General features: G+C 35.0%; 51 protein-coding genes and 2 pseudogenes (1 of these 53 running past the window's edge). 19 read left to right on the forward strand and 34 right to left on the reverse strand.

Going from position 1 to position 57671, the window contains the following annotated elements; all coding sequences use genetic code 11:
* The first annotated feature begins 277 nt into the window (after positions 1-277).
* Complete coding sequence (locus ACIQX2_RS18300) at positions 278-451, forward strand: hypothetical protein (protein ID WP_402853794.1); 174 nt, start codon at positions 278-280, stop codon at positions 449-451.
* 107 nt (positions 452-558) lie between these two features.
* Entirely contained in the window at positions 559-996 is a 438-nt protein-coding gene (locus tag ACIQX2_RS18305; protein WP_402853797.1) for a GNAT family N-acetyltransferase, read from the forward strand.
* A 235-nt stretch (positions 997-1231) separates the two neighbouring features.
* Here ACIQX2_RS18305 and ACIQX2_RS18310 read toward each other — a convergent pair whose 3' ends face one another.
* A complete protein-coding gene (locus tag ACIQX2_RS18310; RefSeq protein ID WP_402853800.1) occupies positions 1232-1384 on the reverse strand; it encodes a hypothetical protein in 153 nt (50 codons plus the stop codon).
* A gap of 659 nt (positions 1385-2043) precedes the next feature.
* On the opposite strand from ACIQX2_RS18310, the pseudogene ACIQX2_RS18315 reads away from it, so the two are divergent.
* The 5 genes and pseudogenes from ACIQX2_RS18315 to ACIQX2_RS18335 all read left to right on the forward strand — a co-directional run.
* Positions 2044-2244 (forward strand): annotated as a pseudogene (locus ACIQX2_RS18315) (Atu4866 domain-containing protein); the annotation flags it as partial.
* A 320-nt stretch (positions 2245-2564) separates the two neighbouring features.
* Complete coding sequence (locus ACIQX2_RS18320; RefSeq protein WP_402853977.1) at positions 2565-3245, forward strand: response regulator transcription factor; 681 nt, start codon at positions 2565-2567, stop codon at positions 3243-3245.
* The gene (locus ACIQX2_RS18325; RefSeq protein ID WP_402853803.1) at positions 3242-4999 is read left to right on the forward strand and encodes a sensor histidine kinase; all 1758 of its coding nucleotides are present in this window, start codon (positions 3242-3244) and stop codon (positions 4997-4999) included. Before ACIQX2_RS18320 ends, ACIQX2_RS18325 begins: the two co-directional genes overlap by 4 nt.
* On the forward strand, positions 4992-5645 hold the full coding sequence (locus ACIQX2_RS18330; protein ID WP_402853806.1) for a hypothetical protein: 654 nt from the start codon (positions 4992-4994) through the stop codon (positions 5643-5645). Before ACIQX2_RS18325 ends, ACIQX2_RS18330 begins: the two co-directional genes overlap by 8 nt.
* A 53-nt stretch (positions 5646-5698) precedes the next feature.
* Positions 5699-6091, forward strand: a complete 393-nt coding sequence (locus ACIQX2_RS18335; protein ID WP_402853808.1) for a hypothetical protein — start codon at positions 5699-5701, stop codon at positions 6089-6091.
* Positions 6092-6266: 175 nt separating this feature from the next.
* Here the strand turns inward: ACIQX2_RS18335 and ACIQX2_RS18340 are convergent, their stop codons facing one another.
* The 3 genes from ACIQX2_RS18340 to ACIQX2_RS18350 all read right to left on the reverse strand — a co-directional run bounded on the left by ACIQX2_RS18340 (position 6267) and on the right by ACIQX2_RS18350 (position 14477).
* Positions 6267-8786: an EAL domain-containing protein gene (locus tag ACIQX2_RS18340; protein WP_402853810.1), complete on the reverse strand. Its 2520-nt coding sequence runs from the start codon at positions 8784-8786 to the stop codon at positions 6267-6269.
* Between the two features lie 903 nt (positions 8787-9689).
* Positions 9690-12899: an EAL domain-containing protein gene (locus tag ACIQX2_RS18345; protein ID WP_402853813.1), complete on the reverse strand. Its 3210-nt coding sequence runs from the start codon at positions 12897-12899 to the stop codon at positions 9690-9692.
* Between the two features lie 1029 nt (positions 12900-13928).
* Positions 13929-14477 (reverse strand): TetR/AcrR family transcriptional regulator, encoded by a 549-nt coding sequence (locus ACIQX2_RS18350; protein WP_402853816.1) that lies wholly within the window; start codon positions 14475-14477, stop codon positions 13929-13931.
* A 150-nt stretch (positions 14478-14627) separates the two neighbouring features.
* Here ACIQX2_RS18350 and ACIQX2_RS18355 point away from each other — a divergent pair, with 150 nt between their 5' ends.
* The 4 genes from ACIQX2_RS18355 (at position 14628) to ACIQX2_RS18370 (ending at position 17464) form a co-directional block, all read left to right on the forward strand.
* Positions 14628-15272, forward strand: coding sequence for an NAD(P)-dependent oxidoreductase (locus ACIQX2_RS18355; protein ID WP_402853819.1), 645 nt, complete (start codon positions 14628-14630; stop codon positions 15270-15272).
* Between the two features lie 13 nt (positions 15273-15285).
* Positions 15286-15630 carry a DoxX family protein gene (locus ACIQX2_RS18360; protein ID WP_402853822.1) on the forward strand — a complete coding sequence of 115 codons (345 nt, stop codon included), beginning with the start codon at positions 15286-15288 and terminating at the stop codon, positions 15628-15630.
* Positions 15631-15647: 17 nt separating this feature from the next.
* Positions 15648-16691, forward strand: a complete 1044-nt coding sequence (locus ACIQX2_RS18365; RefSeq protein ID WP_402853825.1) for an LLM class flavin-dependent oxidoreductase — start codon at positions 15648-15650, stop codon at positions 16689-16691.
* A 149-nt stretch (positions 16692-16840) separates the two neighbouring features.
* Positions 16841-17464: an NAD(P)H-dependent oxidoreductase gene (locus ACIQX2_RS18370; RefSeq protein WP_402853828.1), complete on the forward strand. Its 624-nt coding sequence runs from the start codon at positions 16841-16843 to the stop codon at positions 17462-17464.
* 580 nt (positions 17465-18044) lie between these two features.
* On the opposite strand, the gene ACIQX2_RS18375 is transcribed toward ACIQX2_RS18370, so the two are convergent.
* Entirely contained in the window at positions 18045-18413 is a 369-nt protein-coding gene (locus ACIQX2_RS18375; RefSeq protein ID WP_402853831.1) for a winged helix-turn-helix transcriptional regulator, read from the reverse strand.
* A 204-nt stretch (positions 18414-18617) separates the two neighbouring features.
* Here ACIQX2_RS18375 and ACIQX2_RS18380 point away from each other — a divergent pair, with 204 nt between their 5' ends.
* The 4 genes from ACIQX2_RS18380 to ACIQX2_RS18395 all read left to right on the forward strand — a co-directional run bounded on the left by ACIQX2_RS18380 (position 18618) and on the right by ACIQX2_RS18395 (position 21175).
* Positions 18618-19529 (forward strand): VOC family protein, encoded by a 912-nt coding sequence (locus tag ACIQX2_RS18380; RefSeq protein WP_402853833.1) that lies wholly within the window; start codon positions 18618-18620, stop codon positions 19527-19529.
* A 100-nt stretch (positions 19530-19629) separates the two neighbouring features.
* Entirely contained in the window at positions 19630-20001 is a 372-nt protein-coding gene (locus ACIQX2_RS18385; protein ID WP_402853835.1) for a DoxX family protein, read from the forward strand.
* 16 nt (positions 20002-20017) lie between these two features.
* Positions 20018-20371: a DoxX family protein gene (locus ACIQX2_RS18390; protein WP_402853838.1), complete on the forward strand. Its 354-nt coding sequence runs from the start codon at positions 20018-20020 to the stop codon at positions 20369-20371.
* 357 nt (positions 20372-20728) lie between these two features.
* Positions 20729-21175: a GIY-YIG nuclease family protein gene (locus tag ACIQX2_RS18395; protein ID WP_402853841.1), complete on the forward strand. Its 447-nt coding sequence runs from the start codon at positions 20729-20731 to the stop codon at positions 21173-21175.
* Between the two features lie 148 nt (positions 21176-21323).
* Here the strand turns inward: ACIQX2_RS18395 and ACIQX2_RS18400 are convergent, their stop codons facing one another.
* From ACIQX2_RS18400 to gabR, 10 genes are all read right to left on the reverse strand, one after another.
* Positions 21324-21791 (reverse strand): hypothetical protein, encoded by a 468-nt coding sequence (locus ACIQX2_RS18400; protein ID WP_402853844.1) that lies wholly within the window; start codon positions 21789-21791, stop codon positions 21324-21326.
* A gap of 240 nt (positions 21792-22031) precedes the next feature.
* Positions 22032-22904 carry a DMT family transporter gene (locus ACIQX2_RS18405; RefSeq protein WP_402853847.1) on the reverse strand — a complete coding sequence of 291 codons (873 nt, stop codon included), beginning with the start codon at positions 22902-22904 and terminating at the stop codon, positions 22032-22034.
* Positions 22905-23289: 385 nt separating this feature from the next.
* A complete protein-coding gene (gene cuyA / locus ACIQX2_RS18410) occupies positions 23290-24285 on the reverse strand; it encodes a D-cysteate sulfo-lyase (protein WP_402853850.1) in 996 nt (331 codons plus the stop codon).
* A gap of 431 nt (positions 24286-24716) precedes the next feature.
* Complete coding sequence (locus ACIQX2_RS18415; protein ID WP_402853853.1) at positions 24717-25460, reverse strand: amino acid ABC transporter ATP-binding protein; 744 nt, start codon at positions 25458-25460, stop codon at positions 24717-24719.
* 17 nt (positions 25461-25477) lie between these two features.
* Positions 25478-26158 (reverse strand): ABC transporter permease subunit, encoded by a 681-nt coding sequence (locus tag ACIQX2_RS18420; protein ID WP_402853856.1) that lies wholly within the window; start codon positions 26156-26158, stop codon positions 25478-25480.
* A gap of 12 nt (positions 26159-26170) precedes the next feature.
* Entirely contained in the window at positions 26171-26992 is an 822-nt protein-coding gene (locus tag ACIQX2_RS18425; RefSeq protein WP_402853860.1) for an amino acid ABC transporter substrate-binding protein, read from the reverse strand.
* Between the two features lie 478 nt (positions 26993-27470).
* Positions 27471-29072, reverse strand: coding sequence for a rhodanese-like domain-containing protein (locus ACIQX2_RS18430; RefSeq protein WP_402853863.1), 1602 nt, complete (start codon positions 29070-29072; stop codon positions 27471-27473).
* A 37-nt stretch (positions 29073-29109) separates the two neighbouring features.
* Complete coding sequence (locus ACIQX2_RS18435; protein WP_402853866.1) at positions 29110-29709, reverse strand: cysteine dioxygenase family protein; 600 nt, start codon at positions 29707-29709, stop codon at positions 29110-29112.
* A 320-nt stretch (positions 29710-30029) separates the two neighbouring features.
* A complete protein-coding gene (locus ACIQX2_RS18440; protein ID WP_402853869.1) occupies positions 30030-31232 on the reverse strand; it encodes a MalY/PatB family protein in 1203 nt (400 codons plus the stop codon).
* Positions 31233-31523: 291 nt separating this feature from the next.
* Positions 31524-32927, reverse strand: coding sequence for a MocR-like transcriptional regulator GabR (gene gabR, locus ACIQX2_RS18445; protein ID WP_402853871.1), 1404 nt, complete (start codon positions 32925-32927; stop codon positions 31524-31526).
* 270 nt (positions 32928-33197) lie between these two features.
* Between gabR and gabT the strand changes: the two genes are divergently transcribed.
* From gabT to ACIQX2_RS18465, 4 genes and pseudogenes are all read left to right on the forward strand, one after another.
* Entirely contained in the window at positions 33198-34499 is a 1302-nt protein-coding gene (gene gabT, locus ACIQX2_RS18450; RefSeq protein ID WP_402853874.1) for a 4-aminobutyrate--2-oxoglutarate transaminase, read from the forward strand.
* Between the two features lie 32 nt (positions 34500-34531).
* Positions 34532-35923, forward strand: coding sequence for an NAD-dependent succinate-semialdehyde dehydrogenase (locus ACIQX2_RS18455; RefSeq protein WP_402853877.1), 1392 nt, complete (start codon positions 34532-34534; stop codon positions 35921-35923).
* A 127-nt stretch (positions 35924-36050) separates the two neighbouring features.
* Positions 36051-36263: pseudogene (locus ACIQX2_RS18460) on the forward strand (D-galactarate dehydratase); the annotation flags it as partial.
* A gap of 283 nt (positions 36264-36546) precedes the next feature.
* Positions 36547-37620, forward strand: coding sequence for a YeiH family protein (locus tag ACIQX2_RS18465; protein WP_402853880.1), 1074 nt, complete (start codon positions 36547-36549; stop codon positions 37618-37620).
* Positions 37621-37885: 265 nt separating this feature from the next.
* On the opposite strand, the gene ACIQX2_RS18470 is transcribed toward ACIQX2_RS18465, so the two are convergent.
* From ACIQX2_RS18470 to ACIQX2_RS18560, 19 genes are all read right to left on the reverse strand, one after another.
* Positions 37886-38854 (reverse strand): tyrosine-type recombinase/integrase, encoded by a 969-nt coding sequence (locus ACIQX2_RS18470; RefSeq protein ID WP_402853883.1) that lies wholly within the window; start codon positions 38852-38854, stop codon positions 37886-37888.
* Positions 38855-39383: 529 nt separating this feature from the next.
* Positions 39384-40469 (reverse strand): Abi family protein, encoded by a 1086-nt coding sequence (locus ACIQX2_RS18475; protein ID WP_402853886.1) that lies wholly within the window; start codon positions 40467-40469, stop codon positions 39384-39386.
* A 584-nt stretch (positions 40470-41053) separates the two neighbouring features.
* The gene (locus ACIQX2_RS18480) at positions 41054-41935 is read right to left on the reverse strand and encodes a hypothetical protein (protein ID WP_402853889.1); all 882 of its coding nucleotides are present in this window, start codon (positions 41933-41935) and stop codon (positions 41054-41056) included.
* A 107-nt stretch (positions 41936-42042) separates the two neighbouring features.
* Positions 42043-42732 (reverse strand): hypothetical protein, encoded by a 690-nt coding sequence (locus ACIQX2_RS18485; protein ID WP_402853891.1) that lies wholly within the window; start codon positions 42730-42732, stop codon positions 42043-42045.
* A gap of 58 nt (positions 42733-42790) precedes the next feature.
* Positions 42791-42955: a hypothetical protein gene (locus ACIQX2_RS18490; RefSeq protein WP_402853894.1), complete on the reverse strand. Its 165-nt coding sequence runs from the start codon at positions 42953-42955 to the stop codon at positions 42791-42793.
* Between the two features lie 226 nt (positions 42956-43181).
* Positions 43182-43742, reverse strand: a complete 561-nt coding sequence (locus ACIQX2_RS18495) for a hypothetical protein (RefSeq protein ID WP_402853897.1) — start codon at positions 43740-43742, stop codon at positions 43182-43184.
* Between the two features lie 97 nt (positions 43743-43839).
* Positions 43840-44709 carry a hypothetical protein gene (locus tag ACIQX2_RS18500; protein WP_402853900.1) on the reverse strand — a complete coding sequence of 290 codons (870 nt, stop codon included), beginning with the start codon at positions 44707-44709 and terminating at the stop codon, positions 43840-43842.
* Between the two features lie 398 nt (positions 44710-45107).
* Positions 45108-46862, reverse strand: coding sequence for a hypothetical protein (locus ACIQX2_RS18505; protein WP_402853902.1), 1755 nt, complete (start codon positions 46860-46862; stop codon positions 45108-45110).
* Positions 46863-46964: 102 nt separating this feature from the next.
* Positions 46965-47657 carry a hypothetical protein gene (locus tag ACIQX2_RS18510; protein WP_402853905.1) on the reverse strand — a complete coding sequence of 231 codons (693 nt, stop codon included), beginning with the start codon at positions 47655-47657 and terminating at the stop codon, positions 46965-46967.
* A 369-nt stretch (positions 47658-48026) separates the two neighbouring features.
* On the reverse strand, positions 48027-49001 hold the full coding sequence (locus ACIQX2_RS18515; RefSeq protein WP_402853908.1) for a hypothetical protein: 975 nt from the start codon (positions 48999-49001) through the stop codon (positions 48027-48029).
* A 263-nt stretch (positions 49002-49264) separates the two neighbouring features.
* A complete protein-coding gene (locus ACIQX2_RS18520; protein ID WP_402853911.1) occupies positions 49265-49522 on the reverse strand; it encodes an AbrB/MazE/SpoVT family DNA-binding domain-containing protein in 258 nt (85 codons plus the stop codon).
* A 12-nt stretch (positions 49523-49534) separates the two neighbouring features.
* A complete protein-coding gene (locus ACIQX2_RS18525) occupies positions 49535-51070 on the reverse strand; it encodes a hypothetical protein (RefSeq protein ID WP_402853913.1) in 1536 nt (511 codons plus the stop codon).
* Positions 51071-51102: 32 nt separating this feature from the next.
* Positions 51103-51840 (reverse strand): hypothetical protein, encoded by a 738-nt coding sequence (locus tag ACIQX2_RS18530; protein WP_402853916.1) that lies wholly within the window; start codon positions 51838-51840, stop codon positions 51103-51105.
* A gap of 13 nt (positions 51841-51853) precedes the next feature.
* Entirely contained in the window at positions 51854-52879 is a 1026-nt protein-coding gene (locus ACIQX2_RS18535; RefSeq protein WP_402853919.1) for a conjugal transfer protein TrbL family protein, read from the reverse strand.
* Positions 52876-53124, reverse strand: a complete 249-nt coding sequence (locus tag ACIQX2_RS18540) for a hypothetical protein (protein ID WP_402853922.1) — start codon at positions 53122-53124, stop codon at positions 52876-52878. The genes ACIQX2_RS18535 and ACIQX2_RS18540 overlap by 4 nt, the downstream gene beginning before the upstream one ends.
* A gap of 25 nt (positions 53125-53149) precedes the next feature.
* Entirely contained in the window at positions 53150-53698 is a 549-nt protein-coding gene (locus ACIQX2_RS18545) for a hypothetical protein (protein WP_402853924.1), read from the reverse strand.
* 8 nt (positions 53699-53706) lie between these two features.
* A complete protein-coding gene (locus tag ACIQX2_RS18550) occupies positions 53707-54783 on the reverse strand; it encodes a peptidoglycan DD-metalloendopeptidase family protein (RefSeq protein ID WP_402853926.1) in 1077 nt (358 codons plus the stop codon).
* Between the two features lie 12 nt (positions 54784-54795).
* Positions 54796-56667: a VirB4 family type IV secretion system protein gene (locus ACIQX2_RS18555; RefSeq protein WP_402853928.1), complete on the reverse strand. Its 1872-nt coding sequence runs from the start codon at positions 56665-56667 to the stop codon at positions 54796-54798.
* Positions 56668-56678: 11 nt separating this feature from the next.
* Positions 56679-57671: the 3' portion of a TrsD gene (locus ACIQX2_RS18560; protein WP_402853931.1), read on the reverse strand. The gene runs 42 nt beyond the window's last position; only the last 993 of its 1035 coding nucleotides appear in the window; the start codon falls outside the window, past its right edge — the gene reads right to left on this strand; its stop codon occupies positions 56679-56681.

Raw genomic sequence — 57671 nt, forward strand, 5'->3', positions numbered from 1 at the left:
AATGGGGGCGAAGTATGGAATGGGAAATTTTTTATTAAGTGCATTAATCATTTTTGTTGCAATAATACTCAGCTTTAATGCTGGGAGTTTTATTGCAATTGTATCTTATTGGATTTTATCAGGGTTGCTAATATATCTGCTTTTTAAGGAAAAAGAAGAATAACTACAATAAATAATTTATTGTAGTAACGGGTGCTTTACTTCAAGAAGGAGTAAAGCTTTTTTCTTATTAAACTAACGGTGCAGTTTAGTTCAATAAGTGTAAGGAGGATTATGAATGCAAAATGGAAGGGATGACTATCAGATTCATGATAGTTATTTTATTGTTGTTGGTGAGGGATTTATCTTTATATTAATTGGTGTATTAATCATAACGGGAATTATTACTTTTTCTGTTGTTAAGAAAATCTCAAGCAAAAGAAAAGAAGGAATGAAATGGCTCTTCAACTAACGCGGCAGTTTAGTTGAACAAGTAATTAGATTTGTTTTAATCGCTTGAAGGAGAATATCGGAATACTATGCTAAGCTTTTATAAAAGGATAAAGGACTGATTTTTTAATGGATATTAGAAAACCTAATGATTCTGAACTTGAAAAAGTTATTTTACTTTCTCCACAAGCTTTATTTGATGGCACATTGGGTGAAGTAAAACCTACCAATGAAAAAATTAAACGTCTTATCGAACCATTACTGGAAAAGGGTAGCTATTATTTAATAGCAACAGAGAACGAAAAATTAATGGGCTGGATTCTTGTAGGTGCAGGTAAAGACCAGTTTATTGACAAGATGAATGGATTTATTTATGAACTGTTTGTTATAGAAGAATATAGAGGAAATGGAGTTTCTAAACAGTTAATGAGAACTGCATTTGACCAGCTAAGACAAGATGGGTACTCTGAAGTTCGTCTTAGTGCGTTTGCAGGGAATCCAGCTATTAAAATTTACGAAAAAATGGGCTTTCACATCAGAACAGTTTCAATGAGTTTGTCTTTATAAATAATTATCTTCTTTCACTAACGGGTGCTTTAGTAAAAAATCATGGGGTTGCCATAGGTAATTCTTTTTCTTATTGAACTAACGGGGCAGTTTAGTTGAATAAGAAATATGAAATTCCATTCTTTTTATGTCGCATTTGACTCAAAAGATGCGGCATGTTTTCACGAAGAATATAACTTTGGTTAAAAATAATGATAATTAACAAGGGCGAAGGAATTAATTCTAACTGGCATACTTACAGAAGTCTTTTTATTTCTAAAACCTTAGTGATAAGGAGAAGATCTTGTTTGATAATATTTTTGACTGATGCATCCGTACTACGCTCGTAATCCATGGACAAACGTTTAAACTCTTTTTCAAAAATAGGGATTTCGCATTTTTTTAACAATCATGACATCTCCTTGGAGCAAGGAGCCAGCCAGAGATAATTCCTTCTGCCTAACCTTAAGCGATAAAACTATAATCTCCTAATTTTAATTTAGCAAAAATATTTCAAAGCTTTAGCACAGAATTTATAATTATATCACCAACAGGAGAACCTTTTATCATTGCTTCAACAGAATACTGAACAGTTCAATCAAAATGTGCAATAGAAGATCAAGTACTTATTCCACTAACGGGTGCTTTAGTTAAAGATCATGGGTTGCTTAGGCAACTCTTTTTACTTATTCAACTAACGCGGCAGTTTAGTTGAAGAAGGAAATAGGTATGTAGTTGTGGAATTCTTTTAGAATTGAGATAGGGGGATTTTAATGTCAGACATAATCAAAATTGTATACTTCGAACTGTTGAATTAGATGATGCGGAAGCACTTTTAGAAATATCAAATTTCCTTATTTCCGAAGGAGATTATTTCATCATAGAATCTGAAGAGTTAGAAAAAAATCTTCGAATCAACAAAGAAGGAATAAAAAAAGCTAAAGAAATAAACTTAGAGTGTATTCAATTATATATTACTAAAGATTTATCTAACGAATGCATAAAGTTTGTAAAAGAATACTTGGTACGTAATGATGCAGAAATATCATCATTGGCTATTAGCTACAGAAACTCCTGCCTAACGTACATTACGATGAGGCTCGCGGCAAAAGAATTAGTACTTATCAAGGCAGTTACAAAATTAAAGGGAGTCATATCGATTATGTCGATGATACGGGCTTTACAGCACATGGTGACTTTCGAAATGGAATTCTATATCATGCAGAAATGGTTCTTTATCGCGAGGAACAAAGCAACCCGCAAATCTAAATGCGATTGTTCTCTTTCCCTTAAACAAACTGAGCCCATACATTGACTCATGTATACTAAGAGTGCGGAGCAATTAAACTTTATTCCTCACAAAAAGAGAAGAGCATGTTTTGAACGTTTTTTTCAAAACATGCTCATTTTGTTTTCCCTTTTAACTTAGGGGACCATCTAGTCAAAGGAAGTTATCCTTATTTGATAAGTAGTTTTGTACTCTTTTAAATATTGATATAAAATACACACGATGTACACAGGAGTCCCCTATAGTGAGCTTTGAAGGTATCTCAGATCATTTTTTTGGGGGGGAAATGGAGTGTAATGCAATGAAACGAAAGATATTGTTTATTGAAGATGATGTGCTGATGCGCGAAATTATAACGGATTATTTCGAAAAGGAACAATGGGAAGTATTTGAAGCTGAAAATGGAAAACTAGGGCTCGAGATTTTTGAACAGACCTCCGTTGACTTGGTTGTTCTGGACATCATGATGCCAGAATTGGATGGATGGTCTGTATGCAGGCGTATTCGCGAGAAATCCGTTGTTCCGATTATTATGATTACCGCCAGATCCGAGGACGATGATCAAATCAGGGGATTCGAGCTTGGGGCAGATGAGTATGTGACGAAGCCTCTAAGTCCCAGGGTACTGATAGCCCGTGCAGCTGCATTAATGAAAAGAGCGGAAGGCACTGTCGGACGTGAGGGAGATACGCTAATATATGGCGATCTACTCGTGAACAGAATGGCACATACGGTTTCCGTGGAGGGATATAATATTAATCTTTCGCCAAAGGAGTACGATCTACTCAACTTTCTTATCAAACATTACGGCAAGGTATTGCACCGGGAGTATATATTGGACGCTGTTTGGGGGTACGATTATCTTGGCGATTTGCGGACAGTGGATACGCATATCAAAAAATTAAGAGCCAAGCTAGGAGACGAAGGACGACATATTATTACCGTCATTCGTTCAGGCTATAAATTCCAAGTGGAATCATGAAAAAACATAGTGTTGTTTTTAAACTTTTCATTGTAACAACAGCCCTGATTTTGATTGTTTTTTCGTTAGTGCTTTTTGCAGAAGGGTTCTTTTTCGAGCGATTTTACCGATCAACCAAGATACATGAAATAGAACATGCTATGGCCCAATTCACTGAACAATTTAATAAAGATGGATTAAATGAACAGCAAGTCTCGCGGCGGCTTGCTTCATTTATGAACCAGAACGATGCTAGCATTTCCGTATTGAATGACCGGTTTGAACGAACAGCTAGCAATCCATATTTTCTGGATCTTCAAGCAGACAACAAGACGATTTCCATTTCTATTCCCAAGGAAGGAATGGAAATGGATGCAATTCCTCAAAAAATCAAAATTGGCGATGTGCTGGTCATAGATGGAATTTTCATGGATGAGAAGGATACGATCATGCAGCCAGTGGCTATTAAGCACGACAATTTAAGCCGACTTCAAGAGGGTTTGGTAAGGGTGAAAGGGAAAGTTGCGGATTTTGTTTTGCCTGAGCAGAGGTCATATAATCCTCTTTATCAGGATGCTCTGATCGAGGATGCACTCCGGGAATGGAAACCGAAAGCGGAAGATGAATCACGCTTGCAGAAAGGTTCAGTGGTTCAGCTGGAATGGCAGGATAAATGGAGTGGGGTCGATTACGCCGTCCTGATTTCCTCGCTTGCAAAAGGCGAAGATGGAAATCGTTATATATTTGTCATGACCTCTTTGCAGCCTGTAGGGGAAGCAGTAGGGGTACTCGAGCAGTATTTTGTGTATATGGCGCCAATCATTGTTGTGCTTGTGATTATGCTGTCCATGATTTATTCCAGAATTGTCTCCCGTCCTTTAGTGATGTTAAGCCGTTCGGCAGAGCGTCTTGCCAAGCTGGATTTTACTGAGCAGACTGAACTCCATTCAAAGGATGAATTCGGTGAACTGTCCCGAAACATGAATGCGTTGTCACGAAATTTAGATGCAGCCTTAAATGAGCTGACACATGCAAATAAGAAACTGCAGGAGGAAATGGAAGAAAAACAGCGGGCTGAGCAGCTTCGTAAAGAGCTGATTGCGAATATCTCCCATGAATTGAAAACTCCTCTAGGGATTGTAAAAGGTTTCGCTGAAGGATTGCAGGACGGGGTGGCTAGCGAAAAAAGAGAACGTTATCTGGGTCTCATTGTGAATGAAACGAATCGGATGAATGCTTTAATCATGGATATGCTGGAGCTCTCAAAATTCAAAGCCAAGGCTATCCGATTACAGACCAGAAGCATTTCACTGACAGCCCTTATTCAAAAAGTAGCCGAATCGTTTTCCCATCAGTTGGATAGTAAGTACCTACAAATCAGGTTAGACACTGCTGCAGATGAACAATTGCTCGTTGAAGCGGACTCCAGACGGATTGAACAGGTTGTTCTTAATTTGTTAAGCAATGCGATTCGGCATGCAGTAGAGAACAGTGTCATAACAATTAGCATCAAGCGAACGACGGCCGGTAAAGTAACTACAACCATTGAAAATGTCGGGCCAGCCATTGCCGAACCGGATTTAAGCCGGATATGGGAACAATTTTACAGGGCTGAGCACTCGAGGGACCGAAAATCCGGTGGTACGGGTTTAGGCCTTGCGATTGTCAAACATATATTAGAGCTTCATCAAAGCAGGTATGATGTGGTGAATACGGATCACGGCGTAGCATTTTCTTTCACTTTAAATGAAAGCAGGGGAGAATTAATTGAATAAACAAAAATCCATATATCTCATAGTAGCATTAATCTTGCTGTTGTTGACCAGCGCATGTGGAACGCAAGTAAATTCTGAAACATCGGGTACAAAACAATCTGTCCCATTCGAAACCATTCAAGAGGAAAGTGAAGTCGAAGATCATTCTTCGGCAAACTCAGAACCTTCAACTATTGAAGAGCAGTCTTCTGCGAACGATCAAGAGAAAACGACCGATCAGGATGAATCTGCAAAAGCTGGATCATCTGATGAAAAAACCACAAACCAAACCGAAACCAATCAAGTGAACACCGCTGCTGGTTATGTTCCCGTGAAAATCGAAAGTGAAATATTGATTATAATTGACCAGACTTCCAAACCGATTGAGGGCAATAGCTTTGATTTTGTCGTAAACAAGGTTCCTGAAGGATTCTCTCTAACCGAAATTCAGTGGATTTCGGAGAAAACCCAGGTAATCAATACCGTCCAGGAAGCTATACAACATGGAGCAAACGGTGAGGAAGGATTTTATATCAGCGGAAATGGACAATACTCCGGTTTCATCTATCCCGACTCTATGAAGGGCGAGGAAGGCCAAGTAGTGTTTATTTTCAAGGATGCGAAAGGGAAAGAATTAACCTGGAAAAAGACTATAACTTTGTATTGATCTCTCCGTTCTGTCCTGACCAATATCAAAATAAACACAGAAAGGAAGAGTTGATGTCTACTTTCAGAAAAACCACAGTAATCGCCGTTGTAATTTTGACCATAATACTGCTTTCTGCATGCGGAAAAACATCTGATGAAGCAGTGGAACAGCAAGAACTCACACAAAAAAAACCAGTAGAACAATTGTTTGAAGAACAAACACAAGACCAAATGGAGCCTGAGGAAGGGATGCCCCCGACTGCATTGGAAGCTGCAGCTACGGTTATATCGATTCTTAAGGAGGGCAATATGAGCATGCTATCTGCCTGGGCACATCCTGAGAAAGGAGTAAGGTTTTCACCATACGGTTACGTCGACAAAGAGACGGATCTCGTGTTTTCAAAAGATGAGCTGCAGCAGTTAATGGAGGATTCTACCGTATATGTTTGGCGTACGTTCGCCTAAGATATACACTTAAAATTCCTTCCCTATAAGAAAATCCAGTTGAATGTGCTCAAATCTGGATTTTCTTATGATTAGAAGCTAGATATGTCCCGGCCTCAATTGATATTAAAAAGCATTTTTATGCTTATTATACAAACGAGGCCAGGTTAGTTTATTTAGAATCTAAAAATGAAAACTAACTCTTTGTTAAAAAATAATCTGTTTTATTTTTTGTAATGAATGGGGTACTCTCTATCTCTGAATTGTTTTTCATCTTTATTTGTAATTGGTTTAACAATTTTATTATTGGTCCTATCTGTTCCTCATTAATAATAAATTCTATTCCATATCGGCTAAAAACATCATTTTCTTCAGACCATACAATTTTACCTTTAAAGATGATTTCTTGTCCTAATATTTGTGTGGTAAATTGGAGAATCAAATCAACGTTATTAGGGAGGGTAATATCCGATAAAAATTGTAACCCTCCTGGACCGATAACTTCAACTAATACATTGGATTTCCCAACCTGTATTTTCTTTTTATTCAGTTCGACAATTGTCATTGCAGATTCTATAGGGTATTTTAATAGTACCTTAAAGTAATCACTATGTTGTTTGCCACGTTCTGTTGTTTTATCTTTCTTAATTTTGTTATTACCCAACAAGTTTTCAAAGTCATTAACAGGAAGTGGTTTACTAAATAAATATCCTTGTATTTCATCACACTCTAACTGACTCAAAATGTTCAATTGCTGTTCAAATTCAACACCTTCAGCTACAACATTCATTTTTAATTCTTTAGCCAAATTGATAATAAATTTAATAATAGCCTGACTTTCTTGATTCGTGTGAATATCTGTTATAAATGACCTATCGAGTTTGATAGTACGAAATTTATACTTCCTTAAATAACCTAATGAGGAATATCCTGTTCCAAAATCATCCAGGGCTATGTCCACACCTAATTTTGTTAACGCATTAATCTTACGTTCCATTTCTACTTCTTTTTCAAGCAAAATACTTTCCGTAACTTCAAATTCAAGCCATTTTCCTTCAATTTCACTTTCATTTATTATATTTGATATCTTTTCAATGAAATTTTTTTGTAGAAATTGGTAAACCGACATATTAAGTGATACTTTAATTGGTTCAAGTCCTGCTTCTTTCCACAACTTAATTTGACTACAAACGGTTCGTAGTACCCAGTCCCCAATTGGATTTATAAGTCCTGATTCTTCAGCCAAATAAATAAATTCACCAGGAGAAATGACTCCCCATTCGGGATGGTTCCAACGAATAAGAGCTTCTGCCCCTACAATTTTCTTTGTTTTGATATTGACTTTTGGTTGATAATATAATTCAAATTGATTCTCTATAAGGGCTGTACGAATGTCATTCTGAAGTGTAAAAGTCTTATATGTCCTTATATTCATCGTAGGAGTAAAGACTTGATAATCATTTTTTCCATTTTGTTTTGTTAAGTACATTGCAAAATCTGCATTTTTTATTAATGTTTGACTATCTTCTCCTGAGTCTGGATAAATGCTGATACCCATACTTGCAGTAACAAATATTTCATAATCATCTATTTCAAAAGGTGTTTCAAAACTTTTTTTGATGGTTTCAGCAATGTCTTTAACACTGTCTTCATACTGTTTATTTGAAACCAAAATTATAAATTCATCTCCTGCCCACCTCGCAACAAAATCATTTGCAGAAACATACTGGTTTAATTTTCTTGCTACTTCTTGTATAACTTTATCCCCAATATCATGACCAAGAGTGTCATTTATGAATTTAAAATTATCTAAGTCAATAAACATGACTGCTAATTTTGTTTTATTTGCTTTGGCAAATTTTAATTCCATATGAAGCCTGTCATCTAAAAATCTGCGGTTTGGGAGGTCTGTTAGAAAATCGTGAAATGCCATGTAATGAACTTCCTGTTGTGCCTTCTTGAGTTCTGTAATATCTCGGTAATTTAGAACAATTCCTTCCACATCTGGGTCATGAAGTAGGTTAGTGGCTATAACCGAAAAATTTCGCCATTCCCCGTTTTTGTGTTTAAATCTAACTTCATGTTTTTCAAGACGATTCGTATTTCTATAAAACTCAACAGTTTTACGTTGGGCTTCCTCCAAATCGTCAGGGTGTATAATGTGACTGATATGGGCTGGCATGGCTTCTGGGGCATATCCTAATACATTTTTAAATGAAGGACTTCGATATACTACTTCTTTATTTTTATCAAGTATAGTGATAATATCACTGGAATTTTTGACCAAGGAATGAAATCTGGCTTCTTGTTGCTTTACTTGTAACTGTAGCTCTTTTTCTTGTGTTATATCCTTCCCGATTCCGAAAACTCCGATAATTTCTCCATCTTCGCCATGAAGGGGCGCTATATCAATTGATTTGTTTCTTATATTACCATTTTTATGGATTAGTCTATATTCAGCACTTTGATTTATTCCTGCTAAGCAATTGCCGAACTTTTCTTTAATTTCTTCTAAATCTTCTTTGAAAATTAATGGGTAAAATGACTTGCCAATGACCTCTTCTTGAGTATATCCAGTCATTTCAGCAAATCCACTATTTACCTCAATGAAATTGCCCTTGTAATCAATTAAGTAAATGGCATCAGGGTGAACGTCAAACATTTTTCTATAAGGTCGCTGTTCTTTTTCTAAGAAGTCATTTAATTTTGTTTTCATTTTAAATATTCTAAATATGTTCTCCACCCTCTAACTAAAACTTTTTGCAGTTTATATCGACTGAATCTGGTAATTGTTTAGTTCTTTGACCTATGTTTCGTTAAATAGGATTCTTGGTAGGAGTTATGAGCTTCCTTTTACGACCTGTTAATTGTCCTGACGTAATCCCCACATAACATGATTAATTTCACCGAAAAGGGTGCTGAACGTTTTATCCCTCTTCAAAACAAAGAGAAATACGGTCAACATGACTTTACTAATTTTTTTCAAATGTGTTTTGAAATATAGTGCTTTCGGTCATTTTTCAACTCATATTATGTGAATTATTACTTTCATTTGAAACAACATATATATTGGCGGCGTTGTACCAATTCTCTCGATTAGTTCTACCTGAATCTTCACGCAATGAAAGGTGTGTTTTGTTTCGATTTCTTGACTTGTGTGATTAAACAGAAAACTCAACTTTCTAGATTCTAGGAAACCAGACCCGTTGAAAGTATAAGCTTGATAATAAGGACACATTCTTTGGGGAAATTTTGAATATTATGAACCTAAAAACAAATAATTGGTAATATTAGAAATTAAAGACTATATAGTATTGAGATATGAGCAAACTAAAATGTGAAAAGCCCTTACCCTTTTATGGTACAAGGGAAGGGTTTTGATCAATCTTTTTTTACAAAATATTATCTGTTTGAAATATAAGTAACTCGCATTGTGATTAATAATTGAGTCAATATCTATATATTTACTGTCTATTCGCTCTGTTTACCTAGCATTTTTAAAGAGTGGGCACCAATAATTTTTTATTTTTCTCAACAAAGTCGTGTTGTATGAGTTGTTTTGTAGAGATATTAAAAACAAGTAAAAATGAGGAATTTAATTTTTCACTATAATCAATAGCTATTTATTTAAAGAAAGGGGCAACCGAATTTCAACAGTTGTTCCTTGATTTTTTTCACTTATGAATGTGATAGTTCCCTTATGCAAACTTATAATCCTTAAACATAACATTAAACCTAAGCCCGTCCCTTTTTCTTTGTTACTAAAAAAAGGTTCCCCCAATTTTTTGAGTCGTTCCTCATTAATTCCTACACCATTATCGATTATCTTTATCAATACATTTGACTTCTCTTTAATTGCTTGGATGTTCACGTAACCTCCATTAGGAATTGCTTCAATGCTATTTTTAATTAGGTTAATAAGTACTTGTTTGATTTGGTTATTATCGCACCAAATCCAGGGAATATTTGGTTCGACCTGACTGAATATTTGCACGTTTTTTAAGTTTGCCTCTGATTCCATCAGTATCTCAACATCTTTTAGTACTTTTTCAGGATCAATCTTCTTTATTTGAATAACTTTTGGCTGTGCGAGATTAAGAAACTCTATAATAATATCTTCAAGACGATTAAACTCATCATAAATTACTTCAAAGAATTCTTGTTTAATTATTCCTTGTTGTAATAGCTGAATAAGACCTCTTATTGATGTAAGAGGATTTCTTATTTCATGTGCGACACCAGCAGCAAGTTCCCCTATCACAGTTAATTTTTCTGTCTTTGAAAGTTGTTCTTCTGCCTTTCTTTTTTCTGTGATATCTCTACCAACCACTATAATATGCTCCGTTTCACCATTTCCTCCAATTACAGGTGTACCCACACACTCCATTAAGATCCAATATCCATTAGCATGTAACAAACGAAATTCCACTTGTAAGGGAGATTTCGTTTTGCCAATCTGGTCAAATTTGATTAATAATAATGGAACGTCTTCGGGATGTATTCTATCTATTATGTTATTGTTAACAACATCTTTTGGGGAAAAACCAATTACTTTTGCGTTAGATGGGGATGCATACAATACATGTCCGTAAATGTCAAATAACATAATTGAGTCAGTCATGTTTTCTGCAATTAAGCGATATTTGCATTCACTTTCTCTCAAAGCTTCCTCGACTTTTTTACGTTCTGTTATATCTACACATGATCCAATGACTTCTATCACTTCTCCACTTCGTTTTATCGGGCGTAAAGAAGCAAGATAAAATATTCCATTAATCATGCTCTCGTACGTAACAAGTTCTTCTCCTTCCCAAGCCCTCTGATAATATTTTGTTTTTTCCATTGCACTTTCAGTTGGAAGAAACTCATGTACAGCTTTTCCAACCACTTGATCTGGAATTAAACCTAGTCGGTACATTAAATCACCATCACAAAGTGTGTGAATAAATTGACCAGAGATTTTTTTATACTTAAATATCATTCCTTGTTGCAGTCGAACCGTATCTTGAATTTCCCTTTTTGCTATCTGTGCTAATTCTTCTGCCCACATTCGATCGTTAATGTCTTGAGAAACTCCATATTCTTTTACAATTTGTTGAATTCCTTGCAATGCTTCTTCTAATTCATTTGCAAGTAAGGGTTTACTAAAGAAATAACCTTGTCCTTCGTTACATAGATGTTGTTGCAGAAACACAAGTTGTTCCTTCGTTTCGATACCTTCCGCGACTACGTTCAAGTTTAAATTATGTGCCATTGAAATGATGGTTTTAACAATCGTTTCATCGTTAGGGTTGTTATAAAGTTCTCTGACAAACGATTGGTCTATTTTTAATGTATCAATAGGGAATTGTTTTAAATAGTTTAACGAACTAAATCCTGTCCCAAAATCATCAATGCTTATGCGAATGCCTAATTGCTTAAGCTGCTGTAATGTTGAAATGGTACGTTCAATATCGGCTGTCATGCTTTCGGTAATCTCGAGTTCCAGATATTGAGGTTTGAGACCTGTTTCTTTTAGAATAGTGGCGACCAAGTTAACGAAATTGGACTGCGTGAACTGCCTGGCGGATAAATTCACAGCCATGACTGTTTTCAAACCTTTTTGTTGCCATGCTTTATTTTGTTTGCATGCAGTATACAATACCCATTCACCGATAGGTATAATTAATTCGGTTTCTTCAGAAATAGGGATAAATGTTGCAGGTGATATCATTCCACGTTCTGGATGATTCCAGCGAATTAAAGCCTCTACGCCAAGTATATCACCAGTTTTCAAATTGATTTTTGGTTGATAGTGTAATAGGAACTCATCATGTTCAATTGCTTTATAAAGATCCACTACCATTTGCAATGGCTCGAATTCGTTTTCATTTGACAAGTAAAACTTATAATTGTTTTTACCTGCTTTTTTTGCTTGATACATAGCATAATTAGCATGTTTAATCAACGTCTCGACCGTATCCCCGTTTTCGGGGAAAAGGCTAATACCTATACTTGAAGTATTTAATATTTCGTAATTTTCTATCAGATAAGTACCTGCAAGAACATTAAGAACTCGTTCAGCCACCTTTGAAGCAATTATTTTATCGGCATCAGTTAAAACTATGATAAATTCATCTCCACTATGACGGAAAATGACATCGTTTCGTTGTATGGATGACTTTAAACGCTTCGTCACTTCTTTCAACAGAAGATCGCCCGCATTATGTCCTAAAGTATCGTTGATTACTTTAAAACGATTAAGATCAATCTTTAACACAGCCATGGACTGCTTCTTCTCAGCGGCACCCGTTAATTCATTTGGAAGATATGAATATAACATATTTCGGTTAGGTAGACCTGTTAGATAATCATGAAAGACCATGTATTCATTGTCTTTTTCTACTTGTTTTGAAATATCATGTGAAATCACTAATTTTTCTGTTGCAGTTTTTTGGTCGGTAATATCTAATAAGATACCAAGAGTTAAATCAACTTTTCCTTGCTTGTTTTTTACAGTATTGACGCTATCTTGAACCCATCTAATAATCCCATCTGATCGAATAATTCTGTACTCAGTATCAGACGATATACCTGATAATAACTTTTCTATGTGACTTTCAACTAAGTTCATATCTTCGGAATAAACGAGATTCCTCCATAATTGAGGATTGTTTTCAAAATCCTTTTGTGTGTGTCCATATATTTTTGCAACTTCATTTGAAACCCACAGAGTATTTTTTTTGAAATCCATATACCAAATAGGTGAGCTAACGCTATCAATTACTTTTTTAATGAATTCGATATCTTTATTATTTCTAAATAGATCAGTTATTTTATTAATATTCATTTTCATTCCTCATTCACTTATTATAAGTACAAAGACGGAATCTTCTAAGAGAAGTATCCTTATTAAAAATAGCTTCTGTAGCCGAGTTATCATTAGATCTGTTTCTTAGAATTATAAACGCTTTAAGTTAGAGGAACAACAAAAATTTATTGAATTTTCCGTCAGGTTAGTATAATAAAAGAATTGGAGATTTTATGTCGCACTTTAACCAAACTGTGTTCAGAGCTGGTATTGAATTTTTCTTGTTTTCCACTTCGACAACTGAACTAGCTTTTTGACTCAAGCCTCATAACTCTGCTCGAGATTTTGCTTTATGGGGAAATCTTCATTTGAATAATGGACTAGTAAGGTCAGTCAAAGTATATAAAACTACCAATAAAGGACTCAGAAACTTTATATAAAATTATTACTGGAAAAGAACTTTGAAGTAAGAATAGTTCTTAAACTAACGGGTGCTTTACTTCAAGAAGGGGTAAAGCATTTTTTCTTATTGAACTAACGGTGCAGTTTAGTTGAGATGTTATTTTGTTAAAATGAAATGGGAAGGTGATTAAATATGAAAAATCATACTAAGTTTGGGAAAGTAGTTTTTTGGTTTGGTTTTCTATTTTTTTATGTCAGGAATAGCCTTTAATCAGAGGTTAGGTGTAATAACAGACAGTCCAGAAGTATTCTCTACTTATTCAATACCTTCAATCATAATAGGGATAATTCTAATCGTTATTTCTAATTTCTTTAAAAACAAGAACAATTAGAGGTTTCTTTTGTAATGTATCTTCAACGGGTCCGATTGTTCAATTGAGCAGAGTCACCTTTTCACTAACGGGTGCTTTAGTAAAGATTAATGGATTGCTTAGACAACTCTTTTTTCTTATTGAACAAACGCGGTAGTTTAGTTGAACAAGAGACAGCATTCAACAGACTTAGAACGATTACTTGGTCGCAAACCAACATCTGTAAAAGAAGCATTACAACTATTATTGACATAATGAAAACGACCTCTGCTTTTTTGCGTAGAGGTCGTTTTATTTAATCCATTAACTTTTCAAATAGTAGATGAATCATTTCTTCCGTTGGTGTTTCGCCTGATTTCACATATTTAGTGGACATTCCGTATAAAGACCAACTCAGTATAATGCTTTGTAAATCCACTTTTTCAAATGGCCAGTCCGGATGCTTATCCTTTAAGAAATCTCTAAATATACGTGCAAGCTCATCTTTAACGATTGTTTCAATTTTCGGTGTAAAAGCCTCATAGCTGCGTGCACATTGATGGGCAAGTCCTGTTTGAAATTGCAAAATACTATTAAAAATATTTTTCATCGATTGGGGTGTTAATGCTTCATGTGAATTAACATTTATGAGCACCCCTTTTAAAACATCCTCTGCTAGTACCTTCTCTAACAAGTCATATTTATCAAAGAAATGGTAATAAAATGTTGCACGGTTGACGGTTGCACGCGATGTAATATCTTTAATCGTAATATCTTTGAATTCCTTCTCTACAGCAAGCTGCATGAATGCATCCATAATTAACTGACGCGTACGTAAATAACGTGGATCCATTGATTTTTCCATTGTCATTCTCCTGACTTTTACGACATTTCTACTCAAACGTCGTATATACAATAGTTTCTAGCTATTTGTTGGTTGTCGTTTTTTTTACTTAGTTCTATGATAATTATACAACAAATGTTGGATATACAAAATGTGTTGGAGGAGATTAATATGAATATTACAGTTTTCGGTGCGAATGGTCAAATCGGTCAACAGTTCCTTAATATAGCTTTGCAAAATGGAGATAAAGTAAAAGCGGTGGTTCGTCGCGCAGGAGCACTTGAAATGATACATCCTAATTTGGAGGTCATCGTTGCAAACTATAACGATGATGCCCAAGTGACGGAAGCAATAACAGGTCAAGATGCAGTCGTGAGTACGCTTGGACCAAACTTAAATGGTGGGTGTAAAATTACAAGGTTACCAATTCGAGATGCGCATGAAGTCATTTTACGTATGATGGAAAAAACAGGTGTGAATCGTTTTATTACGCTTGCTACACCATCTGTAAAATCCGAGCAAGATAAAAAACAAGTCGCAACCGTTTTTCCAGCGATTATGCCGAAGCTATTTTTCCCTCCTGGTTATGCCGAGATGAAGGGTATAGAAGATTTAGTAAAAGAAAGCAAGGTTGATTGGACAGTCGTACGTATTATTAACCCAAACGTAAAGACAGATGGCAATGGCTATACAACTTCTCTAGGTGACTCAAAAGCGAAGTTTAACGTATCACGTAAAAATGCAGCGACCTGTATGTATGATGCGATTCGTAAGTCGGAATGGATTGGCAAAATGCCAATCGTATTTAATAAATAAGGGGGAAATTTAGATGACAATTTTAGCTTGGTTTTTACAAGGTTTACTTGGCTTAATGTTTATCATGGCTGGTTTAGGAAAAATAATGGGTTCAAAAATGCATATCGAAGGATTTACAAAATGGGGACTTCCTCAATGGTTCCGTGTTGTAACGGGCGGTATTGAATTGGGTGCGGCGATACTATTAATCGTCGGTTTTTGGAATGCAACGTCAGCTCTAATAGGTGCAGCAATTTTAGTAGCAGTAGGTATCGGTGGCGTGATTACACATATTCGTATTAAAGATTCTATGAAAGATACAGCAATGATTTTAGTACTTGGCGTTTTAGCACTTGTACTACTAATCATTCTATTATAAAAAAGTAGGTGGACATTATGAATTTTGAATTTGGAGTTTATTCATTAGGTGAACGTATACCCGATGCAAATGGTAATGTGTTATCCGCACAGGAGCGCATTGAAAATATTATTCAAATGGCGAAGTGGGCGGACGAAGCAGGACTGGATGTATTTGGTGTCGGTGAACATCACCGATTAGACTTTGTGACATCGAGCTATGCCATGCTACTAGCTGCAATTGCACGTGAAACGAAAAACGTAAAGTTAACAAGTACTCTTTCAGTTATTAGTACGGCAGATCCAGTACGTGTCTATGAGGATTTCTCTACACTAGATTTACTAAGTGGTGGGCGTACAGAGATTATTTTAGGTCGGGGTGCCTTTTTAGAAAGTTTTTCATTATTTGGCGCAAGTTTAGATGACTACGATAAGCTATTTGAGGAAAAGCTAGGACTTTTTATGGAGCTACAAGAAAGAGACGTAGTAAATTGGCAAGGAGAATTCCGTTCCTCACTTGGAAATGCGCAAATTGCCCCACGTCCCGTGCAAAAGAAATTGCCGATGTGGATAGGTGTTGGTGGTACCCCAGCAAGTGCTGTTCGTGCTGGTAAGCTTGCCGCAAACATGGCTTTAGGTTTGCTAGGTGGAGAGCCAGAGCGTGTTCAACATTTAACCAATCTTTATTGGCAAGCAGCCCGAGATGCAGGACACGATTTATCTCAATTAAAAGTTTCTGTTACTGGACACGGCTATATTGCAGAAGACGGTGCGCAAGCGATGCGCGAATTTACACCGCATTATAACCAGTACATGACACATTTCATGAAGGACCGTAGGATACCCTATTCGCCAATGGTACCTGAGCAAATGATGCCACAACGTGTAGCGAATCAAATTTTAGCGGTTGGAAGTGCTGGAGAACTTGCAGAGAAAATTTTGTATCAGCATGAGCTATTTGGTCACTTACGCTTTATGGGACAATTTGATATGGGTAATCAACCGATGGCCCGTGTCGAAAAAGCCATTGATTTACTTTCGAATAAAGTAGCTCCGATTGTTCGTCGTGCTTTAAATAAATAATGCGGTACTTTTTCAACAAATGGAGGCATTTGTCGTATATCCGATAAACGCTTCTGTTTGTTGAATGTAGGTATCTTATTAATAGCTTAAATAACTTATGTAGTAATTTTTTATCAACATATCTTCTAACAAAAAGAGGGGTCTTCATATTGACTAACGTATTAGTAGTAAAAGCAAACAACCGTCCCGATGGAATTTCAACTATGATGTATAACACTTTCGTAGAGGAAGCTTCAAAAAATGATTCATTAAACATCACAACATTCGATGTTTTCACAGAAAACTTACCACACTATGGTCAAGACCTATTTGACGCACTTGGTAAATTACAAAACGGCGAAGAATTAAATGAAGCAGAAACTGCTTCAATCGCTGCGCAACAAAAATCACAAGCAGCTATTAAAAACGCAGACGTATTGGTCTTCGCATTTCCTTTGTGGAATCTAACAATCCCTTCAGCCTTGCAAGCGTTTATCGATTATAGCGTTCAAGCGGGCTTCACGTTTAAATATACGGCAGAGGGCAAAAAGGAATTTTTACTAGGCGATAAAAAAGTGTACTTACTTAATGCACGTGGTGGCTACTATAACACACCAGAAGTGAACGCACTGGAAATGTCCGTGAACTATATGCACGCAGTACTTAATAATTACTTTGGTTTAGCCATCACAGATGAAGTGATTATCGAAGGTCACGCACAAGATCAAGCAAACGCTGGGGCAATTATTGCAGACGGTTTAGAGAAAGTAAAAGCGCTAGCTGCAACAGTATAAATACTGTTTACCTTATACACTTCATAAAAAAATAACGTTACCAAACGGGAGTACATTAAAAAGCCACAGGATATTGTTAAATCAATACTTTGTGGCTTTTCCTATGAACATTATTTATACACGTTTTTATGAAAGTTCTTTGAAAGCTAGTTACAACAACGGTTTGGAAGCATTTCGAATAGTCTGGTACAATCTCAGTTTTTGCATTAGACTTATCGTTGTAAATCCACAAAAATTTGGCGAGTACCAAATAAAATGGCGTAATTTTGCTTTTAAAACGCAGTAAATGATTGTGAAGTATTGTATTTAAACTAACGGGTGCTTTATCAGAACAAGAGGCTCCATTAAGTGGAGCTTTTTCTTATTGAACAAACGCAGCAGGTTAGTTAGTTTAGAGATAAAAGCCTTATTACAGTAACTATGGCCACATTTCGACCATAATGTTAATAAATGAGAAGGTGCTTATTCAACTAACGGGTGCTTTACTTCAAGAAGGAGTAAAGCCTTTTTCTTATTGAACTAAAGGTGCAGTTTAGTTTAATAACAATAACTAAAAAAGAGCTGATTTTTTCAGCTCTTTTTACTTTCCTATTGTTTCTTCACTTTCCCCGTAAAGTTCATCTAAGTGCTCTAAATGTGTTAATCCCCATTCATGCATAGACAACAATAGTGGCATTAATCCTTTACCATATTCGGTTATTGAATATTCAACTTTTGGAGGAATTTGTGCATATATTTTGCGATTGACTATATCGTGATATTCCAATTCCCTTAATTGAGTTGTTAGCATCTTCTTAGTTACCTCAGGGACCAATCTTTGCAATTCACTAAAACGTAAAGTTCCTTTATCCAAAAGATGAAAAAGAATTACAGGCTTCCATTTTCCAACAAGAATATCAAGAGCTGTTTCAATCGTTCCAGTTCCATTTCCTTCACATTCTCCAGCCATTTTGCTTCCTCCTAATATGGTATCTTTTTGTATACTATGCCACATTAAAGTACCTACTTCCGATTATTCTTCTTAGGGATTATTATAACCCTAGAAGTTAAATTAAAACAAGGCGCAACACTAATTCCCTCAATTCTCGAATTTCTGGCTAACACTGATTTTTTGCAACGAAATAAATATCAAAAAAGTATAGGAGGTAAAAAAATGCCTTGGTTTTCACAACAAAATAAATCTCACGAAAATATAGGAGGTAAAAGAATAAATTCTTATCACAGCAAACCTAATACATTTGCAAGCCACGTTCATTTAAAAGTTGAAAATTTGAGTCGGACTCTCGAGTTTTACCAAGACCTAATGGGATTTCAGGTGTTAAATCAATCAGGAAAAAAAGCAGTATTGACAGCAAACGGAATAACGCCTTTGCTTACAATCGAACAGCCTGAAGACGTCATTCCCAAGCAAATGCGCACAACAGGTTTGTATCACTATGCTTTACTTCTTCCTACCCGTAAAGATTTAGGGAAACTAATCACTCATCTTTTGAATGAACAGTATCCCTTGCAAGGTGCTTCTGATCACGGGACCCATGATGCTCTATATTTTGCAGATCCTGATGGAAATGGTATCGAAGTAGCCGTAGATACTGATCCATCGACATGGTATGACAAAACAGGGAAGTTAGATATTTCGAAAAATGGTCCAATGGATGTGGAAAGCGTCATTGCTGAAGCGAATGGGGAAAGATGGAATGGTATCCCTGAAGGAACCATTATCGGTCATATTCATTTGCATGTATCTGATTTAGAGAAAACAAAGGAATTTTATCATGATGGCCTAGGGTTAGATATTGTCATAGAGATACCGAATCAAGCAATATTTTTTTCAAGCGGTGGTTATCACCATCATATAGGAACAAACATTTGGAATGGCAAAAATGCGCCAAAACCTACATCTAATAGTGTAGGAATGCTCTTTTATACTCTTGTTATAGCAAACGAGGAAACAAGAAAATCATTGGTAGTAAAATTAGAAGCTATGGGTTATCGAGTAATAGAAGATAATGGGGAACTCTTTACGGAAGATCCATCTGGGAATCGAATTCATTTGTGCTCTTAATACCTTGCATTACTTAGACTACGGTACAACAACGTACCTAATTTCTAAAATTATTCCTAGGAATTATTGAAACAGATTTAATACAAGGAGGATTTTTACGATGAAGTGGACAGTTCGAATTATACAAGGATTATTGGCTATTGGATTTCTATTATTTGGGTTTATGAAAGTGAGTGCAAACCCAATGCAGGTGGAGGCATTTAACAACGTCTATGGCTATGGAACAGGTTTCATGTATGTAGTGGGAGCTATTGAAATCATATCAGCGATCGGTTTGCTTATTGGGTTTAAGAAGAAAAATTTAGTTTCTATTTTCAGCGGTTTATTAATAGTGGTGATGGCGGGTGCAGTGTTCACACACCTTATGGCTAGCCAAGGTTTCAGTGTTGCCATGATGCCTTTCATTCTTCTTATATTAGCCGTTGTGGTGTTTTTTGGTCAGAAAAAAATAATTAAAACATTAACAGTTTAAAAGGAGAGGTTGAAAAATGAATATCGCTTTATGGATTGTACAAATTATTTTAGCATTAATGTTTGTGATGGCTGGTTTCACAAAGGCATTCCAATACGAAAAAGCTAAATCTAGCTTACCGTGGGTAAAAGATTCTTCAAAAGGATTGGTTACGTTTATCGGGGTAGCAGAATTGCTTGGAGGCATTGGCTTGATTGTACCTTATGCCATAGGAATAGCACCTATACTAACACCAATTGCGGCTCTTGGACTAGGGCTAGTCATGATTTTAGCAGCTGTGTTTCATGCTAAAAGAAAAGAAAATCAGGCAATCGGCATGAACATCATTTTATTGGCATTAGCATTATTTGTGGCAATCGGGCGGTGGTAGTAGGAACAAGACGCTCCACATGCAAGTTTAGCAGTACCAAGACCTGAACATAAAAAGAACCGACATAAAGTTAGTTCTTTTGCTGTATTTTTGAGCAATTTATTATGCGACTTCTCTTACTAGAGAAGTTTTTTTGACTAAGGGTATTATTAATATGAAAGTTTGTGAAGAAATGTATTTAACCTAACGGGTGCTTTAGTTCAACAAGACCATCATTACGATGGTCTATTTTTATGTCCAAAACATTAAGTTGATCTCAGATATGCATTGTGAAATGTTACACTTAAACTAAAGCGGCAGTTTAGTACAAGAAAAGCTATGATTTTATTAAAGGATTAGACAAAGGAGTGAGAAAAAATGGGGATGAAAACAACAAGGAAAAATTTTACTGAATGGGAAATAAAGCATTTAAATCAACCTTTATCGTTTGATGATGTATGGGAGTTAGGAAAAGAAAAATATAGGTTCGATACGCAAGATTTAATAGGTATATATGTATTTCAAAACATTAAAACTAATCGGTTTTATATAGGTAGTTCACATCATATCTTTGGCAGGTTAAAATCCCACGCATCCTCTATGAAATCAAGAAAGCATAGTTATCAAGAGATAAATGAGGATTTTAAGAAATATGGAAAGGATAGCTTTGTATTTAAAATATTTACTTATTGTGATAATTCACAATTACGTAGGTTTGAAAAAAGTTGGCTCCAAACTTATAGTGAAAAAGAAAAGCTATACAATCAAGGTGAGATTGATAATTGGGATACGGCAAAAGGTAGATGGGTTAGAAATAGATGGTGAAAAAAATTATGTAATGGGAGTTTTACTTAGCTCTTCTTTAACTAACGGGTGCTTTACTTCAAGAAGGGGTAAAGCCTTTTTTCTTATTGTACTAAAGACGCAGGTTAGATGAAGAAATACAAAAAAAAAAGACCAATAAGTGGTCTTTTTAAAGGGGAAAAGCTAAAGTTTTTAGTAACGTATCAGTTTCTGCTTTAATGGTAAAAAAATGTGGATTCTTCTCATCATCAAATATGAGTAAATAAGGCTTTTCATCTTCGGGAATAATAATGATAACTTCATCAATCGTAGTATTCACCCATTTATTTTCTAATCGAAGAGATGGCGTTAAGGGAATCTTAACTATATAACCTTTGTCTGGAATAGGGTTGAATTTTTTAACAATATTATCAATTTCTTGAATAACTTTTTTAGTCTCTAATTGTATTTTAGGATTTGTTGGGATTGTTATTATCTTATTTTTTTCAACATCAAGAAATTCAATATTTGCTGTGCTTTGTGCACTTACTATAAGTAGATTAAATAGAAAAAGTAAAGGAATTGACGTAAATAATATTTTAGGAATCACATTTATCACCTCAGATTTAGCCTTACCTAAAATTATTTTGTTATACATGCTTATTCAACTAACGGGTGCTTTAGTTAAACAAGACCATCACTTCGATGGTCTATCTTTTTATCTGAAACAACAAGTAGTTCTCAGAAATCCATTGTGAAATGTTACACTTAAACTAACGGGGCAGGTTAGTTGAAGAAGAGAAGGGAAGTTTTTGTGTCGCATTTGAAACATTAAGCTCAGTAAGTAGGAAAAAAAGAAAGTGCGTTTCTGTATTAATAGAAACGCACTTTCGGAATATTATTCGTCTTTTATAACTATAAAAACACCGCTAAAAATTAAAATTGTACCTATCCAAAATGAAATTCCAATTGTTTCACCCAATAATAGCCAACCTAAAAAGGTCCCGACGATTGGTTGGAAGAAAAAGAATAATCCACCACTGGAAGCATTCATTAATTGGAGACCTTTGTTCCATAATAAAAAACCACCAGCTGTTGAAATAACGCCTAAATACAGTAAACCTCCTGAAATCGTCGGTTGTAAAATAGATGATAAGTCTAAATCGTTTAACTTTGGTAGAACAAATGGCGTCAACAAAATTACGGCTATCAAAGAAGAATAAGTTGTAAAAACAAGTTGTGAATAATGAGTAGGGACTTTTTTGATTATTACGGACATTAATGCCCATGTTAATGCAGCTATTAATAAGTAGAAGCCGCCTAGCTGTTGTGTTCCATCTATTTTGCCATTACCAACAATAATGAACACGCCTACTGTTGCTAGAACAATGGAGAAACATTTTTTTAGCGTTATTTTTTCTTTTAAAATAAAACGTGCAAATATCACCATAAAAGCAGGTGTTGTTGATGTAATAATGGCGCCCATTTGAGCAGTTGATAACATCGTACCTATTTCTTGTGTGACTATCGAAATTGTATTACCAATAAGACCGACAAGAAAGATAATAACCCAGTCTCTTTTGGCTATTTTCCATGATTGCTTCATGCAAACGCCGATTATAACAAGCACAACTACCGCAATCACATAACGAATCCATACGAGTTCGAATGGTGGAACAATATCAACCACCACTTTTACTACAACATACATTGCACCCCAAATACTTGCAGCAATTGATAAAAATAAGGCACCTATTATTTTATTATTCATGTTTTTTCCTCCGTTTTTCATAGATATCTATGTCCCTAACGGAGAAAATCTCTTCTACCGTTAAGGAAGAAGAATGGTTGGTACATCTTGTTCAAATAATGGAGAAAACATCATATAAATCAACACCTTTTTATTATCATTTTTAATATTATATATTAGATTTAATACTTTTAATAGTATTGAGTTATTAGGATTAACTACTAGACATCCCGACCATAATTTGTAACAGAAGAGAAGGTGCTTATTCAACTAACGGGTGCTTTACTTTAAGAGGGCGTAAAGCCTTTTTTCTTATTGAACTAAAGAGACAGGTGTAAAAACAGGGTACCAATGAGTCCTAAAAAAAACCAAATTAACCTTTATTCGACGATCGAGCACAAATAGTTTACTGAAAGAGTGAAGTGTTGGCATATAACGCTACGGATCCGCCAGAGTGCACAAATAGAATGTTATCTTCCCGCTTAAAGAAGCCTTTCTGAATTAAATCAATGAGTCCAACTGCCCCTTTACCAGTATAAATCGGATCTAGCAAAATTCCTTCTGATCTTGCAATGAGCCTGACAGCCTCGACCATTTCCGGAGTAGGTATAGCATAGCCTGGTCCGATATACTCTTCATAACATATAACCGCTTCACGCGGGATTGAAATTGGGATACCAATATGTGCTGAAGTTTCTTTTACAAGCTGAAAGACTTTTTCTTCTTGTTCCACTTTACCCCTACTTACATTGATCCCAATTACTGGTATATTACTTTGACTGCCATTAAAGCCCGTCACCAAACCAGCATGCATTCCGCCGCTGCCGCTTACACAAACAACGGCATTGACTGGATATCCTTTATCAAAGGATTGTGCTAAAATCTCCTGAGCACAAGCAACATATCCTGTTGCCCCAATAGGATTCGATCCTCCAACCGGAATGATATAAGGTGTATGTCCTTCTACCGATACCTTTTTCGCTACTTCTTGCATTTCTTTCATCAAGTCTGTCCCATTCGGCACAATCTTGATTTTTTCTGCACCCAGTAAATGATACAAGAAATAATTCCCGTTAAAAGTCGGCTCAGAATCTATTAAAAACCCCTTCTCCAATACAAGAATACACTTCATATTCTCTTTCACAGCAGCCGCGAGAGTTAAACGGCAATGGTTGGATTGAATGCCTCCACAGGTAATTAACGTATCCGCACCTTTTTCTACTGCGTCTGCAACAAGGAACTCTAGCTTTCTTGTTTTATTTCCACCAGCCGTCAACCCAAGCAAATCATCCCGTTTCATATAGATGGAGGGACCCCCAAGAACCTCAGATAAATTTTGTAATTTTTCAATGGGTGTATAGGCAGTTGTATATCTTTTTCTAGGAAATTGCGCTAAATTCATATAAAATCTCCTCCTATATCCTCTGTTTGAGGCAAGTTTTTATAAAGTACTGAACTGATGCAGTGAAGACATTTAGCAGAATGAGGCGGGGACAGATCAAAAAAAACCATTTTTCTTGATAAGAAAAATGGTCATTTTTTGACACGAAGAAAATTGATTTACATTCCGGGGGCGCTTTCTGGACCCGGCTCGAGCCTCCTCATTACAACGTCCTACAGGGTCTCGAGTCACGGAGTGTTCCCGCTGGAGGCACCCCTTTACTAAAATCAATTCTCAAAAGTATCCGATTCTTTATCAGTGGTATAAGCGAATTCTTACAAAAAATCCACTTACGTTGCAGCCTCATCTAGTAGTAGCCTAGGTTTTAACTGTTCATATAAATAAAGGCACAGTTTACACATTGATTAGTGCGCCTTTTTGAAGTATCGATTTTACGCACCTAGTTTATTTAAAAATTGTAATGTACGATCATGGTTGGTATGTGTAAAAATTTGTTCTGGTGTTCCCTCTTCGACAATTAGACCGTTATCAATGAAAACTACCTTATCCGCTACCTCACGAGCAAAGTTCATTTCATGAGTCACAACAACCATGGTCATTCCTTCTTTAGCCAGTTCTTTCATTACCTTCAGAACTTCTCCTACTAATTCGGGATCTAATGCAGAAGTAGGTTCGTCAAACAGGAGAACTTCAGGTTCCATGGCCATCGCCCGGGCGATTCCCACACGCTGTTGTTGTCCGCCGGATAACTGGGATGGGTAGTGGTTTGCACGGTCCTTTAAGCCTACCTTTTCTAGCAATTGAAGAGCCTTTGCTCGTGAAAGCTCCTTGTCCTGCTTACGAACAATGACCAAGCCTTCCATCACATTTTCAAGAGCAGTCATATGAGGGAACAAATTATAACTTTGGAAAACCATCCCTGTTTGCTGGCGGAACCTAATAACCTCATCTTTTGGTATTCGTTTTTTATCATGAAAGTCCAAAGAATATTTTCCGAGCATAATGCTCCCTTTTGTAGGCATTTCTAGTAAATTTAAACAACGGAGCAAAGTTGTTTTTCCCGATCCTGAAGGCCCAATAATACATACCGTATTGCCTTCCTCTATTTTTAGATCAATTCCTTTTAAAACTTCTGTTTGTCCAAACTGCTTATGCAGGTCTTTTATTTCAATCACGTGTATGCCCTCCTATATCAGCCCGCAACATAACGATCAAGTCGTTTTTCCATACGCCCTTGAGCGTTAGATAGAACGGTACTGAACATCAAATAAATAAATCCTGCCAAACAATATAAAATTAATGGTTCATAGGTTATTGCGGTAATTTGCTGAGCCACCCTAAACAATTCAGTCACCGTAAGGGTCGCGGCAAGTGATGTATCCTTTACCAAGCCAATAAAACTGTTTGATAAAGGCGGAACCGATACCCTCGTTGCCTGAGGTAAGATAACCCTTCTTAATGCCTGTCGATAGCTCATCCCGATGGAATAAGCAGCCTCCCATTGGCCTTTAGTAATGGAAAGAATAGCAGCACGGATAATCTCTGAATTATATGCGCCAACGTTCAAAGAAAAACCAATTACTGCTGCAGGCAGCGGGTCAATCGTAATTCCGACACTTGGAAGACCATAGAATATAACAAATAACTGAACGAGAAGTGGTGTTCCTCTAAACACCCATACATAAAATCTTGCAACTGCGCTGAGAGGTTTAATTCCCGAGATTCGAGCCAGTGCAGTAAGCAAGGCAAGAATGAGTCCCAGTAAAAAAGAGATAAGGGTTAAGGGTACAGTAAAGGCGATTCCTGCTTTCAACATTGGGAGAAAGGAATTTACAATGATGTCAATTATTTGAATCGCTCTTTCATCAAACATTCGAACACTTCCTTATTTTGAAACGTCGGTTTCAAAGTATTTTTGAGAGATACTTAGATATGTGCCATCACTCTTCATGTCGGAGAGCGCTTTATTTACCGCATCTATTAATTCTTTATTATTTCCTTTATTAAACATAAATCCCATTTTCGCCACTTTATCATATTCTGCTACAGCTTTAATAGCTACATCAGGTTTTTGCTTTTTGACATCCTGAAAAGCCAATTTATCATTTATAATCACATCAGCACGTTTCGAGACTACAAGATCAATCCCTTGATTAAAACTTTCGTCTGTCACGATCTCGGCACCGTAGGATATAGCTATATCCTTATAGTTAGATATTAGTTGCTGAGCAGCTTTTTTTCCTTTCAAATCTTCAAATGATTTAATAGTGTCATTGTCACTTCTAACAATCAAAACAGGTTTTGACACAACATAGGGATCAGAAAAATCGTATTTTTCCTGACGGTCAGGACGAATTTCAATTTGATTCGCAATCATATCGAAACGATTCGAATCAAGCCCAGCAAAGATACCGTCCCATTGGGTTTCAACAAATTCCGGCTTTACACCAAGTCTGTTTGCTACTTCTTCAACGATTTCAATATCAAAACCAGTCAATTTTCCTGAAGCATCATGGAAGCTAAACGGTGAATATACTCCTTCTGTACCAATTCTAATTTTTCCTTCCGCTTGAATTTGCTCAAACAGATTATTACTGTCGGCTGAGACCGGTTGAGTGGTTGATTGATTTGGTGGTGTTTTTCCACATGCAGTTAATGCAAGTGAAATGAGTAACAAGAAAGCTACAAATTTTAAATTCCTTTTCATAAAGAGTTCCTCCTCAATTTTCATAAAAGTGAATTTTCTGATAATTATAATCTGAAGCTTATATGTGCATTAATACAACTGTTAATTGTCCAGCTTCTATTAAGCGGAGAGTGACTAGTCTGTAATTTATTTAGCATTTCTATATGGTTCTGCAAATAAAAAGTTTGTAAAATATCCTTTTTACTGTGAAAGCATTTAGTCAAAACTAATGTGCTCAATCTGTACATAGAGAAAGTCAAATTTATTAATCTCAAAACAAGTATTTCATTCCTTTACTATAATGCTTGTTTGAAATTTTTTCTATAACTTGTTGGGACATTTTGAACATCCTTTATTAATTTTAGTAAAGATTAATTATTTTAGGATTCAGTAGCCCTTTTCCAGTAATAAGCCCCTTTTTACTGGCTCCCTAGTATAAGATTAATCTTATACTAGGGAGATTTAGTCCAGGTTTTAGCAGTTTTTTATAAAAAACAAGTCATATATTCTGATAGATTTGCTGTATATGACTTAACTGTGTTTCCAAATCTATTTCCCACACCAAATAATCATGCATATGTTTTTTTCCACGTTCTGGGTCGTCAAGATAAATATCATCCGGTTCTTTTATAAAACCTTTAGATCCATATTCAAAGGAATAACCAGCTTTAGACCATGCCTTTTTGCCGCCCTCGAGGACATATATATCTTTAAAACCCAACTCTAGTAAAGTTGCTGCACATAAGGTTGAACCATAACCATTGTGACAAGTAAGGACAATTGTGTCACTTTCTTTTGCAACCTCATGAATGTAAAATTCTAGCCAGCTTCGGGATAACCATAAGGAATTCGGTATATGTCCACTTTGGTAACTTTGGCTTGTATCAACATCAATTATGGTTAATTTAGGCATAGATACTAACTTTCCTTTTAAATTTGGTGCATTTATTAGGTTAATATTCTTATTAGCTGTATTATATCCAAGTGGCGAAGCTTGTGTTTCCCCTTCTTCAATCGAAAAACCAGAATTTTTCCATTGTTCTACACCACCATCTAAGACAAAAACATTTTCAAAGCCCATCTTTTTGTACCAATAGGCGGTTATTACAGATCGATGTCTATCATTACTGATAAAAACAATATTACCCTTTCTAACACCAATATGGTCATCCGCTTCTTGTATGGCTTGCCCACCTGGCAGGTTATATGTTCCTGGAATATGTCCTTCAACATATTCAAGCGTTGTTCTTACATCAAACTCATAAAGCGTATGATAATCGGAATCATTACGTAAATCTAGATAGTCTTTTAAGGAAATTAACTGAATACTATTTTCTTGAATCAACTGGCTAATAAAGGTATTAAGTCTTGATGAGTTCGATTTAGATATGTTTGGCTGAGGTGTGTTAAAGTTCAATTCAAGATTTGCCAAAACCCAACCCATAGTACCATTTTTTAAATTATATACATTCTTAAAACCCATTTCTCTTAATGTTTGAGATGCTATTATACTACGTGTGCGACCAGCACATGTTAGGATTATATCTTTTTTGTCACTTTCGATATAATTATAAATTTCATGATATAACTCTACGCCAGGAATGTTTATCGCTCCAGGGATACTTCCTGTATTTTTTACTTCTTCAACAGGGCGTACATCGATGATAATGAAATTACTTTCATCACTTGTCAATCGGTTATTCACTGTCTGAGGCTCTAAATATGGTACATTTCTTGAAACCCTTTCTCCAAAGGCTTTACTCGGGACGTTCACCCCGTTAATAAGATAATTGTCTTGTTTTTCCCATTGATTTAATCCTCCTTCCAGAACATATACACTTGTGTATCCTAATTTTTCAAGAGTGTCCGCAGATAAAGCCGATCTACTTTCATCATTACAATAGAGAACAATTTTTGTGTTTTTCACTGGGACTAATTTGGAAACTCTAAACTCTAATAATCTCTTTGGTATATTTGTAGCAAATAGTATTTGTTTACTTTCATACTCAGTTCTTTCTCTAACATCAATTAATGCAAACGAAAAATCATGTGATTTAAGTAATTCTAATACTGTATTTCGACTAACTTTTTTAATCGACATAAATTTACACTCCTACTGATTATTTGGTTATAAACTATCATAAAGAATCGATTACCAATTCATCCCACTCTTTTTGCTTCCCAGTTATTGGGTCATACACATGCCTTTTTATTTCATTTATATTACCCCCGTAAACGTGAAATCCTACGCATGGCTCTCCGACATGACCACTACGTACATCATGAATATCATCATCTTTTGTGCAACAGACTAATACATCGCCCTTTTGCAAGAAATGTACTTCTTTAGGTTTAAGTACTTCTTCCTTGCCTTTAATCGGTTTATAATAGTGGGTTTCAATTTCAACCCCTTGTAGAACACCAACAACTCCCCAAGTACAGTGATCATGGACAGGAGAGCTTTGACCAACAGCCCAAACACAGGATAAAATTGAAAAGCTACCATCAGGAGCTATATATACCATATAATCTGTACTATCTGCACTTTTTTGAGGATCCGATCTTAGATATTCTTTATTAAGAAAACCCTCAACTTGCAAACGTGGTTTCAACAAACTAGCTACCCCTTCGGTAATGGTATCCTCATCATTGTGATTGTGTACCAGTTCATAAACGTCTTGAATAAACTTTTTTAACTCAGGGTGGAAACTTTCATTGATTTTTAAATCTACCGCCATCTAGTTCACATTCCTTCCTCTTATATTATTTTTTTCTAATAATTCAACGATAATGATAACGCTTACCTAATTATGTTAATCTTAACTTCGTTGGATTTAGATTATTGTGATTATTATGTCAATAACCTGGTATAATGAAAAGTACCAGAAATGATTAATTCAAGGGACCAATAAAGGTGATTTAGAATCCGTCCTTCAGTCCAATCATTCTTTAGGACACACTAAACGTAAATTAAATCCCACCTATAATTAATAGGTGGGATTCTAAAAAAATCCTTTAAAATTACTTGCAAAACTCTATTTCTGTATAGACAACTACACTACAATACTACAATCTTACTATTAGGTTTTTTCATATTTTCGTAAGCCCTTTTCATACAAGCAAGACCTTTTTCAAGAACCTGTGTCTGCGTAGCAACATTCAAGCGCATGAAACCTATACCGGGAGCACCATAATTAGAACCACAGTTCAATTTGATACCTTCGGATTTATACATCTCAATTAACTTTGACTGTTCAATATTCCAAGCTCGGAAATCAATCCATAGTAGGTATGTTCCTTCTGGTTCAATCACTTTTACTTCCGGCATTGTTTCTGCGATAAACCTTTTAACGATTTTGATGTTCTTTACAAAGTACTCATTCTGCTGATCCACATAATATTCGCAATCGTTATAAGCAGAGATTAGTGCTTCGATACCAAAATAATTGTAGTCGAAATGATAATTGTCATAAACCACATTGTACTGATCACTAAGCGTTTTGTTCTTGATTATGACATATGCGGAATAAAAACAAGCAAGATTAAAGGTCTTGCTTGGAGATCCCATTACGATAACGTTATCCGCAATATCCTTTGAGATAGAGAAATACGGAGTATGTTTATGTTCACCATAGATAATGTCACCGTGGATCTCATCACTGACTATTAAGACGTCGTTCTTTCTGCAAATTTCGGCCATTCTTGTAAGTTCATCTTTTGTCCATACCCGACCAACTGGATTGTGGGGATTACAAACCAATAGAATTCGGACACGTGGATCAGAAGCTTTCTTGTCGAGATCATCAAAATCTATTTCATAATGTCCATCTTTAAGAACTAGATCGTTACTCTCGACATAACGTCCAGTACCCTTAATTACAACATTAAATGTATTATATACAGGGGCTTGCAATAGAATTGTATCACCTGGCCTAGTGTATGCGTTAATTATCATCCAAAGCGCACCAGTCATCAGTCCCTGTGAATGGCGGACTGTTTCCTGTTCTAGAGAAATACCATAACGCTTTTGATACCATCCAGAGATGGCGCTCGCAAAACGCTTTTGGGGGAATTTACCGTAAGCGTAGACTCCATACTCCGCTCGTTTGCGTACAGCTTTAATAACGGGTTCTGGAGCTTTGAAATCAGTATCTGCAACGCCAAACGGTATATACTTTCCATCTTCTCCCTCATAATCCCATTTAAAGGAATCAGTCCCGATTCGATTTATTGGTTCGTCAAAATTATGATATAGTTCCATATGTATACCTTCCTTAGCCTGACGTTTTATTAATGGTATTTACCAAGTTCAAACTTACTCTTTTTTATGAAGTATGAATACACAGATTGCATTACTAACCATCAGAACGAAAATTGATCTATTCAAATAGTCCGGAAACTCTCGCATACGATGCTACTCCTGAAATAAAGGTTCTTAAGTTCGCTGAAATCTTTTTGTTATTATTTCAACAACTTGGTATTGTGAATAGTACCAGAACTAATTATTTTAAAGTATCAGTATACATTTAGTTCTATATATTCTGCCTTTAAATCATCCCAAAACCCGCTTTAACCTTGCCACCGCTTCTGGTATTTTCTCTTCTCCAATATTAGCAAACCCTATTACCAAATCGATTGAACCCGCAGTATCATTCCTATTTTCCAACATAAACTGGCGCATCGTAAAGATTTCCAGCTTTTCCTCCTTTGCTTTTTCTTCAACCTCCTCATAGGTTTTATTGGTTGCAAATCGAGCTAAAAAATGCAAACCAGCACGCGTATCCTCGATGGATACTTTCTTCCCAAAGCAATCTTCAATACAGCGCATTAATTCTTTTCGCTTTATTTCATAATGATGATTCATCCGTTTGACATGTCTAGCATATGCACCTGTTTCAATAAAATAATGTAATGAGTATAACGCCAATACATTCCCGGTTTGCTTCAAATCGGCATGTTGTCCCCTATATTGCCGTAACATATCAGGTGGAAGAACCATATAGCTTATTCGTAAACCAGGAAAAATTGTTTTAGAAAAAGTACCTATATAAATGACTCGCTGATTCCGATCTATACTTTGTAGTGATGGGATATTATCGGTTTCATATTTAAATTCACTATCATAATCGTCTTCAATAATATAGCGGTCTGGACCTTCTATAGCCCAATTTAATAATTCATTTCTTCGAGTGATAGGCATGATTTTCCCAGTCGGAAATTGATGTGATGGAGTGACGAACAAATAATTAATGTTAGAATCCATTTTCTTTATAGCTATCCCATTTTCATCAAGTGGACACGCACGTACATCAACCCCCATATTTTTTAAATGGGCGTAAAAACGGACATATCCTGGATCCTCTACCCCAGTAACAATATTCTGGTTACTCAATTCTATTAAATTACCAATTAGCAATTGAAATCCTGCCCCGATAATGATTTGCTCCGGCTCACAAACTACTCCGCGTGTTATGGCGATCATTCGGGCTATAGTCTGTCTTAATATATAAGGTCCCTGAAAATGACCATACTCAGATAATTCTCTTTTATGATTTGTAATTACTTTTTGCTGGCATTTCATCCATTCACGGAAGGGGAACATGGATATGGAAGATGTCCTATGGGATAAGGAAAGCCATCCTTCTTTTGTTTGAATCTGTTCTTTCAAATCACTCGGTAACGGCTGATTATACACCCTCCCCTCCCGCAAGGGAGTAATATTTTCTACGTAATATCCTTTTCTTTCTTCTGTATAAATATATCCCTCTGCAAGGAGCTGTTCATAAGCATTTGTTACCGTATTCACACTAACCTTTAATTGCTCCGCAAGCATTCGTTTTGATGGAAGCTTTTCATTTGCTTGTAATCTACCATTCATGATAGATCCTTTTAAGCTATCATAAATTTGATGATATAAATTTTTCTTCTCTTCAATTTTATTAATCATAAAGAACATTATAATCCTCCGTATCTGGTACCTAAAAAAATTTATATTCGTCATTTGTATTATATCAGTTATTAATTTAATCATCAAAATAAACAAAGTAATATAAAGATTCTAAATTATTTGTAGTATTTTACTTTTATTTAATTTTATGACCTTTCACTTTTATCCTTGGTACCTTCAATATCTTCTTTTTGGTACTTTTTATTGAATCAAAACATGTGATAATACTATTTAATTCTAATAAATAAGAAAATTCCATAATTTTAAGGAGGATAAAAGATGACCACTACTTATTTAAATACAAGAGAGTTACAAGGAAAAAGGAGAAAATATGTCCCAAAAGGCGTGAGCAACGGGAACTTAAACATTGCACAAAAGGCAACAAGTGCTACGATTATCGATATTGATCAAAGAGAATGGATTGATTTCGCTGGTGCTATTGGGACATTAAATGTAGGGCATAGCCATCCAAAGGTAACCGCTTCTATAAAAGAACAAATTGATAGGTTCTTGCATCCAGGATTCAATATCATGATGTATGAAGGATACATTGCTCTTGCCGAAAAATTATGCCATATAACTCCTGGGAATTTTGAAAAACAAGCCATATTCTTTAATTCAGGCGCTGAAGCGGTTGAAAATGCAATAAAAATTTCCCGCCGTTATACTGGTCGCCATGCTGTTGTTTCATTTGTCCGCGGTTACCATGGTAGAACAAATTTAACAATGGGAATGACAAGCAAAGTAAAACCATATAAGTTTGGATTCGGACCATTTGCTCCAGAAATTTACCAAGCACCTTTCCCATATATGTATCACAAACCAAATGAAATAACGGATGAAGCATATATTGAACAAAAAATTGAAGAATTTAAAGACTTTTTCATTGCCACAGTAGCTCCAGAGACTGTTGCTTGCATCGTCATGGAGCCAGTCCAAGGGGAGGGTGGATTTATTATCCCTCCGAAAGAATTTGTTCAAGCAGTAAGTGAATTCTGCAAGGAACATGGAATAGTGTTCGTAGCAGACGAGATTCAGACAGGCTTTGGACGCACAGGAAAACTATTTGCTATCGAGCATTTTAATGTAACACCAGATTTAATCACTGTTTCAAAATCATTAGCTGCAGGATTGCCATTAAGCGGTGTAGTAGGTAAAGCGGAAATATTAAATGTAGCAGACCCGGGCGAACTAGGCGGTACATATGCAGGAAGCCCGGTTGCTTGTGCAGCTGCATTAGCTGTAATCGATGTGATTGAAGAAGAAAAGTTGGTGGAAAAGGCTGAAATTCTTGGTCAAAAACTTGAGGCAAAACTAGTCGAATTGGCTGCAAAACACGACTATATCGGGGACATTCGTCGATTAGGAGCAATGGTCGCTTGCGAAATCGTTGAAGACCATATTACTAAACATCCAAATAAAAACAAAACAGCTGAAATTGCCAAGTATGCTAATGAGAATGGACTTTTACTACTCACTGCAGGTCTAAAAAGCAATGTAATTCGATTTTTAGCCCCATTAGTGATTACAGATGAGGAATTATTGAAGGGGTTGGCTATACTCGAAAAAGCTTTTCAATAATTCCTAAAATGTACAAAGGAGAGTCAGAAAAAATGGGGAATATATTAATAGTAAAAAACCCTGCTACAGGCAAGGTTATAAAAGAGGTCAAAATCAATTCGGAGGAAGAAATCCGTCAAGCTATAAAAATAGGACATGATAGTTTTGAAAAGTGGAAAAAAGTAAGTGCTCATGAGCGTTCTCGGTTATTAACAAATTGGTCAAGGATTATTCAAGAACATAAAGATGAAATTGCCGAAATTATGACATTAGAAAACGGCAAACCTTTATCCGAATCCCGTGGTGAAGTTGATTATGCAACAAGTTACATCGATTGGTATGCAGAAGAAGCAAAAAGAATTTATGGGAGAACTGTCCCTGCATCGAGCGAAACGAAGCGAATTGTAGTCAGTAAGCAACCAATTGGGCTTGTTGCAGCTATTACGCCTTGGAATTTCCCTGCAGCAATGATGACAAGGAAAGCTGCCCCTGCTTTAGCGGCTGGCTGCCCATTTATCGTAAAGCCTGCTGCTGAGACGCCTTTAACTACGATGAAATTAATAGAACTTGCCCATGAGGCTGGTATTCCAACGGATGTTATTCAATATGTTAATGGATCTGGATCTGTAGTTGGTAAAATGTTTACAAGCAGTGAATATATCAGAAAAATTACCTTTACTGGTTCTACTCCTATCGGAAAGCAATTAATTAAAGAAAGTGCGGAAACTATAAAACATGTAACAATGGAACTTGGAGGACATGCTCCCCTTATTATCGCTGAAGATGCTGATCTTGATTTTGCTGTAGCACAAACGATGATTACGAAGTTTAGAAATGCAGGACAAACATGTGTGTGTGCAAATCGAATTATTGTACATGAAAATATTGCTGAAGCCTTTTCGGAAAAATTGGCAAAAGAAGCTAGAAATTTAAAAGTCGGAAATGGACTTGATAAAGATACACAAGTAGGGCCTATTATTAATGAAAAAGGATTTGAAAAAATTGTAGCCCAAATTAATGATGCTGTAAAAAAAGGAGCAGAAGTATTAGCAGGAAATCGATACAATGCGGATAAAGATCAGGGCTATTTCTTTGTATACCCGACGGTATTGACAAATGTCAAACCTGATATGGTTATTATGCAGGAAGAAACATTTGGACCAGTCGCCCCAATCATTACCTTTAGGACTCTGGAGGAAGCTGTAGAAATTGCTAATAGTACTCCTTATGGTCTTGCAGCTTATTTCTTTACAAATAACTATAAAACAGGGACCTATCTGCACGATCATTTAGATTTTGGAATAATTGGCTGGAATGACGGTGCTCCATCCGGTGCTCATATCCCATTTGGAGGTATGAAAGAAAGTGGATTAGGCCGAGAAGGCGGCATCGAAGGTATCGAGCCATACCTGGAAACAAAATACTTATCAATTGGTAATTTATAAAAAGGACAAAAAGCTGATTCCACCTTATAGTAATTTATTTGTCTGAGTTAAATTACAAATAATTAGACCCACTCGAGTGAGCGGGTCTGTGAATGGTTAACTATTTTGATCCTAGGCAGTTCTTCATCTATTCCCAACTGGTCAAGGTAATATTATTAGAAACCCCATTGAGCCCGTTGTTAAACTTACGGCAAACACAATGAGCGAGTACATCGATTTGGATGTAAAGGGATTACTTTCCCGGAAGATTACCCTTAAAAGCAAGGGATCAATTGATGGACATCATTTGTCAAAGACAAACGGAAGGTTAACAAGTGCCGAAGCCTTGAGTCATAAATAGTTTATAATGACAAAACTATATCACTGCGTATGATGCAAAGTAGAGTCTCCCTACACTAGGGTAGGGAGATTCTTCATATTATGTAAGAAATTCATCATAAAGGTAATTTTAAAAGGATGTTATTAATTTAAATAAATCAGTTAAGGTGTGATATATAATCATTTCATCCGGAGATCAGAGTAACAAACTAACTAAGGATTTAATTAAGAACGAGAAAGGCAATTCTAAGATAAGGAAATTAATCATCCAGTTAATTCCAGGCATTATATTATGTACAGGAATAATGTTTTTGGGGTCTGTTACATCCGAATGGATGGGACAGTATATAAATAAAATACAAGGCTTACCAATGAATAGCCCAAGTCCAATATCCGGTATATTTGTAGCAATTATCATTGGGTTGTTAATTAGAAATCTATTGGGTCTACATGATATATTTGTGGGCGGTGTTCAGTTTTCTTTAAAATTTATATTAAAACTTGGAATTATCTTGTTAGGAATAAGATTAAGTTTCATAGATGTCGTTAAATTAGGTGCTTTTGGTATTCCTATTATACTATCTTGCATTCTGATGGGACTTTTCGTAACTTTATATATTACAAAAAAAATGCAACAATCTAGTCGTTTGGGAACGCTGATTGCTTCGGGAACAGGAATTTGTGGAGTTACAGCAATTCTTGCAATATCCCCTAGCATAAAGGCTACGGACGATGAAGTAGCTTATGCCATTGCAAATATCACCGTGTTTGGTATCATTGGAATGTTTCTTTACCCACATGTTGCCCATTGGCTATTTGCAGATGATCCAATTAGAATTGGCTTATTTCTTGGAACGGCAATTCATGATACAGCACAAGTTGCTGGTGCATCATTAATGTATGGAGAAATGCATAATGCTGATAAAGTCGTGGACGTTGCCACAATTACCAAGTTAACTAGGAATGTATTCATTATTGTTGTTGTTCCCGTATTGTCTTACATCTATCTTAAAGGCAAAAGTGATGATAATAATGAAGAAAATGTAAAGCCTTGGTATAAATTGATTCCATTATTCGTTATTGGTTTTTTAATTATGTCAATGATACGGTCGATTGGCGATACCGGAATCTTACATGATGGGAAAGCATTCGGTTTAATGTCACGCGAGCGGTGGTCAGAGACATGGTTACTTATAAGTACTGTAGGAACGAAATATTTATTGGGAATATCAATGGCAGCAGTAGGGTTATCAACGAATTTAAAGGTTTTTAAGAGTTTAGGAATAAAACCATTTTATATTGGAATGGTAGCTGCTATATCAGTAGGAGTGGTTAGTGTGATAATGGTTTATTTATTTGGGGGGCTTATTAATATATAATTTCAGTTGTTGCAAAAAAACTTGATTATTGTGGGGAATGTTAATTAATTTCGATTCAGAAGCTAGATTCCCTATGGTCCTCTACCAATGACAATAGAGTTGAGTTAAAAAAACAGATATTGTTTAAAATAAAATTTGTATGTTCAAAATATCTCTATTTTAAAAACATTAAGTAATTCTTAATAAAGAGGATGTTCCAATAGTCGCGAATAACCGACTAGAGGAGCATCCTTTTTTCATTACTAACTTCTATATGCCAATTTTTTTAAAGTCCAATACCACTTGCGGCATTATCCTCAAAAATAGTCCCATGCTTAATATAGCGCTGAAGCGAACTCGATTGCTTATGTCTGGTCTGACGCATAATTTGATGTTCACTTTTACCTGCTTTGGCCGCAGTCGAACAAAAGCCACTACGCAAACTATGTGCTCCGTAAGATGTTGCTGTGAGTCCTGCTTCCTGACAATTTTTCTTTACAATTAAACGTACCGACTGTGCTGTTAAGCGTTCATATAAATTTCCATGTCGGTCTAAACGCCGAAAGACTGGACCACTAGTGATACCCGAAACGGTTAACCACTCCTGCATCGATCGGACTGGACATGTTGATCGATTGCTTCCATAAGGAAGTGCAATAACTTGGCCCTCCCCGTGTTGGTCGGTCTTACTATGGGCAATGGTGAGCACTAGTCCGTCACTCGTGAACCTTAAGTGCTCCACGTCTATCCCCACCAACTCACTCCGTCGGAGTGCACCTGCCCATCCATTTACTAAAAGAGCACGATTCCGTATCCCAATTAGAGTGTTGGGCAAAATTCCAACCACCTGTCGCAAGTCCGATAACCATAATGCCTCTTTTCCCACTTCTTTGATCCCAATGGATCGTTGAATCCCTTGCCATACCCCTTGTACGAGTGGATGCTTGGTGGGACTCTCAAGGTTCGCAGACAAATGACGCTGCGAGATGGCCGTCATTTTCCGTTTAATTGTAGAGGCTTTAGAGGATGAACTAAGAAAAGTCAGGTAATAAGCGATGGTTTCCGGTGTTGCTGGAAGTTCCACTAATGTATGTGCTGCACACCATTCGGTAAAGAGCTGCCAATCAGACGTATACGCCTTTTTCGTATTTTTTGCTTTGGAGTTCGATAGATGGACTTCCGCTTGCTGATGTAGTCGTTGAACATCGGCTGATAATTCCGTTGATGATTGAATGATAATCGATTTGCTTTCCACTAGTTTCTCTCCTTCAAAATTTATTTTTCTAAAAAAAGGAAATTGGAGTTTCTTCTATTTAAATAGCGCATTTTTTTAAATTTTTATTTTGTTCTATTTTAACATAAACTATATCGCTTATTTTATCATTTCTAAGTATCGATAAGGATGTTTATCGATACTTAGAAAAATTCACATAAGAATAATAGTGATAATAAAACGGATATTTAATTTTAAAAGAATTTGAATTTTTCTAACAGGTACCACAATTTTATATCATTTTAAAAACCCTCCTACTAAAATGGATTTTAGGATATATAAAGAATAGATGCAGCAGGAGGATAATCGTGATTAACGGAAACTATCTATAATGTAGCCCGCAATGATTTCCAACTCAAGAATTCATCATATTTTTATTTAATGAAGGAAATTGGTACCAAGAAAACTACTTTTTATAAACTAGTCAGAGAGTATGAAAAACAACTGAGGACTTAAAGTTATAGAAAAGACCTCTTTTCTTTTAAAAGAAGTCTTTTCAAAGTCAAATAATTTACATTATATGAAGATAATCAAATGTTTGATCATTAAACCCTAATCGTGCTGGCTTAATATGTTGATTGTGCTCAATCTCTTTAAATAATTCACTGATCTTATCATTCCAATAAAGTTGCATTTCTGTAGGCATTAGCATAAAAATACGCTTCATGATTAATAAGTAGGTTATTATTCTTTTATCATAATTAAATTTTTCTAAACCTTTCATGAAACTTTCATCTTTTATATGCTTCTGAGGTAATATATCAAAATTACTTCCATATATTTTTCCAGTGTGAGAAACTACATTTCTCAAATATCTTAATGCATTAATCCAACTAGCTAACATATCACCAGGTATCATATTATTTACCTTATCAACAACTAAACCTTGTGCTACTCTTTTTTTATACTTAGGAATTAAATAATTAAAAAAGGTAGATACTTGTCCAAAAGTAAGTAAATCAAATAGTAGCCAAGCCGGAGTAGCTCCATAAGTTTCTTGGTGGTGCTTAATTGCTATATTTCGTTTTATATTTTCTTGAATAGTATTATTGAAAGATTCCAACAACTTATGAACTCCAATAATCCTATCTTTTTTATTTCTAGATCTTTTACCTGTTTCTTCAAAGTATATCTCATCATCTATGTAAAATTGAGCTGATTGGTAATGTTTTGAATCATATGTTTGCGCAAGAATGTCGACAATTGAAGTCCGAAGAAATACTTCAATATGTGATAATAAATCATGTAGCCAACTTCTTATATATTGATTGAATATGTATATTTCTTTAACTGCCTTATATGGTTTAACCTCTTTTTTACCGAATTCAGTTTGAGCATAATACTTAAATGTGTAATAATTAACACATTTCAAGAAAGCTGCACAGTTTACTTTTTCGTCATCATTAAAAAACATTTGATTTGATTCCAATTTATCAACCATTTCCTTCATAGTATACGGTTTTTTCATTGGACTTTTTGCAACTGCTATTTTGTTGAACGTAAAATGAAGATATTCATAGTCTGTAATATCTATGACTTCTTCAGTATAAAAATTATTTTTAATTTTTTCTAACTTCACTTCATAAAATTTAGACATATGATGACCTTCTAGTTTTTAGACATAAAAAAGGCCAACCCTGTTTCGCATTAAAAAGAGGCGCTGGTTGACTACTGATATCTTTATTATATGCAGGAACCATTTAAGATGTCAACTAATTTGTTATAAAAAAATTAAAAATGGTAGTCAGCTTTAATTATGCTAGCACAGTAAAGTGAGGACCAATAGAAAATCTATACTAAAAATTTATTTCGACGACTTTAACATTTTATACATGGTTAATACGTATAACATTTCTAAGCAATGCACAACATATTGTGCCTTACTGACACACAACTGGCTGCTAACACTATTTATTAAAACTCTCGCCCAGTTAAACATTCATTTAATTTATTTAAACCAATTTGATCTGTTCTCTTTATTTTTACTTTTTTTACTTCATTTTATTGTACAGAACAATATGAGTTTACATATAAAAGCTATTTTACTCCAAATCTTATTTTCAAAATGTTTCTCAAACAACTACTTACTTTTTAATGTCTTCATTAAGATAGTCCTTATCTAACATTTCTATAAAACCACTTCTAAGACATCTAAAAACCTCAGTAATACAGTAATGTTGTTTATAAAAAATTGCGCTTGGTATTTAAAAATCTAAACCATCTTTTTAAAATAGTTATACTATTATGTCTAAATACCACTAATTGGTTGTCATTCTCGAAGAATTTTTTGTGGTATTCTTTCATAACCTTCTCTATTATATCTGCATTAATCTTGGTTCGGTAAGAATCACTATCGGCTAATAAAATATCGAAAGATAGAATATTCAAGTAGTTTTTAAGTGAGTAAATTCTAGATTGCTCTTGTGAAAAAAATGAAAATTCCTTAACAAAATATTTAACATTAAATCCAATAATATTAAATAACACAATAAGGAAAAGAACTACTATCACAATAGTCATACCAGTATTAAGGTCATTAATAGATTTAAATAGCCTGGTGTTTGCTGCGGACCACACCGGAATGAAAAAAGCTAGTATTATGCCCGTATTAATCAATGGAGTATAATTTTTTGCTTGATTTTCAGCTTTTTCTACTAAAATCGTTTTCAACTCGTCAATTTTTTCTTTATTATTAATCCCATTACGTAACAAAAATGCTTTTAGTAAAGAAAAATAAAACAGTTCCCACTCTCGCGTAGAGAAGGCTGGAACAAATAGTTTATTTATTGAAACTCCATAAACTGACTTAATTATTTTCTTCGTCGGTTGAATAACCAAAAAAAATATATTAAAGAAAAAAAAGCAAAATATTACTGCTAATAGAAACGCAAAAACTTTCAAGTTAAAATCATTTTGATTGACTATAACATAACAAATGAGACCAGCTATAAATAAAAAATTTATAATAAAAAACGCTATTATAGATTTTTTTATGTACTTAAAGACCAAATTCCAACTACTCAGACCATATTTAATAAAGTGGAGTACATCTTCAATAATCATTATTTTTCACCCTACCTATAAATAATTATGTTTCCGTATGAAATTTTCAGATTAATTTGCCCCAAGCAGCTTTTTATTGTCTGCTTAGGACAATTAAAAATGTGTAACTAGTATCTATATCGAATTGTAAAAATCGGATCATACTGCATTGAATATTGAATGATATGTCGTCCGACTCCAGCAATTTTACTGTTATATTCTAATACTGGGGAAGGAATACCTTCTGGACTTATAGCCTGTGGCTCACCATACAGAGTAGCCCCTCTAGGGAGAATAATAATGACCGACATGTTAAACTGGCCTTGTGTAACACTAAAATTACTTTGGGGAGCAATGAAGGAGAACTCGAAAATTTCTCCTTCATGAGTAGCTGTCGGCATAATTTCTTTTTGCATAAAAAACTTCAGTTCTTGACTTCCTGCAACTAAATCAATTGTACTTAACGCTACTTGGTTTGCTTCTTCTTTAATCAAATCCCACTGTTGTTTTAAAACTGCAATTTGTTCTTCAAGTTTCTGACGTTGTTCGTCTGTCATGGCATCGAATTGTTCTAAATCTATAGGAGATTCAAATTCTTGTCTATTATCTACTTCACCTATTGTTCTTAAATAGGCCCTCTGTGGATCTCCTGTAATAGTGGGTAACACTAGGGTTACTGTTTCAGCTTCTGGACTAGTCAATTTAATTACAGTATCAATATTAAGAGTATCTCCTTCATTTCCTCCTTGAATCCGTGAAGTATCACTTACCGTTACAACCGTATCTTGTTGTTGAATCGCTCTTGTAAATTCCGCCATTTTTCATATTCCTTCTTCCATACTCATATTTTTTAATGAAAAAACAACAAACAGTTATTTAATCCTCTCTTCGAACTCCTTTAAAGGAACCCCCAGATGTTTTTTGATCCATAATTCTGCCTGTTTCAGTGTTACGCTTTACCCAATTCCCATTAGAACTTTTAAATTGACTACGATTGTCTACAGCCCCTTTTCTGTATCCCCTACCTGTATTTTTTGCCATTCACTTCACCTCCAAATCTAAAAGAAATTTTTTATGATACTTTCATACATTTACGCGAAAAAAAAGAGATAACGGAGGTTCTCTACTATAACTAATCCTATTCATAAATTTTCTCTCCCAACAAAGGTTTCAATCAAAAAATTGAAACCGGATATTTAAAAAAACTCCCTAATTTGTTTTCAATTTTAAAATTGAAAACTCTTATTTGAAAAGGAGGTTAGCCTCCTTAAAACAAACTGTTATAAATATATTGCCTTCCACCTTCTTGAAGTTGCTCTTCTTGCCGACTTATCAATCGATATTCATATAATTTAGTAAGGTGTGTAGAAATAAGAGTGTGTTTTTTATTTAATTTTTTTGCCAAATCACTAGCCGATACTTGTTTATGTAGATATATAAGATTAAGCAACTCTAAAAGTGCCTCACCAGCTTTGTTACCAATTACCTCATATGTGTCCTCATTTTGAGCAATAATTGAAACTTTCTCTTTGTTGCAAGTGATTTGGATATTATATAAATGATCGTATTCCACACTTAAATTTTTAAGTATCAAAAACTTTTCATGTGACTTATAATTATCATAGAGCCATTCTAACGGCTTAATAATAACTTCATGAATACCAGAACCATTTACTTCTCTTACTTCATTTAAATCATAATAGAATATTGTCCCTTGGGGTGCTTCTTTCATTAGTTCTATTATTTTTTCTTTCAAGGGTACGGTAGGTCTTCTGCCTACGAGATCAATAAAATTATCTTCTTGTGTCAATAAACTGATAAGACGCATAGCATCCACCATTCACTTTATAATTTTTTGGTTTCAATTACAAAATTGAAATCTATCTTTATATTAAGCCATTACATTAATGAGGTCAAGCTTTTTATTAATGCATATTAATAACAATATAATAATAGGTACCAAAATAATATTTCCCTGATTCTATGGTCTCTACCTTATTAGGAAATACTTGATAAACACTGTCGTGAGTCCTAACGTAAAATTGAGATATCCGGGACCAGTCAAAGGTCCTTTGCTTAACTTCCATTAGACCTCTTCCTCTATCCTCATCCTCTACTCCACTTGCTTTTGTTAGTATCGCTTTAGTAACAACATCATGTGAGGAATTGTGTGGTACTAAATCTTTTAGAGTTTTTACTATCCCTTTACCAAAATCACATATTGCGATCTCGACCTTCTTTTTATGAGGATAATATTGAACACATGGATAGCAAGGAGTCCCACCGTGTTCAATTGAGTTATTTGCCAATTCTCCTATAATACTAGCAATATCTGAGATTCGATTAGGAGAAAGCCTTCCTTTCATGATATCACGTATCGATTTTTGCAAAGGACCTACTTCACTGTAATTCTTTACACTTTGAAGTTCAAATAAAGCATTTGTTTGATTGTTCCGGTGTCTATTATAGTACTTATCCATATCGCAATTAGTCTCAAAAGCAGTTTTAACTTCTATTGGACATATCTTGAAAAAGTCTATTCTTTCAAGATACCCAATAACTTTATCAGCAGAATCATTATCAGGAATAGAAATTCTAATATCGTATCGGGAACTTAATTTATGAAAAGTTGCAGCTAAAGCTGCACATCCAACCGGAGAAACCCATTTTAAATTACTTAAGTCTATCTTTATTCTTTCATTGTATTCTGTGCTTTGATAAATAGTAGCGCATCGATTTAACCATTCATTAACATCTTCAATACTATTTAAAATACTAGGTGATATTAACTGCACTTCATTTTATTCCACCTTTTAATATTATTGCTAGTTTAATAACATTATAAACCTATTAGGATATAATGCCCAGTAAAAATCCAAATTAATAATCAATAAGTCGGGCATTCAAAATTCACCTCATACACTTCTATATTTGCATATTTTCAGACCAAATATCTTTTCAATTAGAAAAGCCATATGAAAGAGAAAGCCATAAAAGAAGAGCGTTTTTTCAGAGCTTTCCTCTTTCATTATTTAATTATTATTCGAATAAGCTAGTAACTATATCTTTTCATTTGTTTCCGTTTCTTCGAAATTTAAAATGTGATTTTTTAATTGTTCGATTGATAAATACTTGCCATTTTCTTTACAATGACAGTTCGTACAAACAGCAATTAGAACTTTTATTTGGGTCATTACTTTATATCTGAAATTTTAGATTTTAAGAATATTATTTTAAATGCTTCTTTATATTCAGTATTTAAAAGTAAAACGGTATTGATACACCATAAATTGAAAACATATAAGCTTTTTATATAAGTATCTTTAATTATTGGCAATAAATTATTCAATAGATCATTCTTAAACTCCATTAGAGCATTTCGTGTTAGGTAAAGAAAGTAGAAAATTATTAATAGATTTAAAATAAAATAGGTTGGCAAAAATAGTTTTTCTTTTTCTAACTCTTGAAATATATTCTTTAAAGTAGGAAAGGAAAGGAACAGCGTTAATATTATTGTCAATATCGGACCAACAGCCGTAAAGTTTGTAATATATCTTTCTTTTTTCAAAGTAATCACTTTCTCGATACGTTCCATGCGTTCATGCATAAGTTTTGACTGTATAAAATCCTCACAACTATTTTCTAAAAATTTTAGTTCTTCCCTTAAAGTTCCATACGTGTAAAAATACTTGGTAAATTCAACAGAGTAGTTTGTATTTTCCTGTATTAATAAATTTATAAGTTTGTTTAAAGAAGTAGATTCGTTAAGCTCAAAAACAGTTAGTTTTTGTATAGCTTCTTTTTTAAGTAGCAATGATTCAATTGAGTTTATAATGCCTCCTATAGATATTCCTTGAAATAAGAAATTCAATGCTTCATTATCATTTAAGTCAATATCTTCTTCTACTTGGTCTTTAATAGCTTTTCCTTGCTCTTTTGTGTATACAGATATAGTTCTATTATTATTGGCATAAATGCGGAGAAACATAGATACTGAGCGATATTTCTCATCTAAAAATTTTTGAATTTCATTTGGCGTCCTTAATAAATAATCAGGTAGGGGTGCGCTCAATAACTTATATATTGCTTCATTAAATTTAGGAGAAGTCTTGTTATCTGTATATTTGTCTAACATATATGCAAATTCGCTAAGTACTAAATGATAAAAAAATTGTCCTTCTATCTTAGGATTTTCTTGATTCACAGCATGATAAATAAACTTAGCATATTCTCTTAGTACTGAATTTATATCATTACAATTGTCTTTAATTTTATATTGGAATGATTGGTTATTACTTATCATAAGCTCAGGAAATAGGGCATTTTTAATTTTAAGACCCCAACCATTTAAACCTATCTCATCGAACTCAATATCCTTCAACTCAAAAGAAATCCAAAGCACTGCATATCCATGTTTAAAAATAGTCAAATATATGCCTGGATGATAAGAATTTTGATGACAGTCATTTATTAGTGGAGGAAATAACAAGAATCTGTTTTTATATTCTTTGGAAGGAATACCAGTATATCTTTCCTCTGCACTATAAACCTCTACTAATTGTTCTAGGTAATAGAGTTGTGAATCCTCTAAATTATCGATAAGATCATCTTCTAGTTGTAAACTTACTCCTCTATCAGTAGCACGAAAGTATATTGTAGGCTTTTCAGCAATTTTTGTTATGCTTTGATTTAAGTATGGTGGAGGATTTTCTCCTCTCATATTAAAGGACCTATATTCTCTTTTCCGTTCTCTAATTAAATCTTCAAAATTCTCCATGAAAAATACTTCTTTATTTGCTTTTTCTGCAGATATTATTAAGTTAGAATCTTTAAGGGCTTCTAACACCTTTATATATCTATTTTTATCTAATTTATTGTTATTATCGAATAGGTTAAAAGAATAAAAAGCATTAAAGAATCCATGTTTTATTTTAGGGTTGTTAGACACAAAATACCTCCAGAATAAAGAAATTAGGATAAAGGACATAAATATCACTGTATACTGAATATATGTTTTAAAGATAGCGGATTCTAAATAATTTTACTAACTCTACTTTTCTTCTAAAAATTCTCTAATATCATCGTCTAACTCCTCTATGAACTTCTCTATTACGGATTGGTTATTTTCAATGACTAACTTCGCAAAATATTTTAACGAGTATCTTTCTAATGTAGGTAAATGAAACATTCTCAAGCTTGTCATTGTATTTAGAGCTTGTTCATATTCTCTTGCTTCAGAATAAATGTGTAACGAGGCGAACGTCTTGATTGCCTGTATTAATTTATCTTCAACATTGGGTGCTAATTTAATACCCATCTTCTTAAATATCTCTTTGCTGTATAACGAAAAGAAATAGCAAGTTTTCATGATTGTAATATGTTCTGAATCACCCCTAAAATCCTCCATATACTTCAAAGATTTATATTCAAGGTGTAAAGATTTTAATTGTTTGTTACCATAATGAATCTTTCTAAACATATTATCCATAACCTTATTAATGTCTACATCACGTTTTGTATCATGTTCCCGTCTGGGCATAGAAACTATATCGGCATAAATCAGTATATCTATGAAAAATTCATAAACAAAATTTTCATAGACCTCTCTCAAGTAACTTTTCATTTCCCTATTATGAGTTAACCTACTATTTAAGAGTTGTGCACTTACAGCTGCAATTAGAGCGACCGAAGCTGTAATGATTGCTGGTATATAATCTTCAGGAATAAAATTACTCAAATCCAATGTTTTTCATCCCCTCCTGCTGCCTTATGAGTAAATAGACAAAGCACTCTTAAATTTGTAATACCTTTGTGGTCTCTTCTATTTAACTATAGGAATCATCGTATTGCGCTTACTATGTCAATTAACTAACGATCTTCCTCAGAATCTAATGCCTAGCAGAACAAGTCGGTGGGAGGAAGTAAGTTGCTCTAAAAATACGATTTGTACAATTCCCCCCATATATACCCCTGATAATTCAAATAGGTATGTTAAATCTACATAAAAAGGAGTAGAACTCAAACGTCTAAAATCATCAACCAAATTTCCATACTGAACTGTTTTTTACTTTTTTATATTTTCATAGATATATTCTATCTGTTTTTTTATTTATCAATCTTTGGTAATAGATAATAGTCTCTCTAGAAAATAGTTATTAAATTCTTCTGAGCTTTTATAATTTAGTACTTTGAAAATATTAGACTTGAATACCCTTCTAATGACAATATCTAATGACTCAGTCAGTGGTATTAAACTATCTTTCACATTTGGTTTAATCAAGGACCCATGTATAACTCTAGAACGTATATCATATGCTTTTTTAATGTCATTGTATATTTGCTTTTTATCGTCTGTTGAATTCCCTATTGTAATAGCTACACGCTCTGCAATTTTGTGATTGATTTCACTGGAATCTATTGAATAAATCGATTCTAAAAGAGAGCAATAGTAAAGTAATTTCATCGGTATAACTGTATGAGAGCGTGCTAGAGTAAGAAAGTAATTAGCCCTTGTTTCAGGCACAGAACTGTAAAAATGCCAATCTGTCGCATCATACGAACCGTAATCAGATAGATCTTGTGGTAATTGCTCAACAAATAGTTTTATACCATGTTCTAACTCAATATGATCAAATCGAACCGTTTCTCTTGAACCATTAGATAATGAATTAATATGACTTAAACTACCTCGATAATAATATGTAGAATCTGTTGTTACTCTTTCGATTTCCCCTTCATAGAAAAATAAAAATCCTTCTCTCACATAACTTCCATGATCTTTGATTTTCCAGAGCGTATCCAAAAAATACTGTCCTTGTCGCAACATGTTATAAACTTTATTGAAACCATATTCAGCTTCGTCTGGATTACCTTCGTATTTTCCTTCACACCTAAAATATGTTTTTACTTTTTGTAAATCTTTCATCAAAGATAATCCATTCTCTAATAGAACTCTTTCAGAATGGATCATATGCTGAATTTTAGTTTGAGAATTTGAAATATACATTCCATGTCCAATATGTTTTCCTTTATTCAATACATTAGTTATCTCCATTTGAAAAATTGGAGCTACAAAAATAAATTTCATAAAACACCTCGTTTTTATTTCTAAATATGCAATAAATATTTAAAGAAGTTATTTTGTTTCTACATCATGAATAATAATTTTAAACGAACATTTATATTACTATTCTACCATATTTTGAAATATTTATTATCTTAATTAACCACTCATCCTTAAATTCCGAATAACATTCTGTCTTTAGATAAAACAATCCTATACTTTGCTCACCACTAAAGTTTTCACCTTAAAAGGACAAATAATAAAAAGCCTGAAATCGCTTCAGGCATTTATTGATTCATATATTCAATTAACTTCTTAATACCTTCCTTACTAATCCACGCTTCTCCAATTTTCACTGCCTCATTCGATACCTTACCGGTTATGGCGCAGACATAAGATTCCCGATGAGGTTCTACAATTATTTGAGTTTCAGTATGTGAAATATCAATTAAATCACCAGCTTCTAACTGAAAGCGATCCAGGATATCTTTTGGAAGTACTATTCTTCCTAACTTCCCAACTCTTTTCGTATGCAAATACTTCACCTCACAATCCTTCTACTTTTTTAACTCGTTTATCTTTTTATTCACTTCATTTATCTTCTGTTTAGCTTCTGAAACTTTCTCTTGGTCTGTACTCTCATCTATAGTTTTTTGTAATAACACTTGTTGTTCTTCCAATGCTTTTAATTCCACTGCATTTTTCTCTGCAGCTATTATAGTATCCATCAATCCATCATTATCTGAAGCTTTTTCACTTACAAACATTTTAGCTTTTTCAACATCACCCGTTTGAAGCAATGCATTCACAACATGTATTTTTCGTTCATCTGTTAATTCTACCAAATTCCTGTTATTAATAATGGCGTCAGGATCTTTTGTCAAAACCCCTTTCGAAAATGCAATATGTGGATTATCTACCTTTAACAACACCTGCAACCTGTCTAGCTCTTTCGGTTTATTTTGATTCGTTAGATACTCTGTAATACGACTTACAGCTTTTTCATCCTGTTCAAGTAGTCTTTGGTACTCACCTTGCTCCAACCATAGTTGGGTCAATAGGCTTTGATGATCTTCACTCAAAGAATCATACTCGTTTTTCGAAAGTCTATCCATCAATTCTTTTGATTCTCCAAGAAGCGCTTGTACATATAAGGGTTCCATGTTAGTTTCTCCACTAGCAGATGGTACTGTCTGATCGTTGGAAAGGGCATTTTTGTTAGCATTAGTCAAAACCAAGTTAAGTACAATCGCAATTAACACTATCCCCACGGTTCCCAAAAGAAACCGTTTGTTATTTTCTCTTGGTTTGCCAACCATCGCTGACTTCTTCGTGTGTTCATTATCGAAATGCGCGATACGAAGTTGCTCCGTATTGTTTGTTTTAGCTCTAAAGAAAGGAATACGTTGCAGCAACGAGGCAAACTTATTATTGGCCAATCGCTTCTCTAATTCTGCTTGTTCCTGTTGCTTTCTCTCTTGGACTTCCTCATACATAACTTCAATATATTCTTTCATCTGATGAAGCGAATTCAACCGTAAGTAGATCATTTCCGTGAATTGAATAACTTCTTCCTTTTGTTCAAAAAAATCACTGCGTTTTGGACGCCCAAAAACTTGTTCCAGATTCGTTAGCGTAATCACTATAAGCTCTTTCACTATATTTAGAATAGATGTTTCGTTAACAATGTCTAAAGCATCGTTCTCTATAACCATTACTTTAACTAGCTGATTTTCTTCATCTATTAATAAATTTTGTGTGTTCCAGAGAACCTTTATTTCTTTATTTTTCGCAAGCTCAATTAAAGATAAATAATACTGCAGCTTATCTTCCAAATACATCGTTTTAAGCGTATTAAAAGATTTATAACCCGTAACATCATAGTCGTGACAAACCTGCCCAGATTGAAAGTTAATATCCTTTGCGGGTACAACTTGAGGGTGTCCCTGTAGTGTATTCATCTTTTCCCTATACTTTTTTTCAATTAAATCCATTTCTTGCGTATTAAAAGTCGATAATGGTTGTAGATAGGAAATGGCGTTGCCACTGACCTCAAAAGTACCGACTTTATTAGCAATTGTTCGAAGTACCATCTCTCTTTCACCCTTTCATCTAACATTAATTATTATTGAAGTGGCGGATATTTTGCTAAAACTTCTTCTACTTTTTTCCTAAATTCCTCTTCTTCGACTTTAATTTCACTTTCAGGAACATCAGATTTTATAGAATCAAATTCTTGATCCCACTCATCAACATAGATAGATTCATTCAAAATAAACGGACTAGAAGACATAATTAAGTCACCACTCTCTGACTTCAAAAATCTTAAATAGGCTTTTTCTATCTCACTGTCATCTGTTGTATCAAACTTACTCGTAACATCTTCGTAGATTAACTGTGATACTTGAAATTCATTTGAAGTATAAACTGAGTTATTACTTTCTTCATAATTTATAGTAGGTACAGCTACTCCATCATATTTACAATTCCCCATCGGACAAGGTTCAGATGATGTAATTTCAAAAGAAACAACTATTTTTTCGCTTACTAATGAATTTGGATACTCTTCTAAAAATGGTTTCAAAACTATGGACTCAGCCATTTTATTTAATGACTCCTTCAATTTTCCCTCGTCACTAAGTTTAATTTCTCCAGATTTAATTGAGTTTGTTGCTTTACTCTGAAATTCTGCTGTTTTATCTTTCATAAAATCTACCATCTTGGTAGCTTTAGTAAAATCCTCCTCACTAAATATCGCTTCAGCTTCTTCTTTCTCATTGGTCTTTACTTCTTGTTCTTTACACCCAGTAATGATAAATAAAAGTAACACTGAAAACACACTTAACACAATTCTCTTTTTCACGATATTCATCCCCTTATCTTTTCGCATATCTAGCTACATATTTAACGGTTGATCCAACTGCTTTCGCCGAGCCTGTGGATGATCCAAATTGATTTAATAAAGTAGGAATAGTTAGCCCTACAATGAAGAACAACATGCCCATTAACATATTGCCACTTTCTAAGCTAATTAGCGTTTTGACACCGAGCACAAAACACAACAATTGCAGAGTTAACGTTAAAACGTTACTAACCACGATTTTGAGCCATAATCCGAAGAAATTATACTGATCATTGACTATAGTTGGAATTGCTAATACACCGGAAATATAAAGAATCACAAACAACACGGTTCTATACATAATGGATAAAAAGAAAACAAACAGAATAACAGACACTACAAACATTAATATAATGCCGTATCCTACAGAATTAACCGCCATCACTTGCATGACATTATAGTGAGTAGCTGAATTGCTTAACATCGTCTCCGTTAAAAGATGTGTGAGTTCTAATATCCAATTGAATAATTGCGGGTAAATACCTAATAATATTGCTCCTGTTATAATCGCTACAACTTTTTCATAAAGGGTGTTCATGCCTTCATCCCCATTAGCTGAATACAAAACCACAATTTTAATTGTCTGCCACAATATAAAAATAGAGGTAATCGTCCATGCCAACGATTTGAAGTTCAACATATATCCTTCATACGTTGCATTTCCTGTAATCGTCGATGAGTCCAATTGAAATTGACTAAAACTATCGATTGCTGCAAATACAAAACCACTTACAGTAGTAAAAATAAAGCTATTAGTTTGGCACATTACTTCATACCACTTACAGTCAAATTGGTTGGTTTCATAATCGTATTTATCTAGAAATAAAGCATTTTCCATATATCCCTCGGCATTTTTCACATCTTCCTCTTTAACTCCATCTGTATTCCGATAACTATCAATTGTATCTTCCATAAAATCACCCTCAGCTGCGTGGACAGTAGTCCAAGAGCTAAACGAGGTACCAATCATGAAAAGTATCAAAACTAGTAACTTTTTCATCCTGTGCCACCTCCCATGAGTATCAGGATAAAAATTAGAGTTGGAATGAACACGAAGAAAGCGAGGCGGAGGACAATGCCTTTTTTGATTTCAATTTCTTCTTGCTCACTCAGTGACTGGCCATATTGTAATTCATAATAGCGTTTCGATTTCTCAATCTCTTTTTTGGCTAAACGATCGATAACCTGGTCGATGAATCGTTGCATCTGCTGTTGCCTTTTTTGGATCACAGTCAATAAATCCATTCTTAACAACCTTCCTTCAACTCACTTAAGACGTGATTTTTTTTACTACTTCTTCTGCAGAGCTAAGCGGCTCTAATGTATGATTATCGACTTTGTATTCTCCATTTTCTTTCACCCACTCTATCGTGGACATGAGGAATAGTACGGATTGATCTCCTGGTTTTACAAATTCACCTTCAATACCTGTTAAAGTCACTTTGTATATTGCATATACACGCATATCTTCATCTTGCTTCCGTACCGAAATATTAAAGACTTCAATTTCTTTCATTTCGCTGATGGAACCATCATTAAATTCACCAGCATCGATCATTTCCTGCGATTCTTGTTGATACCTTTTTGTAAAGTGATTCATCGCTTTTCCTTGCATCGAATCATGCAAAAATGTCTCCGTCTTCGTAAACAACTCATCTTCTTCGCTCATTGCTAACTTCATGCCTTCGATAGTATGGGAGAGCTTTTCATTCTTGTTCTTTAGCTCTTTATTAGAAGACCATAAGTTAAAAGCCAGTAACAATACAGCCACGATTCCGATAAGTAATAAAATACTAAAGAGTTTCTGTCTTCCTTCCATCTCTTTACTCACTCCTTCGTTGCTTGAGAAAGATATGTCATTGGATTAACCCGATTGTTAAACATACTGCCCACATGGATTTCGAAATGAAGATGGTCACCTGTCGAACGTCCCGTTGTGCCACATGCACCTATAACTTCTAACTGACGTACTTCTTGCCCTACTTCTACGCTAATTGCACTTAGATGGGCGTAAGCACTATAAACATTGTTTTCATGCTGAATGACAACGATATTTCCATATGTGTGAAGAGGTGCTTCCGGATACTCTGCAAATACTACCCGTCCATCTTTCGCTGCATAAATCGGATCTGGATTAGTACAAGCAAGGTCCACACCCTCATGTTTACTGATCGCACCTGTGATAGGATGAACGCGCACACCGAAGTTTGAGTTGATTGTGACGTTAGGTATTGGCTGCACAAAATCTCCAATTTGAACTGTACAGTTCATTGTCAAACCACCGAGGGAACTGACAATCGTTGTGATAGTTGGTACCCAGTGTGCATTTAAATTAGTTGGATCATTTTCTGCCCCTATAGGTGCATACACCGACCCCAAATCAGCAATCGTGACCAATCCGTCTTGGATAATGCGATTGTGTAACGTCTGCCCCATCGCTTCTAAACCATCATCTAACGTCGAAAACGTCATCAATCCATCAGGTCCCATTAATCCTCCAGGATTATTCTTATTTATAACAGCGCTCGATGTCCCATTCGTTGTTTCATGTAACGCTATGGCTGCCATCAAAACTGGATCGATTCCTTGTTTACTGGCAATCTCTATGATTAAGTCTCCTTTATCCGAAAAGACACCTGACACGCTCATTTTCGCATTCCAGAGCTCTTCGTTAACTTCTCCGTCTAAAGAGCAATAAGCACCTCCTACGAAGCCCGGGAGGGCATTTATATTGCTGTTGGGGTCTTCTAGGTTAAATGATTTATCTTTTCCGTTCAAAGCCATTACAAAAGGGATGATGAGAACCAAAGCAACGCTGCCTAACACAATTAATCCCAACGGATTGAACAACACTTTCAGAAGGAGGAAATGTCCTATTGTTTTGATATTATCTTTTAAGTTCATCCCCTCCCCCCTCTAAATGGTGATATCGTTTATACTTTTTTGGTCAAACCACAGCATTTCCGTAACTTCGTTGAGCTGGACTTCCAGTTTTATCTTTTTAGAACCAGTGTAGAAAATCCCTTTCCCTGCCTGTTCTTTTTTCTTCCCATCTTTTAAAATGAGTGTCTCTCTTTCTCCTTTGGAAAAGGTATTGCCGAGTTCTTCTTCCAAATACTTCAGTTCTTCCTCACTCATCGGTAAATATAGTCGCTGAATGGATTGTGTGATTATCGCTTTTCCATAATTTCGATTCTCGTCCCTTGCTGAGAGAAAATCTTCAACGGATTGTGAGGCAGTAGTGATTCCACAATTGAACGAACGTAAAACTTTCATCATAAAATAGATGAACTCCATCGCTTTTGGAACCTTAGGATCCGCTATCACATGTGCTTCATCTATAAAAATCTCACTCGGTTTTCGGTCGCCACTCATAATCTCATAGGTTGTATGCGAGAGAATGTTATAAAAAAGAATTCGTTGAATCTTTTCATTGTTACTCATCTCTTTCAAGTCATAGCAAACCAACTCATTATCAATGTTAATGTTCGTGTGACCGTTAAAGAGTTCGGAATACATACCCGATACATACGTTTTGAGTGTCGTGTGGAAGTCTTGCATGGACTCATATAAATACGTATCTTTATTTCTGTCTTCTTCAATCAAATCATATAGATCCTGTAGTGTTGGATAATCCGTCACTAGTAGACCATTAGTGTTCGTTGAATCACTAATGCCCTTATTTGCGTAAGCCTTTTGAATATAACCACTTAATATCTCTTCTTGAAGATCTGTCATACCGCTGTACATTAACCTGAACATGACAAGGAGATTAGAGATTTTCGTTAATAGGATATTACCGAACTCGGTCTCTTCCAATTTGATTTTGTCATTCACTTTTGGTAAATCCAGCGGGTTGATCCGGTTTCCACCTTTCAGTTGAAACTTCACCCATGCCCCACCTAAATCAGCGTAAGCTCGTCCAAATTCACCCTTTGGATCAATGGTGATTATTTTTCTTCCTAGCATATGTTTATTGGTCATGTTCGCAAAGAGATACGTAGACTTTCCGATACCCGAAATCCCAATAACGAACTCATGCCGGTTTAGTAGAGTCGTATCATCTACAATCACTACATTTCCAGTTGTCATGTTACGGCCTTTGATTAGTCCTGTTTGGGAGAACATTTCATTTTCATGGAACGGAAAAAAGTAAGATATAGCTTCTGAGTTACTCATTTTGTACGTTAACTCATTCACTTTATTTTCATTTAGGGGCAAAAAGGAACGGTAGGCATCAATGGCACGGTCTGTCGGGTTATGAACAATACCAATTTTGGAGAACTTGCTTTTAACGGTAGTTGTCAATTGATCTAGTTCGCCAACGGAACTTGCGACCAAATGAATGAGTGTATGAAATAAAAAGATTTTATCGTTTCGGTATGCCAGATTTTTTAACATCTCCGATGCACTATCAATTTGACCTTGTGCATCAATCAACGTGTTTTCATCTGCGAACCTCGTATTCATTTTCATGCGGTTTTGTTTAATACTTTTAACGAGCTGCGTACGAACTTCACCCGTTTGATACTCCTGGACGTAATTGACGATAGAGACATTCTCGGGAAGTTCTGTGACCTGCTGAATTTTATTTTGATCTTGCACTGGATCGTAATCAACAATAAGTAATGTTCTCGTATAGTTAGCACCGACACGTACATAGGAGTCATATTCAGTGATATTGTCGGGAGCAAGTACCGTTAAGAGGGATTGATTCATCCCACCGACTGACTCTTCAAATGTCTCTTCCTGATGTTTTTTAGAAAACTTCTGTTTGAACCAGTTCATCCCTGCACCTCCTACTCGAACCGCTCATTCATCTGGTTCTTATAATAGTTTAAGAGTTCTTTTGCTGTATTCTTTCCAATGATCACGTCTGCATTGGCATTTGTCTTACTGATGATATTTTCACCTTGCGCCTGGGCACTTTCAAAATCAATACATGCATAGTAAAACTTTAACAACTCATCGTTATGAAGAATTTTGACATCCAGCTTTTCATAACCGCTAAGCATCTGTTCTAACTTTGCTTTTAAGATATTTGCCGTTGTATCAATTTTCATATAATCCTTATCCGAACTGGTCATGGGTGTTGATATTACGACATAGCGTTTTCTCGTCACCATATTCTTTGATTTTTGAATACGTTCAATTTGATTAAAATACCCCTGTTTTAGCACTCGCTTGGCATAAGATGAATCCGTATCGAGTTGCTCATTAAACCACATCAGATAATTTGTTAAATTGACCGGTTGGGCTACTTGCATCAACTGGACCTGTTTTTCTCCGGTGTCATTTAAAAAAGCCTGATATGCTTCCAAAACTCGTTCTTTTGATAACTCATTCATAAGCGATAGATTAACAGAGGAAACTTCTAGTACTTTAATCAACTGATGACTGGAGGATTCGATGCAACCATTAGCAATATTGGATAAACCAAGTTCCATTCGTGTATCGCCTGCCTTTCGGTTCATCGGTAATTCCCCTTTCGCATAATAGAATTCCTTTTTACGATGATTCGCTTTAAATTTCCAAATTATTTTATATTGCAGCAGCGACAAATTTTTCCGAACAGGATGCTTATTTAATTGAAAAACAGCAACGAGTAAAGTAGGTGCAAAAGCAATTAATATCATTTTTTGATCGAGCATCCCCATACGATAAATAAAGTATGAAACGATAATCCCTAAAATAATAAAGGGTGAAAGGATAAAAACATCTTGGAACGAGATATTCCCATACAGATATTTCTTTGTATCAATATTTAAGGGCAACTCTACTTTTCCAGAAGC

The sequence above is a fragment of the Psychrobacillus sp. NPDC096623 genome (genome assembly GCF_044762655.1).
Classification (GTDB): domain Bacteria; phylum Bacillota; class Bacilli; order Bacillales_A; family Planococcaceae; genus Psychrobacillus.

Bases quoted from the DNA above. Each gene is read 5' to 3' on its own strand.
- ACIQX2_RS18545 (WP_402853924.1), bottom strand. From the start codon at position 53,698: ATGGAAGGAAGACAGAAACTCTTTAGTATTTTATTACTTATCGGAATC.
- ACIQX2_RS18440 (WP_402853869.1), bottom strand. From the start codon at position 31,232: ATGGAACTATATCATAATTTTGACGAACCAATAAATCGAATCGGGACT.
- ACIQX2_RS18435 (WP_402853866.1), bottom strand. From the start codon at position 29,709: ATGGCGGTAGATTTAAAAATCAATGAAAGTTTCCACCCTGAGTTAAAA.
- gabR (WP_402853871.1), bottom strand. From the start codon at position 32,927: ATGTTCTTTATGATTAATAAAATTGAAGAGAAGAAAAATTTATATCAT.
- ACIQX2_RS18335 (WP_402853808.1), top strand. From the start codon at position 5,699: ATGTCTACTTTCAGAAAAACCACAGTAATCGCCGTTGTAATTTTGACC.
- ACIQX2_RS18550 (WP_402853926.1), bottom strand. From the start codon at position 54,783: ATGAACTTAAAAGATAATATCAAAACAATAGGACATTTCCTCCTTCTG.
- ACIQX2_RS18495 (WP_402853897.1), bottom strand. From the start codon at position 43,742: ATGCGTCTTATCAGTTTATTGACACAAGAAGATAATTTTATTGATCTC.
- ACIQX2_RS18380 (WP_402853833.1), top strand. From the start codon at position 18,618: ATGCCTTGGTTTTCACAACAAAATAAATCTCACGAAAATATAGGAGGT.
- ACIQX2_RS18515 (WP_402853908.1), bottom strand. From the start codon at position 49,001: ATGAAATTTATTTTTGTAGCTCCAATTTTTCAAATGGAGATAACTAAT.
- ACIQX2_RS18430 (WP_402853863.1), bottom strand. From the start codon at position 29,072: ATGTCGATTAAAAAAGTTAGTCGAAATACAGTATTAGAATTACTTAAA.
- ACIQX2_RS18345 (WP_402853813.1), bottom strand. From the start codon at position 12,899: ATGAATATTAATAAAATAACTGATCTATTTAGAAATAATAAAGATATC.
- ACIQX2_RS18350 (WP_402853816.1), bottom strand. From the start codon at position 14,477: ATGGAAAAATCAATGGATCCACGTTATTTACGTACGCGTCAGTTAATT.
- ACIQX2_RS18475 (WP_402853886.1), bottom strand. From the start codon at position 40,469: ATGTCTAAATTTTATGAAGTGAAGTTAGAAAAAATTAAAAATAATTTT.
- ACIQX2_RS18535 (WP_402853919.1), bottom strand. From the start codon at position 52,879: ATGAAAAAGTTACTAGTTTTGATACTTTTCATGATTGGTACCTCGTTT.
- ACIQX2_RS18540 (WP_402853922.1), bottom strand. From the start codon at position 53,124: ATGGATTTATTGACTGTGATCCAAAAAAGGCAACAGCAGATGCAACGA.
- ACIQX2_RS18455 (WP_402853877.1), top strand. From the start codon at position 34,532: ATGGGGAATATATTAATAGTAAAAAACCCTGCTACAGGCAAGGTTATA.
- ACIQX2_RS18365 (WP_402853825.1), top strand. From the start codon at position 15,648: ATGAATTTTGAATTTGGAGTTTATTCATTAGGTGAACGTATACCCGAT.
- ACIQX2_RS18390 (WP_402853838.1), top strand. From the start codon at position 20,018: ATGAATATCGCTTTATGGATTGTACAAATTATTTTAGCATTAATGTTT.
- ACIQX2_RS18355 (WP_402853819.1), top strand. From the start codon at position 14,628: ATGAATATTACAGTTTTCGGTGCGAATGGTCAAATCGGTCAACAGTTC.
- ACIQX2_RS18420 (WP_402853856.1), bottom strand. From the start codon at position 26,158: ATGTTTGATGAAAGAGCGATTCAAATAATTGACATCATTGTAAATTCC.
- ACIQX2_RS18340 (WP_402853810.1), bottom strand. From the start codon at position 8,786: ATGAAAACAAAATTAAATGACTTCTTAGAAAAAGAACAGCGACCTTAT.
- ACIQX2_RS18405 (WP_402853847.1), bottom strand. From the start codon at position 22,904: ATGAATAATAAAATAATAGGTGCCTTATTTTTATCAATTGCTGCAAGT.
- ACIQX2_RS18490 (WP_402853894.1), bottom strand. From the start codon at position 42,955: ATGGCAAAAAATACAGGTAGGGGATACAGAAAAGGGGCTGTAGACAAT.
- ACIQX2_RS18375 (WP_402853831.1), bottom strand. From the start codon at position 18,413: ATGGCTGGAGAATGTGAAGGAAATGGAACTGGAACGATTGAAACAGCT.
- ACIQX2_RS18360 (WP_402853822.1), top strand. From the start codon at position 15,286: ATGACAATTTTAGCTTGGTTTTTACAAGGTTTACTTGGCTTAATGTTT.
- ACIQX2_RS18465 (WP_402853880.1), top strand. From the start codon at position 36,547: ATGTTTTTGGGGTCTGTTACATCCGAATGGATGGGACAGTATATAAAT.
- ACIQX2_RS18400 (WP_402853844.1), bottom strand. From the start codon at position 21,791: ATGTATAACAAAATAATTTTAGGTAAGGCTAAATCTGAGGTGATAAAT.
- ACIQX2_RS18485 (WP_402853891.1), bottom strand. From the start codon at position 42,732: ATGGCGGAATTTACAAGAGCGATTCAACAACAAGATACGGTTGTAACG.
- ACIQX2_RS18300 (WP_402853794.1), top strand. From the start codon at position 278: ATGCAAAATGGAAGGGATGACTATCAGATTCATGATAGTTATTTTATT.
- ACIQX2_RS18320 (WP_402853977.1), top strand. From the start codon at position 2,565: ATGAAACGAAAGATATTGTTTATTGAAGATGATGTGCTGATGCGCGAA.
- ACIQX2_RS18305 (WP_402853797.1), top strand. From the start codon at position 559: ATGGATATTAGAAAACCTAATGATTCTGAACTTGAAAAAGTTATTTTA.
- gabT (WP_402853874.1), top strand. From the start codon at position 33,198: ATGACCACTACTTATTTAAATACAAGAGAGTTACAAGGAAAAAGGAGA.
- ACIQX2_RS18425 (WP_402853860.1), bottom strand. From the start codon at position 26,992: ATGAAAAGGAATTTAAAATTTGTAGCTTTCTTGTTACTCATTTCACTT.
- ACIQX2_RS18325 (WP_402853803.1), top strand. From the start codon at position 3,242: ATGAAAAAACATAGTGTTGTTTTTAAACTTTTCATTGTAACAACAGCC.
- ACIQX2_RS18525 (WP_402853913.1), bottom strand. From the start codon at position 51,070: ATGGTACTTCGAACAATTGCTAATAAAGTCGGTACTTTTGAGGTCAGT.
- ACIQX2_RS18385 (WP_402853835.1), top strand. From the start codon at position 19,630: ATGAAGTGGACAGTTCGAATTATACAAGGATTATTGGCTATTGGATTT.
- ACIQX2_RS18395 (WP_402853841.1), top strand. From the start codon at position 20,729: ATGGGGATGAAAACAACAAGGAAAAATTTTACTGAATGGGAAATAAAG.
- ACIQX2_RS18555 (WP_402853928.1), bottom strand. From the start codon at position 56,667: ATGAACTGGTTCAAACAGAAGTTTTCTAAAAAACATCAGGAAGAGACA.
- cuyA (WP_402853850.1), bottom strand. From the start codon at position 24,285: ATGAATTTAGCGCAATTTCCTAGAAAAAGATATACAACTGCCTATACA.
- ACIQX2_RS18480 (WP_402853889.1), bottom strand. From the start codon at position 41,935: ATGATTATTGAAGATGTACTCCACTTTATTAAATATGGTCTGAGTAGT.